Genomic DNA, 56,399 nt, shown 5'->3' with positions numbered 1-56,399 from the left:
TCCGGGTAAAAGGCCGTCTGAAGAGGTGGTGTTTTGGCTGGATACGTTAAAAATCAGCCATATTGCAGACAAACTGCCGGGCCAGATTTCCGGCGGGCAAAAACAGCGTACTGCATTAGCACGGGCTTTAGCCGTCAAACCGCGCTTGCTTTTGTTGGATGAGCCTTTTTCTGCGTTGGATACTGATTTACGAAGGCATACGCGTGAGGAATTGGCTTCGTTGCAAGCACAGACTGGGGTGCCGATGATTTTGATTACTCATGATAAGGCGGATGCCCATGCATTGGCCGAAGAAACTTGGCAGATGGAAAATGGTAGGGTGTATTTAAAATAGGATTAATTTGTCCTTGGTGGTTATATTTTTAATATCTATACGAAATATCAAATATGCCGTCTGAAAACTTTTTCAGACGGCATATTTTATATAAAGGTTATATCACGCTCGCTATACTAAATTTTGATTTCATGATTTTTGCCGTTTACGGTTTCTATAATGGTAAAGGTTTTATTGCAGGTGTTTGCGGTCATTTTCGCACTGGTTTTTTCAGCCGTATTATTCCAGGTAATTTCAATTGTATTTTCATTCAAAGCTTTTACGCTGAATTCTCCATCAAATGCTTTGCTGGTATTACGGAATTTCAGAAGGCCAAATAAACGTTGCACAACCGGACGTTGTACGGCGGCCTCGATTTCCTCTAACGTATAGTAATGGCGGTTGATATTGCGGCCTTCTTTGGTTTTTTCCAATAGCTCGATATCATTTTCACCGGCCAGCAGGCCGACATAATAAATTTGCGGAATACCGGGGGCGAAACACTGTAATACGCGAGCCAGCAGATAGGCTTGGTCGTCATTGCCCAATGCAGAATAATAAGTACAATTGATCTGATAAATATCGAGATTATTGTATTCGGCACTGCTGTATTTTTTCTTCACATTTGCGCCTTGGGCATATAAGGCTTCACGCGCTGCTTCGGTTTCTTCGTCCGTCATTAGATCCTTTACATCCACAACTCCGATGCCGTCGTGCGTATCGAGTGTAGTGAATTGTTTGCGCGGACAAATTTCCATCCAATGTACCAAACGGTCAACCCGGCCGCTAAACAAGGTATGTAATACTAGCATCGGCAGAGCGAAGTCGTATACATAATAATCGTGTTCGGCAATTTTCAGCTGGATAGTGTAGTGTTCGTGAATTTCCGGCAATACGGCTACGTTGTGCGCGTCCAATACATCGGTACATTCCCGCAAAGTTTTCCAAATTTCGGGTTCGATAAAAAAGCAGTTGGTGCCGATTTTTTTATTGGCGTAAGCAAAAGCATCTAAACGGATAATCGAAGCTCCTTGCTTGCTTAGAAATTCCAAATTGTTTTTGATGAATTTTTTGGTGGTGGGTGTGGTGACATCCAAATCCACTTGCTCTTCATCAAAAGTACACCACACTTTTTCTTGGGTGCCGTCGGCAAACTCGGCAATACGATAGGGCGCGCGCGGTTTGCGTTTGTAGATTAGATCTACTTGTTCTTGGGTAGGCTCGCCATTTGGCCAGAAATTTTTGTAACGGATAAATAAATCAGCGTATTCGGATTGGTCTTTTTTAGCTAAAAAGTCTTTAAAATAAGGGGATTGGGCTGAAATATGGTTGACCATAAAGTCGAACATCAAATAATAATTTTCTGCCAAAGCCCGAATATCTTCCCAATCTCCGAACGAAGGATCGACTTTTGTGTAATCCATAGGAGCAAAACCGCGATCACCTGATGAGGGGAAAAACGGAAGAATGTGCACCCCGCCGACCACATCTTTTAAAGGACCTTGTAATACTTTGGCTAAGTCTTTTAAATTATTGCCTAAACTATCGGCATAGGTAATCAGCATGGCTTCGTTTTTTAGCTGCATGGTTTTGTTCCTGTCGGCGGGGTGTAATTAAAAGGTATGGGACACTGCATTATACTGTCTAAAAAGACACCGATGTCATTTATGTGGAATGATATCAAGTCGGGCAATCAAGTCAATTTCTAAAACGTAATAAATCGTTAGCAAAAATGAGAAAGCCTGTAGAAACAAGGCAGGCACTTTTTCATGATCAACCGGTAGTATTTGTTTGATTTCGGCTATTATCGTTTGTAAGGTTTACAGGCCGTTTGAAAAATTTATATACAGGCAATTAAGAAAGCATAATTTTCAGACAGCATTGTAATATTTTTATACTTTTTCTAATGCGTATGAATACTTGTAATCTTACGGTATGCCGCTTGTAAAGGTGTAATTTCGGTTAGACGCGCATGATCGATTGCTTCTGCGATTTTGTGAGGACAATCCTTATGGGTGTTGACAATAGCAGTTGTGTCGATATTGTTAGCAGCATCCAATAGAGCCAGCCAATGATCGCGCTGGGGGTAGGGTGTGTTTTCCCGATGTAGTCTGCCGCGCGTATCGGCAACACACACATTCAAGGCAGCCTGAAAACGTTCCGGGCGGCGGAAGGCATCGGTTTTTTTCAAAGTATTAAGTACGGTTTGCGGTTTGAGTTCGCTAACACTATGAAAAATAATGTGCCAACGGCATACCAGTTCCGCCAGCTCTGCACAATGCTTGGGGACGCGCCAACGGGCATTAACCCTGCGGGCGGGGTCAACGCCGGCGATATCATGCCCGTGATGCTTGGGTAAAATATCGGGCGGAGTTAATGCCTTACCTAAATCATGCAGTAGTGCGGCATAACGCTCAGGCAGGCTCAACTGCATTTCGGCTGCTTGTTGAAGTACCATTAGGGTATGGATACCGGTATCTACTTCAGGATGGTAGTCCGCACGTTGGGGGACGCCGAATAAGGCTTCCACTTCGGGAAGTAATATTTCCAATGCCCCGCATTCATGCAAAATTTCAATCATTTTTGCCGGGTAAGATTCCATTAAACCTTTAGATAATTCCTGCCAAACACGCTCGGCAACCAAAGCATCTACTTCACCCGCCGCAACCATATCTTTCATCAGTTGCATGGTTTCGGAGGCCACCTCAAAATCATAGCGGGCGGCAAAACGGGCAACCCGGAGAATTCTGACCGGATCTTCGGCAAAAGCGGGGGAAACATGGCGTAATACGCGGTTGGCCAAGTCGGCTTGACCGCCGAAGGGGTCGATAATTTCGCCCTCGGACGTTTGCGCCATTGCATTAATAGTTAGATCACGGCGCTCAAGGTCTTGTTCGAGTGTGATATTTTTGTCGGTATGGAACACAAAGCCCCCATAGCCTTTGGCAGTTTTGCGCTCGGTGCGTGCCAAAGCATATTCTTCATGTGTGTTCGGATGCAGAAATACGGGAAAGTCTTTTCCTACCGGAGAAAACCCTTGTGCCAGCATGGTTTGAACATCTGCACCGACAACGACCCAATCTCGGTCTTTAACAGGTAAACCCAATAGAAAATCACGTACAGCACCGCCGACAAGATATATTTGCATGATAAAAATAAATATTTATTGAAATTTTGTGCGGCTATTCTAAATGAAAACAGAGCCGCCTGAATAATTTTTCAGACGGCTCTGCATGATTAAAAAAGTTTATTTACAGCTTACGCCCTGAATTTTGGGTTTGCTTTCACTACCTACTTTAAAAACGCATTTGGTGCTGTTGCTGCCTGATACGGTTAAGTTACCGCCGGCCAAGTTGAGGTTAACCGGTTCTTTAACACCCATGCTTACAGCGGTAGAAGCCAATTTTTGCGCATCATCTTGCGAATAGCCGCTGTTATCGGCTGCAATTTTGATTTCTTTGGCTGCATACGCATTAGCGCCGATAGCCAATACGGCAGCGGCAGCAAACAAGGTGAAGATTTTGGTTTTGTTCATGTATGTGTCCTTTATATCGGTATGCTGCTGCATACCTGTGGACATATCATAAAATTAAAATCTTTCAGGAGCAAGAATTGGTAGGCTTTTTGCATTTATATGCAGAAGGTGCGGCTTTTTTAACACAAAACTGGCCGAAAAGTAATATGAATACTGTTCGGCCAGAGAAATAAAAGCTCGGATTACAATCTAATATTTAGCATTTTGCTTCGGCATTTTTGCGTGCATAGTACCAATAATTTAAAAGCAAACAGATGGTGTAGAAGCAAATAAAGGCAATCAAAGCCGCATTCACACTACCGGTTAATGCGATTGAAGTACCATAGCTTTTGGGAATAAAAAATCCGCCGTATGCAGCAAAAGCTGCGGTAAAGCCGATTACAGCCGCACCTTCCTTTGTTGCATCCAAACGAGCTTGTTCTTCGGTTTTTAAGCCATTTTGTGCAAATTTTTCATGCATATTTAAGAAGATAACGGGAACCTGCATGAAAGTCGAACCATTGCCTAAGCCGGTGAGGGCGAAAAGTGCCATAAAGCAGGCGAAAAATCCCCAAAAACTACCGCCCTGGCCGTTATTAGGTAAGAAAGAGATCACGCCTAATACGGCGATAATCATACCGGCGAATACAATTTGAGTGATTTTGGCACCGCTTTTGATTTTATCGGAAAGCCAACCGCCGATAGGGCGGGCCAAAGCACCGACCAAAGGACCTAAAAAGGCATATTTAACCGAATCGACATCGGGAAATTGTGCCTTAATCAACAGCGGGAAGCCGGCGGCAAAGCCGATAAATGAGCCGAAAGTACCCAAATATAAAATACACATAATCCAATTGTGCTTACGGCTGAAAATAATTGCTTGTTCTTTGAAGCTGGCTTTCGCACTGGCCAAATCATTCATTCCGAACCAAGCGGCCAAAGTCGAAAGAATAATAAAGGGAACCCAAATAAATCCCGCATTTTGCAACCAAACTTGTTTGGTGACATCGCCTTTCACCCATGTTTGCGCATCACCGCCGAACGCGCCGAAAACGCCTGCCGTGATGATTAGCGGTACAACGAATTGCACAACGGATACCCCTAAATTACCCAGACCCGCATTAAGGCCGAGTGCAGTGCCTTTTTCAGCCTTTGGAAAGAAAAAGCTGATATTGGCCATACTGGATGAAAAGTTGCCTCCGCCAAAACCACACAATAATGCCAATACCATCATGGTTAAATAGCTGGTGGAAGGATCTTGCACGGCAAAGCCCAAACCTATTGCGGGTAAAAGCAGGCTGGCAGTAGAAATTGCCGTCCACTTTCTACCTCCGAATACAGGGACCATAAACGAATAAAAAATCCGTAAAGTCGCGCCTGAGAGTGCGGGTAGGGCAGCCAACCAAAAAAGCTGGTTTTCACTGTATTGAAAACCGATATTGGGCAAGTTGACCACCGCTACGCTCCACACTTGCCAAATGGCAAATGCAAGCAAAAGCGCGGGAATGGAAATCCACAAATTACGTTTGGCGGTTTTTCGACCGCTGGTTTCCCAAAACTGTTTGTCTTCAGGACGCCAATCTTGAATCAAATGATTCATTTTTATCTCCGATAAAAATTTCTTTTCAGACGGCCTCGTCTATAGGCAATCAGTAAAGGCCGCCTGAAAACAAATTGAATGGTAAATTTTACTGCCTACAAATAATTAATTATTTTTTCTTTCTGCTTCAATGCGTTTGGCTTTCATGGAAAAGTGCATCCATACCAAAGAAACGCACACTGTTCCGTAAAGCAGCATAAAACTGGTTGAGCGGATACCGGTGATATCTTCAAGCGCACCGAACATAATCGGTAACAGGAACCCCCCCAAACCACCGGCCAAGCCGACAATGCCTGATACCGCCCCGATATTTGTAGGGTAATCATCAGCAACAAATTTGAATACCGAAGCTTTACCCACAGCCATGGCAATACCTACGGCAAACATCAAAATAGTGAAAACAGTTACATTCAGGCCGATATGCATAGCCATCGTGCCGCCATCAGTAGTTTGAATGTGTAATTGGGTTTGTGGATAAGAAAGAAGGAAGAAACATACCCAACATACCCACATAACCGCCCAAGTAACTTTATAAGCACCGAATTTGTCTGAAAGATACCCGCCGAAAGCACGCAATACGCCGCCGGGAAGAGAGAAACAGGCTGCTAAGAATGCCGCAGTTTGCAAAGAGAGACCGTATTCTCCTACATAATATTTAGTCATCCATAGAGCTAAGCCGACATAACCGCCGAACACCACCGAATAAAGCTGGCTATAACGCAATACGCCCGGATCTTTCAGCAAAGCCAACTGCTGCTTGAGAGTAACGGATGAAGATACCTGATGGCTTTTATCGCTATAAGAAGTAAACCAAAACAACACGGCCGTTCCCAACATAATGGCAGCATAAACAGTTGGGACAAAATGCCATGTGCCGTAAGCAATTAATGCCGGTGCGAGAAATTTATTCAAGGCCGATCCGGCATTGCCGGCACCGAAAATCCCCATTGCCAAGCCTTGCTGATTTTTCGGGAACCAGCGTGCTACATAAGGCGTGCCTACCGAAAACGAACCGCCGGCTAATCCCATAATCAGACCAATAAGTAGGAAATGCCAAAACTGATTGGCATACTGCATGACAAAAATTGCAGGCACGCAAGCCAGCATTAATAGGAAAAGCACGATACGGCCACCGAAGCGGTCGGTCCAAATACCCAATGGTACGCGCACTAAAGAGCCTGATAACACGGGTGTTGCCGCTAAAATACCGAATTCTGTTTCACTCAGCCCCAATTCATTTTTAATCGGAATGCCGACAACTGCCAGCATCATCCAAACCATGAAACAGACGGTAAACGCCCATGTGCTGGAAAACAGCACGGAATATTGTTTATATTGTTGAGAAGCCATTGCATTGATCCTTACAATTTGCCGCAATACATTTCTTTACAAAAGACTGCGACTTTTAGTAAATAAATTTTTACAATGCAACCTTACGCCGCTTGCCGGCATTTTTATATCGGCTGGAAGCAGCGGCTTTTTTGGATATCGGTATAACTAGTGTTAAGCCGAAAGCTTAGAGGGATACGTCTTTGGAAGTAGAACGTGCAGCTTTTTATCCTTGGAAATTCGGATACAAGAAGAAATATATAAATAATTCGCATAATTTATATTATGTAAATCTCAAAAGAATCAAGAATATAGGCCAAATGCTTTTCCCACGTAGCATGTTAGCAATTACTGTTTTTTAGGTATCATATGATAGTAAGCATTTTATGTAATTAAAGTCAACCATAGGTATTTTTAAGATTTTGTTGTAATTTTTTAATTTTTAAGAAGACTTTATCTTATGGTAATTTCATAATTCATAAATATTTTTTGAGGTATTTTGCTTGAAAAAATCCAGCGATGCTTAATAAAACGACAGGCAGTAACAGAATAATTGGATCAATAGAAAAGGGCATACTTAAGTAAATAAATACGGTTGTCCAAATAATACCGGACCGCCAAAACTTGGCCCGGTGGTAAATAGCAGCAGATTCCCTTGCCGCATTTTGTTGCCGGACTTTTCTCTTCATAAACCCATCAAAAACCGCACTACATACCATAATAATCAATAATGGAATAAAAGCCATGATATTCCCTATTCGAATGGCGATGATTTTAAGCGTATCGTTTAGGATGGACAGTTCTGTTGCAAAATTTTCCAACATACCTGCGAAACTTGAACTTAGAGCATCATTCTGCTGGCCGTTAAGCAACGGTTCGATTCCGCTGAGTTTGAAGATAACCAAATATAATCCGTCGTAAATCCAGCGGATAACGGCAATATGGAACGGTAGATCGGTCATACTGCTTTGAGCAAAAATTTCTTGGGTTCGAATCAGTTCTGATTTCAATAAATCACCCTGTCCGAAGTAGGTCTGAATAGCTACTGACGAAAAAAATAGGATTGCAGTAACCAACAAAATGATGAAAGCCCATTTGAACGGTTTGGTCAAAAAGCCAATGCTGGTTGACTTGGCCAGAAATTCGGGAGGTTGGTTAGCCATAATATTGTCCTTCTATAAAAGCATTGTTTTCTGAGTCATCGGTGCGGTTCAAGCGGACAATTTCACGCATTTTTTCAGCAACGGCAGTCAAATCGGATGGAACATCAATGTCCGGGTCGGGCAAGGGGAGTGGGAGTCGGATTTTATAGAGCTGCCCGCCCTCTAGTAGCGCAAAAGCTTGTCCTTTGGGTAGGTTGATCAAGTCTGATGTTTGCAGCATCGGGACGGTTTCTGTTGCTAACCGGTCTTCGTTCGAACTGGTAAAATCCTCCATGTCTTTCGGAAGGGCGACATCTCCGACGGAAGATACTTGAGTGCCTGAAACGACTTTGACATCCGGTAGCTGGCTGGTCAGCAATTCGGCGGTTGATTCGTGCTTGACACGGAGCATAATCATATTGTTCAAGTTACCGGCAATTTGACCTGCTTTGGCGGCTGAACCGATTTTGGCTTCGACATCAGACCATGTTTGCGTGTAAACGGTTACTTGATAACCGGCACCTCCAGCTTTATTCAGCAGCGGAATGAACTCATCCCCAATTAATTCGTTAAATTCGTCTGCATGAATAGCCACTTTCCGTTTTTTAGTTGCTCCTGACTGGCCAAAACCATGACCGTGCTTGTAGATATGACCGGAAAGTGAAGTCAGGTCTGCAAACATTGCATTACCGACTGCTGCGGCTACTTCAGCATCGGTCAGTGCATCCAATCCCACATATACCACCGCTTCGGAGGCCATGACTTTACGCCAGTCCATAACTGGCCGCTCATCCGTTAAATCATTGAAATCCGGACTGATTAATTCGGCTACTTTGCCGCTGGTCAGTTTTTCAAGCAATGGGTACAGTGATGAAACCAGTTTATCGAAATAGGTGCGTTCATTACCTAAAATGCCGATGACGGCATCCGTCAATGGATTGTTCGATCCTTTTGATTTCAGGAAATACGCGGTTTTAACCGTTTCCATATCCCGACCGGTTTTGCCGGCCGTTTTCTTTTGTTCCGATTCCAAATCGTAAGATTCATATTCTTTTTCCCATCCCGGATATTCCAAGTTGAGTGTTTTTTCAAAATAGGCTTTGGCCAAATCATCCATATTCACGGCGCATTGATAAATGCTCAGATAGGTCGGTTTGATGGAAATGGCTTCCATAATTTTGGCCAGCACATTTACAAAACGCCATACGAATGCTTTAAATGCTGCCGAATTGCCTTCTCCGGGCAAACCGTTTGACATACGGGTGGCCACTTCGGTAATCCGAGAGAAATCTCCAACCGGATTGTAACGGCAGGATACTTCGGGAAAACCTAAATGAAAAAGGTAAAACGGCCGTTTCATCTTTTTTGCACGGGCATACATCATCAACATCACATCGGCATCACCCTTGGGATCGAACATGATGGTTACGTCGCCACGGCAGATGTCTTGGTTGATCATTACTTCTGCAAGGCGGGTTTTACCGACACGGGTGGTTCCCCAAACCCCGGTATGGCCGACGCGCTCGCCCAACGACATGAAGATTTCTTCTTCCTCCAGTTCCACACCGTGAATTTCAGGAGAACCGCCGACAGGAGGTAAGGGGGCAACCGGATTCCACCAGGCATTTGATGAAGTCAGCTTGGTCAGCCATGTTTCTCTCGGTGTTTTGATTTCATGCAGGCGTGCTGCTTTATATAACTTCCCCGGGAGGCGCAGGTGGTCGTTTTCAGGCTGGCGAATCATCATCAAGCGCTGAGTATGCTTCTGCGTCCATCTAAATCCTTTTCCCAAAAACAATGCTTTGTCGGATACCGGAATTTGGTCGGGAGTGGCCGCATAATAGGGGAGGTTTTTCACGTTCTTCCGATACCGACGGATGCGGTTGCCTTCAAAATAACGTTTGACTGCCAGACCGCCAAAAACCGGAATAACCGCATAGCGGCTGATTCCGGGTAATGGCATGAGTGTGGCTGCCAGCATCGCGGCAGAATAGGATGCGGCGCTATAAAATTCATAGGGGTAGCGGTATACGTTTTCAGGAATACGAATGGTCAGGCTCATGAATCTTCTCCGGTCGGTTTGGGTTGGAGTAGGTTTTGGCTGTCAGCCAGTGCAATATCAATGTTGTTCGGTGGTCTGCTGTCGGCTTTTACAATCAGGTGTAGCTTGTCTTCTGGTATCAGATAGCAGTGAAACAGTAATTTCTGCTGTGCTTTAACGGCCAAGGCAGTATAGATGGCAGAACGTTTGGTGCGGCCATGAAGACCCAGTGCGGTAAATCCCTTTTGTGCCAAGAGGCCGGGGCAGCTCGGGTTGTTTTTGTCAAAGACACCGCCGGCATATTCTCTGAAAATAGCCGGAGTAACCAGTAACATCCCTTGTTCGACAAAATGGACGGGGGAGCCGCTTTGGTTAACGGTAATACTGCCCTCAGTCAGTCCGTTGGCTAACCAATTCCAAAAGCGCTTGCCCTCATCTTTTAGCGCCTGCTTTTGTCCGTCCAGTAAATCAGTAGCTTTTTTGTGGATGGCAGGTTGCTGTTCCAGTATATTGCTCTGTTTGTGAACCGTGACCGGTCGCGGAGAGCGGGTCGGCAGAGACTGCCGTTCGTCTTGGATTTCATTCAATGCAGCAGCGGCAGTATCTTCCGAAGAAAGATACTGCGGTACATTTTGTTGCGGAAAAACAGGTTTATCTTGAATATCAGGTTTGATATCGTTTGCGGATGACGAGTCGATTTTTTCGGTGCTTTGTCCATTAAAGTCGGAAAATAGGGAGTCCAGAACAGACATTGCTTTTTTCTTAGACTGTTTGCCCTGCTGTTTAGCAGGGGGCAGACCGCTAGTAGTCTGTGCTTCAGACGGCGTAGTAGCCTGTTCAGTCAGATTCAGTTGTTTCTGCTGTTCTGCAGGACTCGGTGATTCTTGTTCATTGGGAGGAGTATCACTTGAAGTATCGGTATCGTCCTCATCTAGTAGGTTGTGTAGGCTCAAAAGTGCATCAATACCTGATTTTGCTTTCGGCTTGGTTTGAGGTGACGGCGGAATTTGTACTTCCCGCTCAGGAGGGGAGACTGGGGCAGGGTTAATCTCTTTTTCCTGTTTGGGAATATCTTCCTGTACTGCCATAAAATCCATTTTGCGAGCAGGCGGAGGCGGGATGTTGTCGATTTCTTCACCTTTTTCTATTGATGTGAAAGCAGTTTCGTTCATACTGCCTGGTTCGTTTTTCAGACTTACGGCATCTTCTGGAGCAGGTTCGTGCATCTGTAATACCGCATCAGGGCATACTTCCAGCATTCCCTGAAATTCATGAGGGTATTGGCCGTCAGGGTACAGTGTATCCAGCTTGAAACACAGCATGGTAAACAAATGTGATTTAACCGCACCGTCCATACGCTCAAAACTGACGGCAACCGGTGTAACAGCTTTATGGTTGTCTTTCGGATTGGGCAGAACAGCACCGTATTCCAGCAAAGTATCGAAAATACGCTGGTTATCCGATGGGAATGAAGCTGCAGCAGGGTGTTTATTTTTGCCAAGATAAGTGCGGATATAATCGGGAACATTCTTAGCCATCATAAAGACCAAATCATCTTTTCTGAAAATATCGCCGCCGGCGGTAGAGGCAATGCTGAAATGAGCGCCGCGTTCAGCCAGCATGGTACGCAGAGTATCCATCACGGTTTCGATGAGCGGCGGACGTTTTGCGGAGGCAAACCGTTGTCTCGAGCCGTGACGTAGGTCACGGGCCGTGGATGTCATGTCAGCTTGTTTGATAATATCCGTCAGCGGACTGTCCTGATGCTGGCCGGAAAGATAGCTGCGCAATGCTTTAATCAGATTCGGATCAGCCTCATTCATCCATTTGCGTGCATTGGACGGTACGATGCTTTGGAAAAACGTCCAACCCAGCGCAGCATGGGCTTCGTAAGCGGCTTTATGATCCGGAAAGGTTACTCGGTACAGTTTTTTACCGCTTTCGTCCATGTTGCCGGTATCGGGCATCCACAAAGAAAATTTTCTGCTATCGGCTTTGTCGTATAACTCAATGTCGAAAGAAGTCAGCGTTTTACCAATGTCATGCAGTAAAGCGGCCGTTAGAATGCCGTAGCGCCACACGGCAGTCAGACGGGCAATGTCTTCGGTTTTGGCGTTCGGTGGCCAACTGCGCGAAGAAGAAGCGAGGAGGGCGAGGGCGGCAACATCGAGCGTATGCTTGACCAAGCCGCCGTCACCTGCATGGTGGTGGGATTCTGAGGCAGGCAGACGCTGTACGAAAACAATGAAATTGCGCAATAAGGGCAGGCCGTCCCTGTTCCAGTTTTCATTTGAGAGGGCGAGATTTGCTTTGATGTTGGCAATAGATGGCTGCAAATCTAATTCGGCAATCAACTCATCAGCCGACAGAATCAGAAACTTATCGCCATAAATTTTTTGAACGGCAGCAGAAACCGGAACAGGCGTATGCTGCGGTTTTGACGGTTTATGGTTAAGATAGAAATAGGCAGCTCCGGCGCCACCTATCAGTGCGAAGCCTATATAGGACAGCCAGTCCATTATGCGTACTCCACATAGTCAGGATGGATCATCCGCATCATTTTGAGTTTGAATTGTAGTGCCGGTGCATGAGGCTGGTCGCCGATATACATGTCGGCATCGGGGCAATAGCGGTAAAATTCGCAGAACGGTTCAGTCAGACTGTTCCAGTTGCCGTTCGGTGTTTGTGCGATGAAGTAGCAGCCCTCGAACTCCCGACTTAATAGATCGGCGATGTGTTCGTCAGTCGAAGTTACAGGAAGTTGTTCCAGCAGGCTGGTGGTTTTTTCAACTAAAAACGCCTCTGTGGATGTTTCATTCAGTGTATATTGCTCGATAAACCCCTTACACTGGTGCAGCATCGACAACAAAATACCTGACCACCGTGGGCTGGCTTTGTCAAAACGTTCCAAGCTGAGGCAGAGTTGGTTGAATTGATAATTGTCCATGGTGAGTTTCCGAATTTGGTTTGAGTAACGCAAATGTTATCCTATGTAGAACGGCAGGCAAGCGATAATCCGAATCAGGGCTTTTTTGGATTGTTTATTGACAAAAGCCAGAAACCGTGAACTCTTTGCGGTCTTTTCTCTTTTTGGCAGCCATGGGTTGCCATGGCTGCCATTACCTTTATATGGCTGTTCCTTTTTCCTTTAAGCCTTTTTAACCCTTACATTTAAGGCGTTTCCATTAACCATTAAGCCTTTTAAAAAGGGAATATGCGGTTTTGAGCATATTCCCTTTTTGGCTTTTCCGATAAGTCCCTTACCATTTTTTTTGTTTCATGCTTTTTTGCTTTTGTCAAGAAACAATACAATAAAAATCAAATTCATATTATTTCTGTCAAATTTTTTGACAAAGTTTCACAATCAATCCTGTCGCTTACACGACAACTTTCAATTTACAACCGACCTGTGGTTTGAAGATAGAGGTGGGGGCACCTTAACTTTAACCAGCTTCATATTCTTAAAGAGGGGCGTTGGCTATCCTGTTCCATGCAGGCGTCACCGTATAGCGTCTGTTCCAGCGTCCTTCTTTAAGAATATGGGCATGTACAAGGGTCGCATCATGCAGACAAACAACCCAACTGCCATTCCCGCCGAATTCGGAATGCTGCTGCAAGAATCAGGCATAAAATACGACATCGGCGACTCCGGCAGGTTTCTCAAGCAGAACGAAGGCGATGAAAAAGTCGTCGGCTTTCTGAATTGGGTGTTTCCTTATGCCAAATCCATCAAAGCGTCCGATGTGCATTTTTCCAGTCGCGAAAACGGCTGCCAAATCCGTATCCGTCATGAAAACATGCAGATAGCCAACGAATGGCTGTTTACCCGCCAGGCCGCACTCATCATCAATAACCAAATCCGTGCCAAATGCCGCCTGCCGATACACGACATCGACTCCTGCCTGGACTCGTCGTTTTGGATGCTGGATAGCGACGGCGAAGCCATGATTGACATCCGGGTCAGTATTGCCCCGACAACCTTTGGTCAAAACATCGTTTGCCGTCTGGGTAATCAGGCTGCCGATTTGCCGTTATCCAAAATCGACATGCCGGAAGATGTACGCTCTGCCTATTTACAGGTATTGGACAGCAAGCAGGGAATGATCATTGTCAGCGGACCTACTGGCTCCGGTAAAAGCGCGACCCTTGCAGCCAGCATCAGCCATCTGAATAAAGAAGCCATCAACATCATGACGGTAGAAGACCCCGTTGAAAACCGTATTCCCGGTGCCAATCAGGTCAGCATTAGTCCGCACCGTACTTTTGCCAAGGTTTTGCGCTCTTTCTTGCGGCAGGATCCTGACATCATTATGGTAGGCGAAATCCGTGACACGGAAACCGCTGCGATTGCTACGACTGCGGCCAATACCGGCCACTTGCTGCTCTCCAGCGTCCATGCCAATAACGCACCGGCAACATTATTACGTTTGATGGATTTGAATGCCGAGCCGTACGCGTTGGCTGAGGCTCTACTGTGTTTCTTTTCCCAGCGCTTGGTCAGAAAACTGTGCAGCAACTGCGCTAAAACGGTCAATTTGAGTGAGGAGCAACAGGAGCAATTACCAACCCGTTTTCCGACCCGAACCTATTACGCCATTAGCGAACAGGGTTGCGAACTGTGTGGACATCAGGGCTATAAAGGGAGGATTCCCGTATTTGAAATGGCATTTAATACCAGGGAAGTCCGGCAGGCCATTCTTTCACAGAACTTAGACGGTTTACATGCCGCATTATTCAAGCAGCCTGTGTATCGGACACTGACTGAAGCAGCACTAGAACTGTCAGCGGTAGCAAAAGTCGATTTTTACGATGCGTTATCCATAACCCAAGAAACTTTTTTATCGGATGTAGGGGCAAGTCATGAAACTATATAAAACCGCATTAGGTATCGCTTTGGCGTGTTTGCTGTTTCCGAGTATGGCGGCGGCGGCACCTGAGTTGAAAACAGCTGCTGATTTGAGCAGCATCATCAAACCGTACCAAACCGTCGGCAATTTTAAAGATGAGGCGACGCGGATTTATATGTTTGTATCGTTTGATTGTCCGTATTGTGCCAGTTCGTGGGCAGGTTTTGCCCAATGGGGCCGAACCCTGCCCGAGCCATACCAACTGGTTTTTGTGCCACTGTTCGGCACGAAAACACAAAACGCGGCTGCTACGGCTTTCTACATCGTCAGAGATATTGCTCCTAACCGCATTAACGAATACATGCGGCTGGCTTATGGTGAAACGACCAACCGCAGAGTAACACCGGATACCTATGTAGGCATCTTGCGCAGCATGGGTTTCAGTCAGGAGCAAATCAATGCATCACTAAACAGTAAAAATACCCAAAACCGCATTGCCCGTGCCATAGACTTATCACGCCGCTATCGGGTTTCGGTTACGCCTTCTTTCGGCGTTGTCGGCAAGTACACGACCCACGCCGGCTTTACCAACGGCGATTACAGTCTGCTGACCCAGTTATTGAACGGATTGGTATCGGATGCAATGGAAAAGATTTAAACCTTACCGCCGCTTGGCTTTTTGGACGACAGCCGTACTGTATGGTCTCTGCATGATTAATGTTCCTCCCGCTCAAACATGTCAGCTACCTGACGAAAGGAATGATACAGGTCGGTTTGTTGCGCAACATTTGGACAAGACTGCGCTGATGGCAAGCAAAACAGTATTCAGCCTGTCTCTCTATCCGAAATGCTTTGCTCCGGTATCGGTGTCAAACGGGACAGACGGTTGGGCCGCCGAGGCATTGAGGCCATTACAGCAGCATGCTTATCGCAGTTATAAGAATTGGATGTCCGTTATAGCTTGGGCGGTATGGATTAACGCAGTTTGGTTTTGGTTGTTTGCAGCGGCAGCTGCTTGGAAAGGCATAAAAAAATGGGAATCAGCAAAAGTAAGTCGGCAGCAGTCGTGATGACGGTATGGCTGTTGGGGGCTTGTGCATATCCTACTCAGCCGAGTGAGGCACAAGCAGAGACGGCCATAATGCCGGTGAGCGAACGTACGGAATTGGTGGTACTGCGCCAACCTGCCGGATATTCGGATGTGGCTTTGATAGGGATAGAGGAAGGTACCTATATCTGGAAACCGCAGGAAATCAGTCCGTTCGGAATCCAGCTTTCTTTCGGTGACGGTGATGGCAGTTCGAAACACCTGCATACGGTGTATTTCGCTACGGATTCCGCCGCCATCAGTCAAAAAGAGAAGCAGCGTTTACAAGCAATTGTCGAATCACTGCCTGAAAGCGGGGCGATATTGTCTGGATATGCAGACCCGAGGGCCTCCGGTCCTTATAACTTGGAATTGTCGCGCAGACGTACCGATGCAGTAGCCTCCTACCTCCGTTATCACGGCATCAGCGTGGACAAAGAATGCGCTTACGGCAAATACCGCCTACCGGATGCCGATTTGTGCCAGTAAGGAGAACAGAAAATGACCAATGAAGAAGTTTATTACCCCGAATGTATTGACACCATGCAGCAGGTTCTGATTTTTGAAGCCGACGATCTGATGCCTATCTTTTTGGGGCTGGCGGCAGCGGCCATTATCAATATGCAGGTCCGTTCCCCCATGCTGTACATATTCGGGCTGCTTGGCGGCATCCTGATGAGTGTCCTGTATATCAGATTGAAACGGAATGCCTTGCCCGGCGCGTTTATCCACCTGATTTACTTATGCGGCCTACCACTGAACAAAGTCTTTAACAACGGCCTGTTGCGCCGTGTGGAGGATTGATATGCAACTGAATACAGCCCGTAAGAAGATGGCGGATTTATTGGGCGAAAACCGGACTTTGAAAATCGTCTGCCTGTGCTTGGGAATTGTCAGTGTGGGTCTGACCTACAAAGTTGCTACTATGCACGAGCGTATTGTCATTCAACCGCCGAACCTGACTAAAAGTGCCGTTGCTGCATTTGACCATGCTTCCGTTGAGTATTTCGAACCGATGGCGATTTATATCGTTTCGACCATTTCTTCAGTTGTGCCGGAATCCGTGGACTTCATTTCAGACAGTATGGAACAGTTTTTTGATCCGGAGGTTTGGGTTTCGTTAAGACCGCAGCTGTTGGCGGTCAAAAGCAATCCGAAATACAACGGCATCAATGCCATGAGCTATTTCCAACCGACCAACGGCGTGATTTACGAACCTTCCACTAAAAAATTCTACGTGAGCGGCAAACTGACTTCGTCAGCGTACAGTAAAGGTGCGGTACAGAGCATTGGTTCGGTACAGGCTACTTACGAATTGAAAATGTATATGAAAAATGGTTTGCCGCGAGTCAGCTACTTCAAAGCCTATGTCGGCGAACCGATGACCGAAGAATGGGTGCGCTCCCATAAGGATCTGGCGGAAAAACGTCAGGAACGGATGAAACAGGTTGTTCCCGATGCCCGTGAAAGTGAAATCCAACGGGATCCGACAGTACAGGCTACTGAACCGGAGCAAGCAGTACAGAGTACCCCGGCCACGCAACCGGTATCGGATGTTCCAACAGAAACAGCCAATCCAGTCGGATTGCAGCCTACCGCTCCCGGTATTGACGGTGTAGAGCCGCCAGCCAGCAAAGAGGACATTTGACCGTGAGGAAGACCATGAAAAATTACCGTTTGTTGAGTTTGGCCGTCTTAACGGCATTGGCAGGCTGTGCCTCAGCACCACAACCACAGCCCGAACCCAAAGAGGAGGTTTACCGTCCAGTAGAGGAAGTTTGGCCGGATGTGGTGGCTCAACCTGCTAAGAAAACCACAGCTAAAAGAAGCAAGACCACAACTGTTAAAAATGCCAGTCTGCCCAATAAAAGCAGCTATGCGCAGCGCCGTGTTGTTCAGATTAAAACACCTGTCAGCGGAGGTTATCAGGACAATATTCAAGAAGGCATGGTGCGCGGGGTACACAATATTACTTCGCTCTACGGCGAAAACCATACCGTGCCGATTGCCTTGAATTATCCGTCCATTATTCTGACACCGTTTGCCAATCCCAAAATGGTGGGTAACAAAAAACTGTATGACGCAGAAATTCATGGTCCGAATTTCATTCTCAAACCGAATACGGCACAGAAATTCATGGTCATGGTGTATGACGAGGGCAATCCGACGCTGCCGGTGTCTCTGACTTTATCGCCGCAGGCCAAATTAAACTCACAGACCATCAGTCTGGCTACGGGCGGGCTTTCTCCGCTCGAAAAAAGCGGTACTCGTCTCGGTAAGCAGGGAGAATTTACCCAAATGCTGTCAGCCGTATTACAGGATATTGTCAAAGGTATCGTTCCGACTGGTTATACCGTCCGTCCGCTGCGTGAAAAAATGCGCATGGCCAACGGTATGGCTTCGGTACCGGTCGAACGGTACAGTGGCAGCCAGTTTGACGTATACCGCTACCGTCTGACCAATACGACCAATACGCCGCAAGTGCTGGCCGAAGAAATGTTTGGTGCCAATAAACATGTGATGGCTGTAGCTTTCTACCCCAAAGTCAGCGTCTATCCAGGCGAAACTACAGACGTTCTGATCATGGTATCGAAACAGGGAGCGAAATAATGAGCCTCAAAAGTAAATGGTCGAGCATGACCGGTAAACAGAAACAGATTGCCGTACTCGGCAGTGTCGGCGGTCTCGGCCTGTTGATTCTGATTACCGCCGCCATGCGTGATTACAACAACGGTGTGCTGCGCAAACCGGAAAAGAACACAGAAACCCAAGTTTTAACTCCTGCGACACGGAATATGAACGAAGAGCGGATGGCGGCAGAAATTCAGGCACTGCGACAGCAGATGGAAGCTGACCGGCGCGAGCGTGTGACGCAGCAGCCGGGACAAGGAGTGCAGGAAAAGGGTTTGAGTGAAGACGAGGTAAACCGCAAGATTGCCGACGCATTGCAGGCTGCCGAAGAAGCAAGAGCCGCTAAAACTACTTCCGAACGTGAAACGGTCAATCTCGGCGCTCCGCTTGCTGATGGCAATAGAGGTGACGGTAAAGTAACTTTACCGTCTGAAACTGTACCGACGGAAGAGGAGCAGGATGATGAACCAAAATCTGCCTTCCAAAGTACCAGCGCTGTTAAAAAAGCTGCCACAGGGACATCCAAAAAAAATTCTGATGCAGATGATGAAAGTAAAACTTACCTACCTCCGGGTTCTACCTTATCGGTAGCACTCCTGTCGGGTGTCAATGCCCCGACCAATACTAACAACGATAGCAAGGATCCGTTGCCGGTATTGATGCAGGTTAGGGGAACGGCCATTCTGCCTAACGGCTACCGTTCCGATTTATCCAACTGCTTCGTATTGGCCTCAACTTTTGGGCAATACATGGATGCCCGAGCTATGATGCGCACCAAAACTATTTCCTGTATCCGCAATGACGGGAAAGCGGTCGAAGCGAACATTCAAGGGACGGTGTTCGGTGAAGACGGTAAGCCGGGCTTCCAAGGCCGTTTGGTTTCCAAAACCGGCAAAGTGATTTCACAACTGCTTAAAGTCGGTGCGATGGAAACCATGGCCAATATCGCCACTGGTGTCGCCAACGGTATCAACATCAATACCGGCAGTTCGAGCAGTACCTCCACCAGTACGCAAATCAACCTGGGCGGAGTCAGTGGACAGGCAGCCAGTAAAGCGGCCAGCAAAACTTTCGACCGTATTGCCGATATTTACAGCAGCTATGGCACGCAGGCCATTCCGGTGGTTGAGGTCGAGCCGTTGCGCACAGGGGAAATCATTCTGACCCAAGGGGTATTTTTACACATCGTTCATGACACCAAGAAAGGCCGCAAATGAAATCCTTAATTTGGGGAGTGGCAGTATTGCCGGTGATGCTGCTTTCAGCTTGCTCCTCCACATTCAACGTCGGCGACAGCAGCAAACTTTCCTGTCCGCAATCGGTAAAAGGCATGCCGTGCGTTACCGTTCGAGCCGCCTACTATGCGGCGCAAGAATACGATCCTGACGAAGTCATCCAAATCGGCTCGGCAGATGAAAAAGGCGGTAAAACCAAGAGAACATCAGGAGGTGTAGCTCCCTTTTTACCGGAGAGCGTATCTAACGTAGCAGCTATCGGCGAACCCAAACCGTTGTTGGAGCCTGCCAAAGTCATGCGCGTATGGGTCAATGCCTACGAGGACGAAAGCGGTAATCTGGTTTATCCGAGCCGCGTATTCTCTGAAGTGACCCCGAGGAAGTGGGATGTCGGTTATTCGGCCTTACAGGGTTTGCAAAGTTCGCGGCGGATTACACCGCTGGTCGTAGCCCAGCAAGATGAAGCGGAAACTGAAAGTGATACAGACACCGCTCAAGAGGCAGCCGATGAAACCGCGAAAGCAGCACCTGTAGCACGTCAAAATAACCGCCAGCAGGACAATCAAGCAATTCCCGATTCTTTACCGGCCGGTGTGATTCCGCCGTTACAGTAAGTTTTTTTAACCCGTGTTTTTTACAAAAAGGAAATGAAAATGGCTCAGACAAATATCGCTAAAAAATTGCAACAAAAGTATTCCAATACACGTCAGGCAGCGTTAACGGCTTTACTGTTTGCTGTGGTGTCTACACCGGCGCATGCCAGTGGTGACCAAACCTTCCAGGATGGTATCGATTGGCTGCTCAATCTGATGCAGGGTAGTATGGGTGGCTTCATCGTCTTAATCGCCATTGTAGTTGCCGGTATCGGTATGATGTTCGGCGGTTGGAAAGGTTTGTTGGCCGTGGTTGGTATCATTGCCTGCTTCATTGTGATTCCGGCAGGTGTACTGGCCTTATTTTCAGCTGGTATTCCCTCGTAACGGCAAGAAGACGGACAGGAGGGTATAATGAAACTTTTTCTCTGTGAAAAACCTTCCCAGGCAAACGACATCGGTAAGGTATTGGGTGTGACCGGCGGCCGTTTTGACGGTTATTTCCAAAAAGGCGATACCGCAGTTACTTGGGCGTTCGGTCACATTTTGAGCCAAGCCATGCCTGCCGCTTACGGGGAGGAGTTCGCCGATTTCAGTAACATCTCCGCCCTGCCTGTCCTGCCCAACAACTGGAAAATGGAAGTCCAGCCCAAAGCGGCCAAGCAGTTCAGAGTCATTAAGGGGCTGTTGGCCAAAGCCGACGAGGTCGTCATCGCCACCGATGCCGACCGCGAAGGTGAAGTGATTGCGCGGGAAATTTTGGATCTGTGCGGCTACAGCAAAAAAGTCTCCCGTTTCTGGACCAGCGGTTTGGATACTGCCTCAGTCAAAAAAGCCTTGGCTTCCATTATGCCCGGCAAACAGAAAGAAACCCTGTATCAGGCAGGTTTGGCGCGTTCCCGCGCCGACTGGCTGGTCGGGATGAATTTGAGCCGCGCCTACACCGTGGCGTATTCCGAAGGTTTCGGCAAAGAACATACTTTGTCTGTCGGCCGTATTCAGACCCCGACCCTGAACTTGGTGGTGCGCCGCGACCACATTATCGAAAATTTCCAACCCTATCCGTATTACGTTTTGAGTGCTGTTTTTCAGACGGTCTCAAAAGAACAGTTTGCAGCACAATGGCAAATTCCTGATGTGCTGAAAAATTCAGACGGCCTGTGTACAGACAAAGCATTTGTCACAAACTTGGCCAAACAGTTGGCCAACGCGACAGGTACTGTCGTTTCCGCCAAGACCGAACGCAAAAAAACACCGGCTCCGTTGCCATACAGCCTTTCAGCCTTACAGAAAGAAGCCGGGAAAAAGCTGGGTATTTCAGCCTCAAAGGTGCTGAAAATCGCCCAAGAGCTATACGAAAAGCACAAAATTACCTCTTACCCGCGTACACCGTGCCGTTACCTGCCCCAGTCGCAACAAAGCGAAGTGGCCGAGGTATTTGCTGCCATGGCTGCCATCGACGGCAGCCTTACACCGGTGTTAGCCAAAGCCGATCCGAACCGCCAGTCGCGGGTATGGAACGACGGTCAGGTCAACAAACATTCTCACCACGCGATTATTCCGACTAAAACTGCAAATTTCAGTCTGTCACAGCTGGATAAAAACGAGCGTGAAATCTACCTGATGATACGCAACCAATACATCGCTCAGTTTTATCCCGACTATGAATACGACGCGACAGTAATCTTGGTGGAAAGTTGCGGCCAGCAATTCAAAGCCACCGGACAGACCCCGAAAGTCCAAGGCTGGAAAACATGGTTGGGCAAAACCGATGAGGACAGCGGCGATGATAATGACAGCACCGTATTGCCGGCTGTTTCAGATGGTCAACAACTAACCGTAACCGGCGGCAATCCCGAAACGAAGAAAACCGCACCACCACCGCGTTTTACCGAAGCTACGTTGCTGGACGAAATGCAAACCCTGTCCGACTTCCTCAAAACCGTGGAAGACGAACAGATTAAAAAAATCCTCCGCAGCACCGAAGGATTGGGAACTGAAGCCACCCGTGCCAATATCATCGACCGGCTGTTTGAGATGAGCTACATCGAGAAGCAGAAAGGCAAAATCGTTTCCACCGAAAAAGGGCGCAAACTGATTGCCCAAATACCGGCAATGGTCGCCGATCCCGTTACTACTGCCAAATGGGAGCTGGCTTTGGCCAGTATTGAGTCGGGTAAATTGACGATGGCGGACTTTATGGCCTATCAGGAAGACCTGATCCGGCAGCTGGTCGATCAGGCCAAAGCCGATGCCGCCAAACGACCGAGAACGGCAAAACCGACGGCTTCCAGCAAACCGAAGAACGTAGCCAAACACAAAGCCGGCGATGTCTGCCCTGATTGCGGTGGCGTGTTGCAGGAAAAAGTGTTGAAGAATACGCCTGAGAAAAAGTATTTAGGGTGCTCTAAGTACCCCGAATGCAGGCATTTTGAGTGGTTGCAGTGAGACGTGCGAGTTGAACAACCTTGCCTTTAAATTGTTATACAGCAGTCTGCTTTTTTAACTGATGCAGCATACCCATTTCAATATTCAAACAAGAAGGAGTTTCAGATGAAAAAGATGTTAATCCCCACTTTGTCCGTTTGCTTGTTGGCCGCATGTTCCACTAATTCTGACGGCAGCATCAACTGGGCCGATAACCCGATTGAGCGAGCAGCTCAGAAAATCAATGCCGGTATTTCTGGTACCAACGCTGCGCTGGATTCTGTTGCAAATGCGGGTTCCAAGACATCGAAAAAGAAATCCAACGACCCTTTGGATGAGACCGTTTACTCCGACAGCAGATTAACTTACCGTGCTTTATTGGATTTGGGTTATATCCGTAAGAATCCGGATTATCCTAAACATGCTTCCGAGCCTTATGTATTTACTTCGCTTAATTGCAGCAGAGGAGGTAGCCAAAACAGAATGTGTTTGCGCAATACACGTATGATTGCCCCTCGTCCTTGATTTTTTGATTTTGGAGCAGCCGTATGAACAGAAGGGACTTTTTGACTAAAGCCCTCCAGTCGGCCACGGCAGTTTATGCAGTCGGAGCTGCCGGGCTTCTTTTTCCTGATGAAGCATTTGCTTTGTCGGATGATAACGGATTTTGGCAGCGTGACCGTCTGATTCACTTCAGACGTGCCGACACAGGTGAAAAGGGCGTTATCCAACATTATTCCAGGCAGTATGGTTATCTGAAAGAGGGGTACCGTAAAGCCTGCTGGCATCTGCGGGACGCCAAAGACAATAATTCCGTTGCACAAATGGACGTACAGCTTCTGAATCTTCTATATGCGATACAGGAGTGGGCGCGTATGGCCGGCAAGTCCGACCCGCTGATTACTATCAATAGCGCCTACCGTACCCGGCGTAGAAATGCACGAATTGAAGGGGCGGCACTAAACTCTCTTCATGTTCAGGGGAAAGCTGTCGATATTACCGTGCGCGGGATTGAGAACTGGCAGGTTGCTGAAATGGCCAAACATTTTAATGGTGGCGGAGTAGGGCATTACAATACCTTTACCCACCTTGATACAGGCCATCTGCGTGAATGGAGAGGGTAATTTGATATGGAATCCGTAACCGATTTGACACAGCAGGAATATATCCCTGCCAATATGGTTTCAGCCGTCGAGTGGATAAGTAGCCTGAAAGCTGATTTAGACCGATATTGCCGTTATGATTTGGGAGATGATTTTGTTGGTGATGTTGTACATGCTAATTTGACCTGTTCAATGGATCCATACAAATTTTTATCCCGAATTATTCCGTTTCTTTGGCTTGCGCCTAAAGAAAGGGTGACATATCCGGCTTATGTCTCTCCTTTTCGGGTTATCGGTGCTAGCATTCACGGCTATCCGGAGGATATTCATGAGAATGAGGTCAACGAACGGATCCGTAAGTATTCGGAATGCTTCAGTAGCGACAATTTAAGTTGCTATATATATTTCAAACCACTGGGATTTATTGTCGCTCATGAAGGAAAAAACAGGGTGGCGTTTATGCGCAAGCACCAGCAACCCAAGCTGGCGGTCAATATTAGCGAATACGACTATCCCGATCCGGAACGGATTCAACTGGTTTTAGGGGAAACCGCTCATGAAACATGGGCTGTATTGGATGGCAAGATCGTACAAAAGGTAATGCTTCCTCGCTTAACAACCCGTATTATGAGGGATTACGGTGTCAGAACGGTTGAATGGCGTGATATTTTTCAGGCATACGGTTATGGTTTAATCGGCAATGAGACCGGGGAAGTATATGAAATGCCCTGGCCACTCGGTGTAGGTGGTTTTTATGAATCTGCAAAATCCCTTTGGACAGGATTATCGAGTGAGAAATTATTTTTTCTGCTGCTGGAACAGTCATTTGAGGAAAAAGACAACTCAGGCAATCCTAAAAGTATTGTTGAGTTGGAAAGGGTATTTGAAAGAGCTAAAAAAATTTCCGCATACCATGAAAAACAGTTGAAAAAGTCCCGCTGGGAGGCTCTGAAAGAGGTATTTTTAGGAAGTTACCCAAAATGGTAAAAAATTTCAGCTGATTGTCTTGACAACGGATTTCAAATCATCCAATATAAAATCGCTTTATGTGTTTTGTGCTTTCACTAAAAAAGTACGGTATGTTGCCATTCACGCATACACCCGTTTATTCGGGCATGGCTTTTTATCTAACCCTCTTGGGGATACACATCCCCAAAGGGCATGGTGTATCCCCTTAATTTATTTATGGAGATACATCATGCAAACCAGCAAAACCGAAAAAACTTTCTTCAACCTGACCTGCGAAGGTGTCGGCTATATGAACCGCCCTCGCTGGGTTGAAAGTAAGAAGAGTAAGTATATTGCCTGTACCATTCAGGCTCTTCGCGGCGACGAAGAAGACAAAACCCGCTTTGACGTTCGCGTCGTTGGCGGACAAGCACAGAAGGTTTTCGAAGATTTATTGGAAGCCTATCCTGATTTGCTGTCCGACGACTACAAAAAACGTCCAACCGTTACCATCGGTTTCCGCGTCGGCGACATTTACGCAAAAACCTATGAAGCCAACGACCGGAAGACAGGAGAAAAAATCCTGACTCCGACCATTGACGGCCGTCTGATCAGAATCAAATATCTGAAAGTACGGGGCGAAGTGTTCTATCATGATGAGCTTAATGTCAATCAAGCGGCAAACACCGCCGCTTCTGATGATACTGTTCCCGAACAGTTTTATCAGGAAAATTATGGCTCGCACCGCGAATAACCGGCAGTAATTACTGTCTTTGAAGCGAAAGTCTTAGGACTTTCGCTTTACTATTTTCCCGCCGGGATAAACACTATCCCGTTGGGAATCGTGTTTATCCCGGCTTTTTTAATTCATTTTACGGAGGATAAACATGAGTTTTCCAGAGAGGTTTTATTAGAGATTTCTCCGGAAAACCTACCGTTTCTTGGTAAAATCTGATTTTATCGGTTAAAATACAAGATAAGCGGTAAATCTGTGCGGATGCCCTAATCCGTACCGCCTTCATCGGCGAGGGCTGTGTAATACTTAATAAAATTTTGTTTTATATCTTTCTGACAGTTGTCCAAATGCAACTTTTCAAGCCAAGTTATATTTGGACAACTGTCATCTGAATCATCTATAATTTCTGCCTCCAATGTCAAAAAAGGTACGTCCGGCCTTTATCGGACGAGCTTTCCAACGATTGTTTTTTTGTCGATGCCGGTCTTTGGGGCGGTATCCGCAAGCAAATAATTGGCTTTCATTTTGTTCCTTAACAATTTGGACTTGATTTTATATGCGCAGCCGGTATTTTCCGGCTGCATGACCTTGTTTTAGGTCTTTTTTAGGTAAGCCTGCATCAGCAGGCTTATCCGAATGTATTACTCCGTATTTTCGGATAAGCATGTTGAAATTCTCCCGAAGTAGGGGGCAAAGTTCCCACAGCCTGACTAGCTATATCAGTCTCGATGTCGCCGATAAACAGCATCAGCCATATTCGTATGGACGCGGCTTTTTTCTATCTCTCCCCCGTGGAACTGTCAATCTTACGGGGGCAATTCGGTATTCCTCCCCACGGGGTTTACCGGTTGTTTTGTGTAAAACGGAACACTTTGACAAACCTTGCTCTACGGCGACACTGGATGTTGACCGTATCAATATCCCTTGCCCCTGTTGTCAAAGGGCAGAGTGGTGTTTTCGTCACTCGCCGTATATCCAAGATGCGGCCATTGCCCGCTGCGAGCGGGTTTACCAAAGGCCAGAGTTTTTGGTAAACCTGTTTCACAGCTGACAGACTGCCTTCTGTCTCTGCATCGCCGTTAAACAGTGCAAACCTCTTCAGGCACGGCTTTTTCTTTAAACCCATCGGGGATACACCAATCCCCAATGGGCTTGGTGTATCCCCGCTTTTTCGGAGCTTCACCATGTTCAATCTGTTCAAGTATTTCCGGCATAATGATGCCGGCTCTAGTTCCCAACTCAATATTGCGGATATAAGCGAAGGTATGGTTTTGACCCACCTCCCTACAGGATGCAGATGGATCGTTGTCCATACCCTGTTCGGACTACTCTTGATTGACGAAGAAGGTCGTCTGGCTTCTCCTTCCGCCAAAGAGCTGCAAGACTATTGCAATCGCGGCCACCGGCTGCGCACAGACTTTGAAATCGAATGTCTGTGGCAGAAAGCGGTTGAAGCATACCGTTGCGACAAACGCCTGCTGACCCGTTTGGGTTTACGCAGCAGCCCTGAGGCCATCCGCCAATTCTTATCCGCCTGATTCAGGCATTTCTTCTACCCTTTGGGGATATGTTTATCCTCAACAGGATAGGTATATCCCTGTTTTCTTTTGGAGATGTACCATGTCACTTTCTATTCCCGCAACCCTCAATATCATACAACGTACTGGCCGAAACGGTGTTTTTACCGTCGCTGAACTTATTGCCGACATCGGCACGTTTGATGTCAGACACCGTATCTTGGAGCAATTCGATGAAGGCAGCTACCAAGGTGTATTCACGATTACCCGCATTTATACACTTCCCGTAAACTGGAAAAACGGAACATGGACGAAACTCTGTGCCGATTTGGATTGGGAAGAATTACGCATTATGGCGCAATCCGAGCAAACCATTCCGAGTACCGGTTTGGCCGTAGCCGAAATGGTGGAGGAAGAAACGGCTTCTGTTGATGTCGAAACTCCCGCACCTACTTCCCAAGCATCAGCATCCGTTCAGACGGCCTCTGCCGCTGTCGGCGATGATGACCTGATTTCGGATATGGATACGCTGCAACTGCGCATCTCGTTGTCCGATCCGGTCAAGTTGGATGCGACCATGGAAGACCGTACGCTGTTCCGCCAACTGCGCGACGAACTCAAGACGAGTGGCTACCGTTTCAATGCGGTTGACCAGTCTTGGATTTTGGCCGAGTAAGGAGGTGTGAAATGCGTATGAAACTATCCAAAGCGCGTTTCGGCGGTATTACTGAGGAGGCCGACAATAAAATCAGAATTTCAGACGGCAGTTTTTTTATGCCGGTACACCTGAAAGCAGGCCGACACACTAAGTCAGACTTTGTTGTGTTAAACGCTTCGACTGCCGATGTGGAGCATGTGGTCATGCGTTTCGGCGAATCGGGCGTACTGATTGCAGGCCGCGACAACCGCTTTCGTCGTTTCGACGATCCGTATTGGAGGGAATGAGATGTACCGTACCTCCTCACACGATCTGTTTGCCGATGCTTTTTTCATCCTCAACGAGCGACTGATGTTTGCTTCGCTCTACGGACGCGATGCCCATATGCTGTCCATGCTGGCTTTGATGAACAATAACGGTGGTGTCGATTTGGGTCCGTTGGGTTTCCGTGATGCGGATGACCAACGCTACCATCCCCCGCGCACCACAGCCCGTTATTTTTTCGACCTGTATAAACACATGACCAAGATACCGACTCGTAACTACGGTGTGTTGACCCATGCATTTGTCTATTCGTCGGAAATCGTCAAATACGACCTCGACAGCAAAACCGCTTGGCTGGTTTCAGCCGATACTGAAGCCGATCTGACCAATCAGGTTTGGCGCGTTATCAACGGTCTGACCGATGTTCCGCTGCTCGACAGTTGGGCTGGTGCCGTGCTGCCGCATCTGCAACAGCAGGAGTGCGTCAGGATGTATCCACCGGGTATCAGCGAAGAAGCCTCCCTTGTCGGCGTACAGGCTTGCCGTATCCGTATTCCCGATAACTTCGACCTTCAGGTCAGTCATTGGCTTAAGAGCGGGGTGCTTCACGTATCCTGAGTCAAACAAGGAAACTAATATGTCTAGAATTGCAACTCTTTCTGAAAAAAATCAAAAAATCGTGTACAGCGATTAATCCGATCAGGACAGTTGGATTGATGATTTCCAACCTGCTTTCAAGCAGGTTTTTTAGCTACGCCGAAGCCGTCTGAAAACGGGTTAAAAACCGCTGTGTGGGTTTCGGCGTAGCCAAAAAACCTGTTTCATACGCTGACAGTCGTTTACTGTCTCGATGCTGCCGTTAACCATCGAACGGTTGTCGTTCCGTACTTCAGCATGGACTTCAGCACGCTATCATCCGCAACCGGCGGCTGCATAGGAGGATTGATTATGTTACTCAAATTCAACCTGCTTTCGAGCAGGTTTTTAGAGTCAAAATGAAGGAGTCAGTATTATGGACAATCAACAAAATGAAGGAGTCAGTATTATGGACAATCAAGATGAAGCAATCAGCCTGTGGGTAGGCATGAATTATGTTCTCGTTTATTGGCGGGGAGACAATATGTACACTTCGGCATTTACCAAATTAGAATTTGCCGAGCAAGAAATCGAAAAACTCCGGGAGAATCCGGAATTTTCAGCTTATGAATTGTACGAAGCAAAATTAATCAGGCAAGAGGACTTGCACGAGGGTAATCAGCGTAAAACAGCTGCATCACAATAGCACCAAACGCCGACAGTCGTTTTACTGTCTGGTATTGCCGTTAAACATTACCAGCGTTTATTCGTGAGCGTACGGCTTTTTTCCATTCTTTTTCTTGTTTTTAACTACCCCGTGGGGACATGCTCCCTATAGGGCTGTATGTCCCTTTTTTTGTTTGTATTTTTAGGAGACATACCATGTACTACAACACTTTATGTTTTTTGCTGTTTGCCCGTGTTAAACTTGAGGCATCGCTATAAAACTGTTATTGGATCAGGAAATGAAACAGGCCGAACTCAGAAAAGTGGATGCTGGGATTGCCAAGCTGCTTGCAGAATCAGCCAAACTCAATGCTGAAACCCGCTGGTATCCGATTTTAATCGTTACCGGTATGTTTGCCGCCATCGGCGCGGTTTGGGTGGCCATCGTCAAATTCCTGTAAATCCGGTGCTTTTGCACCTTTATTTGGAGAGTATTTGCATGGATAAAACCTTGATTGTATTCGACATGGATACACACTGTTTGGAAGCGCATTACCACAATCAGAGTTGGCGTAATACGTATGCGGATGTTAACCGGATCCTCAAGAAACACGGATTTCACAACATTCAAGGCACGGTTTACCTAAGTGAACAGGGTATCAAACAGGCTCACGGTACGCTGGCTTTACAAGAGGTCGCCATCCGGTACGAGTGGTTTCATACCTGTGCTTCCAATATTCAGTTCTACGAACTGAAAGATGATTTCAATGCCCAATTCATCGTTGACGGTGTGCAGGCTGCACGTCTCGCATTCAACCGTAATTTGCAAGAATTACGGCATGAATTGTGTGAAGCAGGAGTGCCTGAAGACAAAATCGAAGAAATCGTCGGTAAACGCCAATTTACCCTGCAATTTGTGCAAGACGGCAAATTATTGGGTAACTGATTTTTGTAACTTTTCATCCGTTTCTTTTTTACTTCCCACCCTGACGGGGCAACTCCCCGTCTGCGGGGTTTTGCCCTATTTTTATTTTAGGAGAACATCATGCAAAACCCCATATCTTCAACCATGCTGCAAATCTTTGACAAACTTGATGTGATGGATGCGATGCTGGCCGACAGTAAGCTGCCCCAGCATATCGAAGCCGTCAACCAGTTCAATCTTTTGCTGTCCCAGCTTAAAAGCAGCGATCTTTCCCTGTCCCAGTTTTTAGCCGATTTCGGTGACAGCCTGTTTCAGGCAGTTACCGTACAAAACCAGCCGCTGTATCAGGGTCAGACTTATCCGGCGCACGAAGCGGCGCTGGACGGTTTGACGCGCAAGCTGTTTCCGGCACAGCACGAAGTCGTACGTGCGGTCAACCAATTGCTGCTGGAGGAAGACCAACCGGCGGCGGTCATCAATGCGGAAATGGGTACCGGCAAGACCATGATGGCCATTGCCTGTGCCGCTGCCGCCCATGCAGCAGGATTCCACCGTACTTTGGTACTGAGTCCGCCGCATTTGGTGTACAAATGGCGACGTGAAATTCTCAATACCGTGCCTAATGCAAGGGTATGGATTCTGAATGGCACTGATACCTTAGCGAAACTTCTAAAAATCCGACAAATGCGCAAAGCACCGACCGTTCCAGAATTTTTTGTAATGGGGCGGGTTAGGATGCGAATGGGCTACCACTGGCGGCCGGCGTATTCGGTACGTAAGCGCTACGACACCCATGTGGATGCCGAGGGCAACAGCTACCGCGTTGCCGCCAAATCCTTCTGCTGCCCGAAATGCAGCCGGGAAATCACGGATGAGGACGGTAAGCCGTTTGATTGGGAAGAGCAGATTGCCGCCGCACTAGGCAAATCCCGCCGCTTCTGTACCGCTACTTCCGGCAAAGGCGAGAACCGAAAGGTTTGCGGCGAGCCGTTGTGGACATTGTGCCGTAAAGACAGCAATGCCCCGCAACAGAGCGTGTATGAACGCGTTATCGGCGCGGTTGCCGCCTTGCCGGGTCTCGGCCCGAAAACAGCGGAACGTCTGGTTGCTCAGTTTGGCGCAGAAATGTTGGCCGGTATTTTGGAAAACAACATCCAGGCGTTTTCCAATCTGATGGACGAACACGGTGAGTTTGTGTTCAATGACCATCAGGCTGCCCGTCTCGACCGTGCTTTGAGTAAAACTGAGTTCTCGCTGGGTTTGGGCGGCTATCAGCCGACCGAGTTTATCAAACGCTATCTGCCTAAAGGTTTTTTCGGGCTGATGGTGGTGGATGAAGGTCACGAGTACAAGAACTACGGCACGGCACAAGGTCAGGCGATGGGCGTATTGGCACGCTGTGTCAAAAAGACCATTTGTCTGACCGGTACGCTGATGGGCGGTTACGCCGACGACTTGTTCTATCTGTTATGGCGTTTGCACCCGCAGGCGATGATTGAAGACGGTTTCGGCTACAACAAGTCCAATACGCTCGGTACGGCGGCCATGGCCTTTATGCGCCAGCACGGTGTTTTGAAGGACATCATACGCAGCAACGGCAGCGAGTTTGACGGCGGATCGTTTACCAGTTCCAAGGCCCAACGCAGCTCCGTTCGTACCGCCAAAGCACCGGGGTTCAGTCCGCTGGGTATCATGCGCTACATCCTACCGATGACGGTATTCTTGAAGCTAAAAGATTTGGGCGAAGGGGTACTGCCGCCATACGAGGAAATCTTCCGGCCGGTGGCGATGACCCAAAAGCAGGAAGACGTGTACAAGCAGATGAGCGCATCTTTGCAGCAGGTACTGAAACAGGCTTTGGGCAAAGGCGACAATACCCTGACCGGCGTTGTCACCAATACGCTGTTGGCTTGGCCCGATTGCGGTCACAGTCCCGAGAATGTGGTATGGAAAAGCAAGAAACAGGTGTTGTTCTCCGCGCCGGCGGTGTTTGACGAGCATGAGTTGTCGCCCAAAGAGGCCGATATGCTCGAAGTCGTCCAAACCGAACTGGCGGCCGGCCGCAAATGCCTAGTCTATTCCATTTACACAGATACCCGGGATACCACCACACGCTTGCAGGAAATTCTGAAAGCCAACGGTATCAAAGCGGCGGTAATGCGTGCTTCCGTAAAAGCGGATGCGCGGGAAGACTGGGTAGCCGAAAAGCTGGATGACGGTTATCAGGTCATCATCTGCAATCCCGAACTGGTCAAAACAGGTCTTGATTTATTGGCCTTTCCAACCATCTACTTCATGCAGACCGGCTACAACGTCTATACGCTGATGCAGGCGGCTAGACGGTCATGGCGGATTGGTCAGAAAGAACCGATTAAAGTGTATTTTGCAGGCTATATAGACACCGCACAGCAAATCTGTCTCGAACTGATGGGACAGAAAATTGCTGTTGCTCAATCCACATCCGGCGAAATGCCCGATACCGGTTTGGATATATTGAACCAAGCCGAGGATTCGGTTGAGGTGCAGTTGGCCAAACGCCTGCTGGACAAGCAGCAAACCGCAGTTTCCTGAACTGCTTTGCCCACGTCAGTGGGCTTTTTCAGACGACTTTAGTTTTAGGCCGTCTGAAAAAGCACATTGTTTTACAACGCCGACAGTCGTTTACTGTCTTTGGTACTGCCGTTAAACATTACCAACGCCAATCTGTAGGTGTACGGCTATTTTTCAAATCAATTTATCAACCCTGTGGGGATATACCATCCCCATAAGGGTATTGGTATGTCTCCACTTTTTATGGAGACGCCAATGTGAAATTTTTCAAATACTTGAAATTCAGTTTTCCGTTACATAAGGAAACTCTTGAATCGTGGATTAAATTGCTGGATGATGTGGCCAAAGCTGCAATGATTGCGGTTTTGCCACTACTCTGGCTCAATTCGCATTCATTGACCGAACGCGCTATCGGCGTAGTGGTATTGGTCGTTATTGGGTATTTTGCCCAAGTTTTTGCCGATTTACTGCGTAAAAAGCGTGATTCATTAACTCGAAAGGACTAGCCATGTTGATCGGCGGACTTTTATTCCTCCTCTTCCTTTTGTTGGCCTGGTACTTCTCTGTTTTGAAGTATTTGGATAATAAAGGCGTATTAGAGGAAAAAGAGAACCACTAGGTTCGATTCAATCCAACTCGGCTCGACAGAGCCGATTCTCCCACCGCTTTGCACTCAGTGTGCGACGGTGGGATTTTACTTAACCCTGTGGGGACACCGTTCCCCTCGGGGCATGGCGTTTCCCTGTTTCTTTGGAGAATGTCATGACTACCAACCATCTGATGCACCCGCGCACCGCGCACAACCATGCCGACAACGGCTACTTCCCGACTGACGATGCCACACTTGCCGGCATTACGGCACGGCTGGATATCGCCGCCAGCGATATCCGTATTTTCGATCCCTGCTGTGGCACCGGCGCGGCTTTGGCCGTTATCGGCGAACACCTCGCCGAGTGCGGAGCCTCCTGCCACAGCTTCGGTGTCGAACTGGATAAAGACCGCGCCCAAACCGCAAGAAACATGCTCGATACCGTCATCCATGGCGATATCGAAAGCTGCATTTTGCAACCGCGCACCGTTGGATTGCTGTTTTTGAATCCGCCTTACGGCTTTACCGCCGCCGACAATTTGAGCAACAGCCGAACCAAACGGCTGGAAGAAATCTTTTTCGACCTGACCGTTCCGGCGTTGCAGGATAACGGCGTGATGGTGCTGGTTATTCCGGTGGCCGCGCTGACTGAGAAGTTGACCTTTGAAATCGCTTCACGCTTTACTGGTCTGCGGATGTATAAAGCCGCCGTCGATACCTACCGTCAGGTCGTCATATTTGGTATCAAACCCAAAAACCGCAACAGCATCGGCAAAACCCTGATCAAACAGCAACAGCAGATGTTGTTGCAGCCGGAGACAGCCGTCCCCGTCGATCAGGCAGAAACCGATTCTTGGTATGAAATACCCGAATCGGCCGTCAAACCATTCCGGCCGCTGAATTATTCAGTAGAAGCGGAAGGATTGGCCGAAGAGCTGGAAACGCTGATGCCGCAAACCCTGTGGCCGCACTTCAGTTCGTTTTTCGGCGAAGGTCTGTTGCAGGAAAAACGCCGGCCATTATGCGCGCTGGGCAAATGGCATGCTGCTTTGGCATTGGCCGCCGGACAGGTTAACGGAATCGTCACTTCGCCCGACGGCCGCCGACTGCTGATTAAAGGTAGTACGCACAAAACCAAGGTAACGACCACGGAAGAGCAGGTAAAAGACGACGGCAGCGTGCAGTACGTCACCACTAACCTCGACCGTTTCGTTCCCAGCATCCGCGCCATCGACCTCACGGCCGGCAGTGCGAATTTCGGCGATGTATTGACCATCAAGTAAACATATTTTCTTTTTTTCAAACCCTACGGGTATGCCACCCGTAACGGGGTGGCATACCCGTTTTCCATCAGGAGAACCCTATGCAACCCCAAGCCTCTCTACCCACCCCGTCAACCGCACTTCCCGCTTTGTTGTCCGAATACCTCGCTCACAGCAAACCCGAGCTGTTCGAACTCGGCCAAACCGTCTGTACCCGCAACGTCGTATCGTGGGCGGCAGACAATCTGCCCGAAGTGCTGCTGGAAGGCAATCTGTGGGCGTGTATTTTGGTTCGTGCCCACAGCACCGGCTGCTGGGACGAATTGGATAAAAGCGACCAACGGCTGAACTATGCCTCGCTCGAACCCGGTAACGAAGGACGAATTCTTTCAGCCTATACTTTGCTGGGTGAAAAAATATACGTTATTACCGAAGCGGATCGCAGTGTGACCACAGTTTTGCTAGCGGATGACTATTAACCCGCAGAAGTTTTCAGATGGCCGAGGCCGTCTGAAAACCCTACACCATTGATTAAAAATTAAGCACGTCAGCAAAGCAGCATGATGCCGTATTCCGACGTGTCTGCCACACCGTTTATCCACATATTTGGGGGATAAACGGCTTTAACCCATAGGGGAAACTTCCCCTGACGGGTTGTTTCCCCGTTTTTAAGGAGCAACCCATGCAACAACCTACCCAAACCTATATCGTCTGGTTCAACGACAGCTTTGAGGAAGCTGAAGAAGTTGCTGCCGCATTAAACGGCCAAACTGTCTTGGAACCTGAAACACCCGATGAAACGCCGGAGCAAACCATCGGCCGCTTTATGGAAATGCGCTTAGGCTATCCGAAAAACCTGATTGCCATGGTGGATACGGTAGTCGAGTACCTGGAACGTGAAAAACTCTATGAAAACACCCCCAGCCGAAGCAGCAACTGCTATACGGCGGCGGTGTTTGTTCCGACCGTTCCGGCGGAACAGGATGAAGCGTTGCAGGACATCGCCTATCTGCTGAAAAAGTGGTTTTCGGAGCTGAACCTGTCCAACTATGAAGAGTATTTGGACGGCGAATTGAGCGAAGAAGATACCGCTTGGCTGTACCACCGCCATCAGGAAGCCATCAGCCAATGGATGTGCGAACACATGACCGATCTGTATGCGTTCCATTGTGATGTATTGTGGCCACTGGATAATCCGGATTCGGCCAAATGGGAAGTCGTATACAAATGGGCGGGTTCCGTGCTGCAACAGCATTTGGAAACCGAACAACCCGGCTAGTCTTTCCCCTTATGCACCTGCCGTCTGAAATGTGCAGCCGGAATCCTCCGGCGGCGGCTTTTTTTACCAACCCTACGGGTTATCACACCCGCAAGGGCATGATAACCCGCCTTTTATTTGGAGTTTTATCATGCCTAATTGGTGTTCAAACCACATGACCGTCTCCGGCGATGCCGCACGAGTGGCAGAGCTAGCCGAGAAAATTGTCCGCCCCCATCCGGACAAGCCGGCTGAGATGACTTTCGATTTCAACGGCATCTGCCCGATGCCCGAAGATTTGCTGAATGTCAGTTCGATTTGTTCCCAAGATGAAATCTGCTGGGGCGGTCTCAACGAAAGTCGGACCATGCCGCAAATCGCCGGTGCAATCAGCGACGGGTTTTATCAAAAACTCAAAGCTGAATTGGAAAAGACTTTCGATTGGCAGAAACTGACCGTCGGCCACGTCAACCGCTGGTTGAATGATGTCTGTCCCGACCTTCAATGCAGCCTCGGCTTAAACCCCGAAGCTGCCCGAAAGACGGCCTACAACATCAAACACCACGGCGCACCCGGCTGGTACGATTGGCGGATTCGTCACTGGGGAACCAAGTGGAATGCCGATTGTTGTTACATCAGCCGTTCAGATGGACTGCTGGAAATATCCTTCGAAACCGCCTGGTCTCCGCCGGATGGCGTGTACAGAGCGATCTGTGCTGCCTATCCTGACTTGGAGCTGGTCGGCAAATACATCGAAGACGGCATGTGTTTTGCCGGTTACTACGACAACATCGGTCCAGATTTGTACGACAACCCTTGTGCAGACGAAGATTACCGAAAATTCGGCATCGAACACTTCGGCTACGAGTACGAAGACGAAAATGATGAAGACGAGTAATCCCGCCCGATAAACAACCGCAACCCTATGGAGGCAATACCCAAGGGGTTGCCTCCGTTTTTTTAAAGAAATGGAGTTTATGATGAAACAAGAAAACCCTGATGTTGCTATGCAAAAGTTCGAATGCATTGGACACAACGGCCAAGCCGCCTTGCAGCTGATTTTACCGCCGGAATGCGATGACTTGAATGAGGTTTCGTGCAGAGACGAATATGATTTGGCTGTCCCGGATTTACGGATCATCCTCTATCTGCCGTCGCTGATTACTGCCCTGAAAGTCCTGCACCAACACCCTGATGCCCTGCATCACGCTGGTGCGAAGTGCTGGGTGGATTCAGACGGCTACGAAGGCAAAATCAGCTTGGAATTTGTCAAAGTGTACGCCCATGCTTTTTCAGGAAACTGGAACCATTCGTTTTTTTTGAATTTCAGTAATGACTGGACAGGTTCGGTGTATTTCCTTGATCTGAGCGTATATCTGCATAAACTTTTAGGCGGGTACGACGATATTGTGGCCAAGCTGGAGAAGCTGGCTGCAAACGTGTAATCCGCACAAACCAACGGCCACTGATGTGGCCGTTTTTTATTGTACGATTTGAGTACAAAACAACAGTTGTTGCAGTCGGTACACTATTGGGGGTCGTTTGCGGGAGAGGGCGAAATCCTACGCTAAGGCTTTGGCCAACGATATTCTCCGGTAAGATTGATGTGTTCCCAGGGGATAGGAGAAGTCGCTTGATATCTAGTATGACGTCTGTCGCACCTGCTTGATCGCGGCCGCGATAGCTAGATCGCGTTGCTCCTCTTCTCCATCCGCGTTCCAAGCTGCGGAAAGGCACCCATAAGCGTACGCCTGGTCGAGCAGGCGACGCGGATCGACGTCCAGCGCACGAGAGAATGCGTCCGCCATCTGTGCAATGCGTCTAGGATCGAGACAAAGGTCGTCTCTGTCAGCCGGATCGTAGAACATATTGGCGGCGCCAAAGCCCACTTCACCGACCAGACCGACGGGATCTATCACCAGCCAGCCGCGACTGGAGAACATGATGTTTTCATGATGCAGATCGCCATGTAGCCCACGCAGTTCCGAGGCATTGCTCATCATTTGATCGGCTATAATCGCCGCGTGGACGTAGTCAGTTTGACAACCTGCGTTTTGATCATCGCGCGCCCGCTGAAACAAAGCTGCAAAGCGATCCCGGATCGGGAGAAGGGCAGAAGGCAGGGGTTCCTCAGATGCGGCATACAGCTTCGCCATCAGTTCCGCTGCAATTTCGGTCGCCTGGTAGTCGCCGTGCTCGGCAACGATGTGAGAGAGCATTCGCTCCCCGGCATATTCGAGCAACATCAGATTGTTCTCACGACCGAGCAACCGGACTGCTCCCCTCCCATTGCGCCATACCAGATAGTCGGCCCCGCGCAGTTCATCAGCAATGTCTTCTATAGGTTTCAATCCCTTGACGATTGCAGGAGTCCCGTCTGGCAATGAAACTTTCCAAACGAGGCTGGAAAAGGTGTCCGCAATGAGAACAGGTTGCGAAACGTGCCAATGAGCAGGAAAAACAGGCGGCATGAACATCAACCCCAAGTCAGAGGGTCCAATCGCAGATAGAAGGCAAGGCGTTCGCGGTCGGGGGCTTCGATCCCCAATACATTGAATAGGACAGCGAAGGCGCGCTCTGCTTCATCTGGCGCTGCCCAGTTCTCTTCGGCGTTAGCAATCATGAGTGCCAAATCGGCATAGCGATCTGCTGTTCCGAGCCGCCCAAGGTCGATCAGACCCGTGCATTGAAGAGTTTTAGGGTCCACCATGAAGTTCGGCATGCAGGGATCACCATGGCAAACAACCATATCGGTGCGCTCTTGGTCGAGCCGCACCGGTAGCTCTCGTTCGACACGAGCCAAAAGATCGAGCTGCGGCGTACTCTTGTCCTCGTCCGGTAAGAAGTCGGGATTGACGGCATTGCGGGACACCACATCAACGGCGCGTCCGAACATTCGCGACAGCCTGCGCTCAAACGGACATTGATCAACCGATAGGCTGTGAACAGCGCCAAGTTGCTGCCCCATTGACGGCCACGCTTTGAGCAAATCCGCTCCAGACAGATCAGCCGCCGGTACTCCCGGAATTGCCGTTATCACCAAGCATGCACCCTCCTGTTCCTCCTGCCAGTTGATCACCTCGGGGCAAGCCACACCTCGACCTTTGAGCCAAATGAGGCGGTCACGCTCTCCAGCGAGCTCACCGCGGCGGGAAGCAGGTGCGATTTTCGCGAAGGCATGCCCGTCACCACGTCGAAAAACAAAATCACCGGATTCTCCGCCTCTGACAGGCAACCAGTCAGAATGCGATTCACCAAAAAAAATATTAGTTTGATTCAATGGAGGTTCCTTCAGTTTTCTGATGAAGCGCGGAGGTGGCTTTGCCACGAATACCATCTGTGCCGAAATATTTGCGCACCATAAGGTCGATTATCCTGTCGTCGGGTCGCCCTCAAAGGGGACATGCCTGCTGAACCGCGAATATAGAGAAATATCCCGAATGTGCAGTTAACGAATTCTTGCGGTTTCTTTCAGCGCCGCCAATACCGCCAGCCCGTCGCGCAAGGGGCGCGGCTCGTGTGTGCGGATGAAGTCAGCTCCACCTGCGGCGGCGGCAAGCTCTGCAGCGAGTGTCGCGGCCCCGACATCCCCCGGACCACGGCCTGTGAGCGCGCGCAGAAAGGATTTGCGCGAAACAGACAGAAGCACCGGCAAATCGAAGCGCAGCCGCAATTCATCGAACCGCGCCAGCACCGAGAGCGAGGTTTCGGGAGCAGCCCCCAGAAAAAACCCCATGCCGGGATCAAGGACAAGGCGGTTGCGTTTGATACCGGCACCCGTCAGCGCCGCGATGCGCGCGTCAAAGAACGCCGCAATGTGATCCATGATGTCGCCAGCGGGTGCCTCGCGCCGATCTGCCTGCCCGTCTTGCACCGAATGCATAACGACGAGTTTGGCAGATGATTTCGCCAATTGCGGATAGAACGCAGCGTCTGGAAAACCGCGAATATCATTGAGATAGGCCACACCACGCGACAAGGCATAGGCTTGCGTCGCGGGTTGATAACTGTCGAGCGAGACGGGAATGCCATCTGCCTTGAGCGCGTCCAGCACCGGCGCGATACGCGCGATTTCTGTGTCGGACGAAACAGGCGCGGCGTCGGGATTGCTGGATGCCGGACCGAGGTCGATCACATCTGCCCCCTCGGCCATCAGCTTACGCGCCTGCGCAATGGCTGCGTCTGGCGCCAGATACCGGCCTCCATCGGAGAAACTGTCCGAGGTTATGTTGACGATGCCGAAAATGATGAGCGATTTATTCATGGGGGCTTCTATAATAATAATAATCGAGCATGAGTCTCATACGGATGCTCGGGTCGAAAGGGAATCCCCAGGCGAGTAACCTGTTTGCGGTGATCCATTAGCTGCAGGAGCAGAATAGCATACATCTGGAAGCAAAGCCAGGAAAGCGGCCTAAACAATTTAACAGAGCCATCTTGGAATCTGGTGTCTCTGCGCCTATAATTCTGGAACAGCTACTTTCCGAACGACTCCTGCGTTGATCGGAAATCCAGAAGCCCGAGAGGTTGCCGCCTTTCGGGCTTTTTCTTTTTCAAAAAAAAAATTTATAAAACGATCTGTTGCGGCCGCCGGGTTGTGGGCAAAGGCGCTCGACGGTGGGCAACCGCTTGCGGTTGTCCACGGGCGGAGCCGGTGCGCGTAGCGCATTGTCCACAAGCCAAGGGCGACCAATAATTGATATATATATTCATAATTGAAAAGCTAATTGAACATACTACTTGCTGTAACTACTTGCCGGAGCGAGGGGTGTTTGCAAGCTGTTGATCTGAAAGGGCTATTAGCGTTCTCACGTGCCTTTTTGATTAGCGATTTCACGTGACCTTATTAGCGATTTCACGTACTCCGATTAGCGATTTCACGTACCCTGATTAGCGATTTCACGTGGATAGTTTTTGGAGCGGGCCGGAAAGCCCCGTGAATCAAGGCTTTGCGGGGCATTAGCGGTTTCACGTGGATAACTACCCTCTATCCACAGGCTTCCGGGGATAAAAAAGCCCGCTCGACGGCGGGCTGTTGGATGGGAAGGCTTGACCAAGCCAAGCGTAGCGTTGGCCTGGTCAAGTCGGAGGGGGGCCGATGCGAGCGCCCTTGCCGGGTGCGCGGGTGACATGCAGGTGTGTGGATTTGATGCGCAGGCATTCGCCGTCATCTTCGATGCAGTCGCTTGCCTCGGGATAGACAATCAACACTTCGCGTAGGCGCTTTTTGAAGTTGTATTTGAAGCTGGCGAGTGCTGCCCGCTCTGCCCGCTCTCGGGCCTTATCGTCCAGTTCGGGCGAGTTGCGTGCGCGGCTGCCATAGGATGAGCCGAATTGCGCTTGCAGGGCGACCCAAGGGATTTGCACGAAGGGGCGGCCCTTGGCCCGCAACAGGAACACGCGATAGGTCAGCCACGTGTAAATGTCCATCGCAAGCGGAGACTGCCGCAAGGCATGCAGGTAGTCGATTCGGATAGGAACCGGTGAGCGGGTGACTTCCTCGAAGAAATCGCCTGTGAGGGTGCTATCCCATAGCGCCCGATCTTCTGGCCGCTTGGGATTCCAGAATAGAAAAGCGCGCTTGGCAATGACGACGTTCTCAATGCCGAAGTCATTGCCTTGCTCGCCGGCAAGCGAAATCATGGATGAAAACAGGCGTTGCGCCTGATTGCGAAGGGTGGCCGTGTAACGGCCATCGGTGTGCATTCCGAGCCTTTGTAGAAATTCCGATTGCGACCGGCCAAGGTTCAACACGGGGTCTTTCGTTCGCACGGCCTCGGTGCATATCCAAGCAAGCAAGGTGCGCGGCATAGAACCGTAGGGCAGGCCGATGCTCGGCTTGCCCATGATCGACAAGGTGACGATGCCATTGGTGCGCTCAAAGTAGCTGGTCTTGGGGTCGGTGTGGGGCATGGTCGCTTGCACAAGGCAACGGGCCATGTAGCCGACTAAGCCAGCTTCGCGGGCATCCTCCATTTCGAGCGCGAGGCTCGTCTTGATGATCTCGTTGATACGATGGCCGGGGGCTTTGTTGTTCTTAGGCATGTTGTTCCCTCCCCGGCATGGTGATGGTTGGTCTAGTGTTTGTGGGTTTGATGTTCCGGCGTTTGATGAACAGGCGCAAGGTGTGAGGGCTGACGCCTAACAACTCGGCTGCGCGACTTTGCGGCAAGCCAAGGTTCACGTATGCCTGTACTTCATCAATACGGCTGTCCAGCTTCAAGGCGCTCGATTTGCTGCCCTTGGGTCGCCCGAGCGTCTTGCCGCGCTCTCTGGCGACTTGTAGCGCCTCGGTGGTACGTGCCTGAATGAAATGCCGCTCGATCTGTGCAGCCAAGCCAAGCACGGTTGCCATGATGTCGCTTTGTAGGCTGCCGTCCATGATGATCTTCTGTTTGGTCACATGGACGATTAGGCCGCGCTCGCTCGCCGCTTTGAGAATTTCCAAGGCGGCGAGGGCGGAACCGGCAATGCGCGTAATCTCCGGCGTCAGTAGCACGTCGCCACGCTCGGCCTTTTCGATGATTGCTCCGAGCTTGCGCTTGCGCCAGTCCTTTGCTCTGCTGGCAATTTCTTCCTCGATCTGTAGCGGCGCGAAGCCTTTGGCGTTCGCGTATTCGAGCAAACCGTATTTTTGGTTTTCCGGGTCTTGGCCGTCACGCGAAACCCGGAGATAGGCATAGTATTTTGGCATTTGCAGGGAAAACGTCAGATTCGGTTAAACATGCCTCATTCTAGCGCAGATTAAATAGGAATTAAATACCCTGTTGCGGTATAGATAAAACGTTGGTTTGTTCTGCCCTATGAGCGTACAAAAAAGGCCGGGTGAGTGGCCCGGCCTTCGTTTAGGTGCTGAATAGGATTGGTTCTGGTGCCAGCCTCATGAGAAGCGCGTCATAAAACCACATGAGGGCCGACGCACCAAGGCCGACGCCTGCGACCGATAGCATGATGTGGGTCTTATTGGCCGAGTCCAGCCCAAGCCACATGATCGGTAGGGTGATGAGACTGGCGAACGAAGCCAAGCCGAGAAGAAAGCGCACCGGGCCGCGCAGCCACCAGAGAATGAGGAACACCAGATGTCGTTTTCAGAAGACGGCTGCACTGAACGTCAGAAGCCGACTGCACTATAGCAGCGGAGGGGTTGGATCCATCAGGCAACGACGGGCTGCTGCCGGCCATCAGCGGACGCAGGGAGGACTTTCCGCAACCGGCCGTTCGATGCGGCACCGATGGCCTTCGCGCAGGGGTAGTGAATCCGCCAGGATTGACTTGCGCTGCCCTACCTCTCACTAGTGAGGGGCGGCAGCGCATCAAGCGGTGAGCGCACTCCGGCACCGCCAACTTTCAGCACATGCGTGTAAATCATCGTCGTAGAGACGTCGGAATGGCCGAGCAGATCCTGCACGGTTCGAATGTCGTAACCGCTGCGGAGCAAGGCCGTCGCGAACGAGTGGCGGAGGGTGTGCGGTGTGGCGGGCTTCGTGATGCCTGCTTGTTCTACGGCACGTTTGAAGGCGCGCTGAAAGGTCTGGTCATACATGTGATGGCGACGCACGACACCGCTCCGTGGATCGGTCGAATGCGTGTGCTGCGCAAAAACCCAGAACCACGGCCAGGAATGCCCGGCGCGCGGATACTTCCGCTCAAGGGCGTCGGGAAGCGCAACGCCGCTGCGGCCCTCGGCCTGGTCCTTCAGCCACCATGCCCGTGCACGCGACAGCTGCTCGCGCAGGCTGGGTGCCAAGCTCTCGGGTAACATCAAGGCCCGATCCTTGGAGCCCTTGCCCTCCCGCACGATGATCGTGCCGTGATCGAAATCCAGATCCTTGACCCGCAGTTGCAAACCCTCACTGATCCGCATGCCCGTTCCATACAGAAGCTGGGCGAACAAACGATGCTCGCCTTCCAGAAAACCGAGGATGCGAACCACTTCATCCGGGGTCAGCACCACCGGCAAGCGCCGCGACGGCCGAGGTCTTCCGATCTCCTGAAGCCAGGGCAGATCCGTGCACAGCACCTTGCCGTAGAAGAACAGCAAGGCCGCCAATGCCTGACGATGCGTGGAGACCGAAACCTTGCGCTCGTTCGCCAGCCAGGACAGAAATGCCTCGACTTCGCTGCTGCCCAAGGTTGCCGGGTGACGCACACCGTGGAAACGGATGAAGGCACGAACCCAGTTGACATAAGCCTGTTCGGTTCGTAAACTGTAATGCAAGTAGCGTATGCGCTCACGCAACTGGTCCAGAACCTTGACCGAACGCAGCGGTGGTAACGGCGCAGTGGCGGTTTTCATGGCTTGTTATGACTGTTTTTTTGTACAGTCTATGCCTCGGGCATCCAAGCAGCAAGCGCGTTACGCCGTGGGTCGATGTTTGATGTTATGGAGCAGCAACGATGTTACGCAGCAGGGCAGTCGCCCTAAAACAAAGTTAGGACGCATGGACACAACGCAGGTCACATTGATACACAAAATTCTAGCTGCGGCAGATGAGCGAAATCTGCCGCTCTGGATCGGTGGGGGCTGGGCGATCGATGCACGGCTAGGGCGTGTAACACGCAAGCACGATGATATTGATCTGACGTTTCCCGGCGAGAGGCGCGGCGAGCTCGAGGCAATAGTTGAAATGCTCGGCGGGCGCGTCATGGAGGAGTTGGACTATGGATTCTTAGCGGAGATCGGGGATGAGTTACTTGACTGCGAACCTGCTTGGTGGGCAGACGAAGCGTATGAAATCGCGGAGGCTCCGCAGGGCTCGTGCCCAGAGGCGGCTGAGGGCGTCATCGCCGGGCGGCCAGTCTGTTGTAACAGCTGGGAGGCGATCATCTGGGATTACTTTTACTATGCCGATGAAGTACCACCAGTGGACTGGCCTACAAAGCACATAGAGTCCTACAGGCTCGCATGCACCTCACTCGGGGCGGAAAAGGTTGAGGTCTTGCGTGCCGCTTTCAGGTCGCGATATGCGGCCTAACAATTCGTCCAAGCCGACGCCGCTTCGCGGCGCGGCTTAACTCAGGTGTTAAACATCATGAGGGAAGCGGTGATCGCCGAAGTATCGACTCAACTATCAGAGGTAGTTGGCGTCATCGAGCGCCATCTCGAACCGACGTTGCTGGCCGTACATTTGTACGGCTCCGCAGTGGATGGCGGCCTGAAGCCACACAGTGATATTGATTTGCTGGTTACGGTGACCGTAAGGCTTGATGAAACAACGCGGCGAGCTTTGATCAACGACCTTTTGGAAACTTCGGCTTCCCCTGGAGAGAGCGAGATTCTCCGCGCTGTAGAAGTCACCATTGTTGTGCACGACGACATCATTCCGTGGCGTTATCCAGCTAAGCGCGAACTGCAATTTGGAGAATGGCAGCGCAATGACATTCTTGCAGGTATCTTCGAGCCAGCCACGATCGACATTGATCTGGCTATCTTGCTGACAAAAGCAAGAGAACATAGCGTTGCCTTGGTAGGTCCAGCGGCGGAGGAACTCTTTGATCCGGTTCCTGAACAGGATCTATTTGAGGCGCTAAATGAAACCTTAACGCTATGGAACTCGCCGCCCGACTGGGCTGGCGATGAGCGAAATGTAGTGCTTACGTTGTCCCGCATTTGGTACAGCGCAGTAACCGGCAAAATCGCGCCGAAGGATGTCGCTGCCGACTGGGCAATGGAGCGCCTGCCGGCCCAGTATCAGCCCGTCATACTTGAAGCTAGACAGGCTTATCTTGGACAAGAAGAAGATCGCTTGGCCTCCCGCGCAGATCAGTTGGAAGAATTTGTTCACTACGTGAAAGGCGAGATCACCAAGGTAGTCGGCAAATAATGTCTAACAATTCGTTCAAGCCGACGCCGCTTCGCGGCGCGGCTTAACTCAAGCGTTAGCCATATTATGGAGCCTCATGCTTTTATATAAAATGTGTGACAATCAAAATTATGGGGTTACTTACATGAAGTTTTTATTGGTATTTTCGCTTTTAATACCATCCGTGGTTTTTGCAAGTAGTTCAAAGTTTCAGCAAGTTGAACAAGACGTTAAGGCAATTGAAGTTTCTCTTTCTGCTCGTATAGGTGTTTCCGTTCTTGATACTCAAAATGGAGAATATTGGGATTACAATGGCAATCAGCGCTTCCCGTTAACAAGTACTTTTAAAACAATAGCTTGCGCTAAATTACTATATGATGCTGAGCAAGGAAAAGTTAATCCCAATAGTACAGTCGAGATTAAGAAAGCAGATCTTGTGACCTATTCCCCTGTAATAGAAAAGCAAGTAGGGCAGGCAATCACACTCGATGATGCGTGCTTCGCAACTATGACTACAAGTGATAATACTGCGGCAAATATCATCCTAAGTGCTGTAGGTGGCCCCAAAGGCGTTACTGATTTTTTAAGACAAATTGGGGACAAAGAGACTCGTCTAGACCGTATTGAGCCTGATTTAAATGAAGGTAAGCTCGGTGATTTGAGGGATACGACAACTCCTAAGGCAATAGCCAGTACTTTGAATAAATTTTTATTTGGTTCCGCGCTATCTGAAATGAACCAGAAAAAATTAGAGTCTTGGATGGTGAACAATCAAGTCACTGGTAATTTACTACGTTCAGTATTGCCGGCGGGATGGAACATTGCGGATCGCTCAGGTGCTGGCGGATTTGGTGCTCGGAGTATTACAGCAGTTGTGTGGAGTGAGCATCAAGCCCCAATTATTGTGAGCATCTATCTAGCTCAAACACAGGCTTCAATGGCAGAGCGAAATGATGCGATTGTTAAAATTGGTCGTTCAATTTTTGACGTTTATACATCACAGTCGCGCTGATAAGGCTAACAAGGCCATCAAGTTGACGGCTTTTCCGTCGCTTGTTTTGTGGCTTAACGCTACGCTACCACAAAACAATCAACTCCAAAGCCGCAACTTATGGCGGCGTGAAAGTGCATCTAGAATACTTAAAAAGTATGTGGATGATTTACCAGTTTATTAAGTAAAAAAGCTACACCGCCCACTAACACACGCCAAAAATTGCCTTCGTTGCCCCAGCAACTGGCTACACCACCTCCGCCGGCACAGAACTAAAAGCCAGCGACATCGATCTCTGCGTACGCGCACTGTCTATGGGCAAACTCCACCACGCCATGATGGGAACCGCCTCCGTGGCCATCGCCACCGCTGCCGCCATCCCCGGCACCCTGGTCAACCTCGCCGCAGGCGGCGGCGAACGCAGCAGCGTAACCTTTGGTCACGCTTCAGGCACATTAAAAGTAGGCGCAGAAGCCAAGCTAGTTGATGGCCAATGGCAAGCCACCAAAGCCGTAATGAGCCGCAGCGCAAGAAGAATAATGCAAGGCGAAGTGCTAGTGCCGCAGGAGCAGATTGTTTAAAGTCTATCAAGCGGGCTAGAAGTGCCCGCAAACTGTTGCCCAAGCACATGTGTATAAATCTGCGTTGTGGCCACATCGCTGTGGCCAAGTAGTTCCTGCACAGTACGAATATCACGCCCAGCTTGTAATAAATGTGTGGCAAAGGAATGCCTAAAGGTGTGGCACGACACTCTTTTATTTAAAACGCCAGCTTTTTCAACCGCTTGTTTTAACGCCTTGCGCGGGACAGAGTCATGCAGATGATGTCAGTTTGGACGGCAATAAAGTCGTTCTTTGTTTATTACCCTTTCCATCCTGCACCTGAATACAGCCTAAGTTAAAATCAATATCCTTAACCCGTAGCCGTAAACATTCGGTGATACGCAAGCCTGCACCATAGAGCAAAGAAAAAATCACTTTATTTCGCGGTAATTCCGTATTATTAAAAATAGCCTGTACTTCGGCAGTCGATAAAACTGTCGGCAAATGCCTTGGCTTGGATGCTGGCACAAAATCAAGCTCACCCAATGGCTTATTTAAAAATTGGTTATATAAAAAAGCGAGCGCATTAAGAGCAGTTTTTTGAGTGTTTATAGAGACGTTTTCCGCATTCGCTAAATGTGAAAGAAAAAGCCTAACTTCTTCACCAGCCATCTCTAGAGGATGACGCTTACCATGAAACAAAATAAACCGCTTAATCCAGTGAATGTAAGTTTTCTCGGTACGCAACGAATAGCCTTTTTGCCGCATATCTTGGCTGATGCTAAGTAAGAAAGGACTTTTTGCCATAGCTCCACCATTAACTGTAACTTTATACAGTATAATTTAGACTATTCTTACGATAATGCACGTTTTTACTTTAAACCATGCTCGAATTGTTTTTATAGGAAATAAAAAATCCATATAAAACAATTGGTTGGGGATGTTTGAGCGCAATTAACAGGCAGCCAAAACTGGCAAAATGAGCATGCTCGTTTTGCCAGATTTGAATTGATTGCGGCAATGGAAAAAGTAAGGTAGAATGAGGCACTTAAATAATAAATAGAGTCAAGTCAGCAGACAAGTAAGCCGCAACATCAGAATTGTTGTTGCGGCGCTCTGTAAGACCAATCCCATCTGATTGCTGACGAGCAGACGCTGCCCGGTATCCTTAATCGAGAGGTTGATTCGTCATGACCACCACACGCCCCGCGTGGGCCTATACCCTGCCGGCAGCCTTGCTGCTTATGGCTCCCTTCGACATCCTCGCCTCGCTGGCGATGGATATTTATCTTCCAGTCGTTCCGGCGATGCCGGGCGTCCTGAACACGACTCCATCCATAATCCAACTCACGTTGAGCCTCTACATGGTGATGCTCGGTGTGGGCCAAGTGATCTTTGGGCCACTCTCCGATCGCGTCGGGCGACGGCCGATCCTGCTTGTAGGCGCAACGGCTTTCGTTGCTGCGTCTCTGGGAGCGGCTTGTTCTTCAACTGCATTAGCCTTTGTTGCGTTTCGTCTGGTTCAGGCTGTTGGAGCATCGGCCATGCTGGTGGCCACCTTCGCGACCGTGCGCGACGTATATGCCAATCGTCCCGAAGGTGCCGTCATCTACGGCCTTTTCAGTTCGATACTGGCGTTCGTGCCTGCGCTCGGCCCTATAGCCGGTGCGCTGATCGGCGAGTTTTGGGGATGGCAGGCGATCTTCATCACACTGGCTGCACTGGCTTCGCTCGCACTCTTAAACGCCAGTTTCAGGTGGCATGAAACCCGACCGTTGGATCAGGCCAGAACGCAACGATCTGTTTTGCCGATCTTCGCGAGTCCGGCCTTTTGGGTTTACACGGTCGGATTTAGTGCCGGCATAGGCACATTCTTCGTTTTCTTCTCGACAGCCCCCCGTGTTCTCATAGGCCAAGCCGGCTATTCCGAGATCGGATTTAGCTTGGCCTTCGCGACTGTCGCGCTGGTCATGGTCACGACAACCCGCTTCGCAAAGTCCTTCGTTACCAAATGGGGTATCGCGGGATGCGTAGCGCGCGGGATGGCGTTGCTCGTTTCCGGCGCGATCCTGTTGGGGATCGGCCAACTTTTCGGATCGCCGTCATTTTTCAGCTTCATCCTGCCGATGTGGGTTGTCGCGGTCGGCATTGTCTTCACGGTGTCCGTTACCGCCAACGGCGCACTTGCGCAGTTCGACGACATCGCTGGATCAGCGGTTGCGTTCTACTTCTGCATCCAAAGCCTGATAGTCAGTATCGTCGGGACATTGGCGGTGACGCTGTTAAACGGCGATACAGCGTGGCCCGTGATTTGTTACGCCACGGCAATGGCAGTGCTGGTGTCGTTGGGGCTGGCGCTCCTTCGATCCCGTGATGCTGCCACCGAGAAGTCGCCAGTCGTCTAGCCGACGACTGGAAGCAAGCCCGCTCCGATGCGGCGCAATAATCTTCGAAACCTCGTGAATGGCGGTATCCTGTCTGGCAAGATACCGCTCATTTCCCTTGTCCCGTGGCGGCCGGTCATCGACCGCCAGCTCGGCCGTGAGGTCATGGGCATCGTGCAAAGCGGATCGGTGTCGTGGCAGTTGGGGCGGCAAAGGGGCATAAGCCTCTAATCTGTTGTAGATGAACGCAGCCGCTCGAAACCAGCGATGAGGCTGTCGAGTCCGAAGTTGAACGCAGCATCCATGCCGTCTGTTTCCAACTCGTGAAACAGATCGTGCAGGAAGGACGACGGTGCTTGCTCGGACACATCTGGCCTGTCCGGAACTCTCTCATCGGCATCAGATGCCTGCTGCTCGAGAACGGAACCGACCACATAGTGACTGACCGCCCGGAGCGCCCAAACGGCGCGCTTCGGACAAAAGCCCTCCGCGCAGAGAAAGCGTATTTGCGTCTCGGCGGTGCCAAAATTCGGTTCTGTCGGTCGAGTGCCGGCATGGATACGCGCGCCGTCCCGATAAGAGAGCAACGCCGTTCTGAAGCTCAGGGCATTCTCTTTCAGGAACACCCGCCAGTCCTCATTCTCTTCGGGTAGCGAGCGGGTATGGCGTTCCGCCAGCATCGCCTCGGCGAGCGCATCAAGCAGCGCTCGCTTGTTCTGGAAATGCCAGTAAAGCGCAGGCTGCTGAACCTTGAGGCGTTCAGCGAGCTTCCGCGTCGTCAGGCTGTCCATGCCAACCTCGTTCAACAGCTCTAGCGCCGCCGCGATCACGGTGCCCTTGTCCAGTTTGGTCATTCACGTTCCTTCGCCAGTGCTTGACAATTTATCACCGATAAGTTATATTTCCATCTCCTTATCGTTGATAAAGTCGCTCCATTGAGCGGCGCTGGAGTTTCAGGTGCGCAGCTCTGCCATCATTGCCCTGCTGATCGTGGGTCTTGACGCCATGGGTCTCGGCCTCATCATGCCCGTCCTTCCGACGCTTCTGCGTGAGCTTGTGCCAGCAGAGCAGGTCGCTGGACACTATGGTGCCTTGCTGTCGCTCTATGCATTGATGCAGGTCGTCTTCGCGCCCATGCTTGGACAGCTTTCGGATTCTTACGGTCGGCGTCCGGTACTTCTGGCTTCTCTTGCAGGAGCCGCAGTCGATTACACGATTATGGCATCAGCGCCGGTCTTATGGGTGCTCTATATCGGCCGACTCGTGTCCGGCGTCACGGGCGCAACCGGAGCTGTAGCAGCCTCAACCATTGCCGATTCGACGGGGGAAGGTTCTCGCGCACGCTGGTTCGGCTACATGGGGGCCTGTTATGGGGCGGGCATGATTGCCGGGCCAGCACTTGGTGGCATGCTCGGTGGTATCTCTGCTCATGCCCCGTTTATCGCCGCCGCCCTTCTCAACGGGTTCGCGTTCCTGCTTGCCTGCATTTTCCTCAAGGAGACTCATCACAGCCATGGCGGGACCGGAAAGCCGGTTCGCATCAAACCATTCGTTCTGTTACGGCTGGATGATGCATTGCGCGGGCTAGGTGCGCTTTTCGCAGTTTTCTTCATTATTCAACTGATCGGCCAAGTGCCTGCAGCCCTATGGGTCATATATGGGGAGGACCGTTTTCAGTGGAACACCGCGACCGTTGGTTTGTCGCTCGCGGCGTTTGGGGCAACACATGCGATCTTCCAAGCGTTTGTTACCGGCCCGCTTTCAAGCCGGCTTGGAGAGCGGCGCACGCTGCTGTTTGGCATGGCTGCGGATGCGACTGGCTTCGTTCTTCTGGCTTTTGCCACGCAGGGATGGATGGTGTTCCCGATTCTGTTGCTGCTTGCCGCCGGGGGTGTTGGCATGCCGGCCTTGCAGGCAATGCTCTCAAACAATGTCAGCAGTAACAAGCAAGGGGCTTTGCAAGGAACGCTAACGAGCCTCACCAATCTAAGCTCTATCGCAGGACCGCTTGGCTTCACAGCACTCTATTCTGCCACCGCCGGGGCATGGAACGGTTGGGTTTGGATTGTCGGCGCGATCCTCTATTTAATATGTCTGCCAATACTACGCAGACCATTCGCAACTTCATTGTGATTTAGTCATGGCGATTTGGCATGCGTAGACTTAGGAGAAATGACGGATTAAATCTGTTGAGCAATCATCTCCTTTCGGGGCGAGTGCCAATGATGACCTTAGTTCACACTCTCGCTGTCGCCGAATATCTCAACTTCCGTCACGCCGCCAACGCGCTCGGCGTTGCACAGTCCAGCGTCAGCGCCCGCGTGAAGGCACTGGAAGAAGACCTCGGCATCCTCTTGTTCGAGCGTCATGCGCGCGGCGTTCGGCTGACCGAGGCCGGACGCCATTTCGTCGAGCGGATAGCCGTAGGTATTGACCAACTCGACCATGCGGTGAAAACCGCCGGCATGGCGGCAGCCGGAGAAAGCGGCCGGCTTCGTATCGGTATCCATGCCCTGATTCCGCATAGCTTCCTCGCAAAGCTGATCGGCCAATACCGCAAGGATTACCCCGATGTTGAAGTCGAGATCGCCGAAGGCCCGGCCCGTGAAGCGGTGGTGCAGCTTCGCGCCGGCAGGTTGGACGTGGCGTTCGTCGCGGGCACGCCCCAACCACCCGACTGCCATTCCCGTCGCACATGGATCGAACCGCTCTTGGCGGTGCTACCGGAACGGCATCTCGATTGAAAACGGCGTTCTGCATATCGAGAAACTCGAAGCCGCCGCGCCGACAGGCGCCGAAGATCTGGTGCTCGATCTCTACAAGCAGATCCCGCCCACGCGCATCACCGATCTCCTGCTGGAGGTGGATGCGGCGACCGGCTTCACCGAAGCGTTCACCCATCTGCGCACAGGAGCACCCTGCGCTGACCGGATCGGGCTAATGAACGTTATCTTGGCGGAAGGGATCAACCTCGGCTTGCGCAAAATGGCGGATGCGACAAACACCCACACCTTCTGGGAATTGATCCGCATTGGACGGTGGCATGTCGAGGGCGAAGCCTATGACCGGGCGCTGGCCATGGTGGTCGAGGCACAGGCAGCGTTACCCATGGCCCGGTTCTGGGGCATGGGCACGTCGGCTTCGAGCGACGGACAGTTCTTCGTCGCTACAGAGCAAGGTGAGGCCATGAACCTGGTCAACGCGAAATATGGCAATACCCCGGGCCTGAAAGCCTATAGCCACGTCTCCGACCAATATGCGCCGTTCGCAACCCAGGTGATTCCTGCAACGGCAAGCGAAGCGCCTTACATCCTCGATGGCCTGCTGATGAACGATGCTGGACGCCATATCCGCGAGCAGTTCACCGACACGGGCGGCTTCACCGATCACGTCTTTGCCGCATGTGCCATTCTCGGCTACCGGTTCGCTCCGCGCATCCGCGACCTGCCATCCAAACGGCTCTACGCGTTCAATCCGTCGGCCGCCCCGGCGCACCTGCGAGCGTTGATCGGCGGAAAGGTCAACCAAGCCATGATCGAGCGCAATTGGCCCGACATCCTGCGCATCGCCGCCACCATTGCTGCCGGGACCGTCGCGCCAAGCCAGATTCTGCGGAAACTCGCCTCCTATCCGCGGCAGAACGAGCTCGCGACAGCCCTGCGGGAAGTCGGTCGCGTCGAGCGCACCCTGTTCATGATCGACTGGATTCTGGATGCCGAACTCCAACGGCGTGCCCAGATCGGGCTCAACAAAGGCGAAGCTCATCATGCGCTGAAGCGGGCAATCAGCTTCCACCGCCGCGGTGAAATCCGCGACCGTTCCGCCGAAGGCCAGCATTACCGCATCGCCGGCATGAATCTGCTCGCCGCCATCATCATCTTCTGGAACACCATGAAGCTCGGCGAGGTCGTTGCAAACCAGAAACGCGATGGAAAGCTGCTATCGCCCGATCTCTTGGCCCATGTTTCGCCGCTCGGATGGGAACACATCAATCTCACCGGAGAATATCGCTGGCCAAAGCCTTAGCGTAGGATTCCGCCCCCTCCCGCAAACGACCCCTATTGCTGCCTCTCTCCGGTTGGCGGATAAAATTTCCCCAAAGCTACTTGGAGTAACTTCAGGGAAATTTCATCTGGTATTTGGGTTTCCGATACCCGAACTATTATTTAAGCGAATATTTCATTTTTAATTCCCATACTGCTTTAAATTTATATCGTACGATATAAATTAAATTTCAAAATATAATCGAAGTGTTTTTTTAATTAATTAATTAAATTTATGGTAACTTTAAGTAGGTTAGTTTTTGATAGACACTTTAAATTAGACATTAATTAAAATTCCTACTAAAATTGCTAGGTCAGTTAGGCTATACTCAAAATTACCACTCAATTTAGTAAAACTGGATATAGTAAATGTCTAAACCACCATTTTCTCTGACCAATGCAATGCTGAACGATATGATTGAAATTTCCGGGTTGCTGGGGCAACTGCAATTTCAGCATGAACGCAACCTTGCCTTGAGAAGGGAAAACCGGATTAAGTCAATCCAGTCATCATTGGCTATCGAAAACAACTCTCTGACTATTGAGCAGGTAACAGCTATCCTTAACGGCCAAAGGGTGTTTGGGCCGCCGGGAGATATTCAGGAAGTTAAGAATGCATATGACGCTTATGAGCAGATTCTGACTTATGATGCTTTCAGCGTCAGAGATTTTCTTAAGGCCCATATGCTGTTGACGCAAGGGCTGGTAAAACAGTCAGGCAGTTTCCGCAGTGGAGATGTCGGTATTTTTGACGCGCAGGGGAATGTTATCCATTTGGGTGCGAGACCCCAGTTTGTTCCTGCCTTGGTTGAAGGCTTGTTCCAATGGGCGAAAACTGATCAAACACCCTTAATTATTAAGAGTGCCGTTGTTCACTATGAAATTGAAATGATTCATCCGTTTGAAGACGGCAACGGCAGAATGGGGCGGTTATGGCAAAGTGTATTGTTGAGCAAATGGAACCCTCTGTTTGCATGGCTGCCTGTGGAAACTATGGTGCATGAGCACCAACAGGATTATTACAATAGCCTGAGAGCGGCAGATGCAGCCAATGATTCAACCGTATTTATCGAATTTATGTTGGGTATGATTCTGCAGACCTTAAAAAGTTATCCTGTTGCGGTTATCGACCAAACAGGCGATAAAATGGGCGATAAAATGGGCGATAAATTAAGCATCTTCCGTGCCATAGTTGAAGACCTGTTGTCAAAACAGGAAACGGTGACCGCCGCAGAGCTGCAAGAAGCGAGCGGAAAATCCGCATCAACCGTCAAACGTTATTTGACCATGATGGTGGGTGAGGGATATTTGCTCGCCGAAGGGGGGAATAAATCCCGGCGTTACCGTAAAGCTGCCTAACGGTCTATCAGATTGAATTTCTTATTGGAAATAAGGGAGATTACAAATAAAAAAACTGGTTCTGACTGCTACATTGCTGGCTTTGGCTGAAATCTCTTTAGCTACATCCCAAGGAGTTTATACCTCCGGCGAAGGCAGCCGAAAAATAGTTTTCTGGCATTATCCGAAGGATGGCACGGTTGTTTATAATTTCAATATTTCAGACCATACAGGGAATCCTTTGACCAAAAACGGAATCCTCTACCAATCGTCCAACACGAAAAAACCTGTTACAGGAAATGCTTATACCTTCGCACAAACCAGTCCATACTACGAAGACGAAGATAAAAGCCGTTGTCTTATCTCAGCTACTTGGAACAAAAACGGCGGATTAAATCTTACTGCCGGAAACAGTTGCAGCAAAAATGAAAAAACCGTTTACAACGGCCACTATAAACATACTCCGAATATTGCGTTTCCTGAAAAATACCGTGGTGCATGGTCTGGTAATTGTAAAAACGATTCTGCGGAATGGCTGCGTATCGGCAAAACGGCATTTACCCACGTGACGGATTTTCCTTCAGCAACCGTTATCAGCACGAATCAGGTTGACGGTATGTTTGTTGCCGCTGCGGTTGAAATCGGAGAAGGGGCGGGTAGCCGTTCTTTTCTGATGCTTAAGCCGGAAGGCCGCAAATTGAAGGTTACGGGTGAACATCATGGAGATAAAATCAATATGATTGTACAAAAATGTTCTGCTAAAGCGGGGATTTAATGAAAACAGCCCGTATTTACGGCCGTGTCAGCACGGAGGATCAGGATTTTAAACGGCAATACCGTTTGGAAGAAGAGGCTAGGGCACAGGGTTATTATGTTGCCAAAACCTATATGGAAAAAGCTTCAGGAACGACAGCAGACCGTCCGAAGCTGAACGAGCTGATTGATGACTTGCAGCCCGGCGATGTAGTGATTGCAGAAAATATCGATCGTATCAGCCGGCTTCCTCTGCAGGATGCAGAACGACTGGTAAAGAGAATTAAAGATAAAGGAGCTGTGCTTTCCATACCGGGCTTACTGGATTTGTCACAGCTCGATATGGAAGGTCAGCCCGAGATTGCCAAGATTTATCTGAATGGCCTGTCAGATATGCTGCTGAAAGTAGCCCTGCTGATTGCCCGGCAGGATTACGAAACCCGAAAGGAACGGCAGAGACAGGGAATAGGGCAGGCGCGGCAGCAAGGCAAATATCGTGGCCGCAGACCTGATGTCAATTTACACCGTAATGTATTTCGCCTGAGAAATGCAGGGGTCAGCATCAACGAAACGGCAAAATTGGCGGAATGCAGCCCAACCACGGTGAAAAAGATTATGAAAATGTATGGCAGTATTGAGGAAATTCCTATTTAACTGCCCGTAGATTGAAAATAGCTGCCTGAGCCAGGCGCATGGGACACCGCTCTGCCTGTTGACTGAAAGTTACCACTACC

General features: G+C 49.8%; 57 protein-coding genes and 4 pseudogenes (2 of these 61 cut by a window edge). 42 read left to right on the top strand and 19 right to left on the bottom strand.

Annotation, left to right across the window (positions count from 1 at the left end; all coding sequences use genetic code 11):
• On the top strand, positions 1–334 hold the 3' portion of the coding sequence (locus ACEPPX_RS00595) for a sulfate/molybdate ABC transporter ATP-binding protein (protein WP_416622692.1). 320 nt of this gene lie to the left of the window's left edge; 334 of the gene's 654 nt are visible here — the last part of the coding sequence; the start codon falls outside the window, past its left edge; its stop codon occupies positions 332–334.
• 116 nt (positions 335–450) lie between these two features.
• Here ACEPPX_RS00595 and gtfA read toward each other — a convergent pair whose 3' ends face one another.
• The 9 genes from gtfA to ACEPPX_RS00550 all read right to left on the bottom strand — a co-directional run bounded on the left by gtfA (position 451) and on the right by ACEPPX_RS00550 (position 12,886).
• Positions 451–1,899 (bottom strand): sucrose phosphorylase, encoded by a 1,449-nt coding sequence (gene gtfA, locus ACEPPX_RS00590; RefSeq protein WP_416622517.1) that lies wholly within the window; start codon positions 1,897–1,899, stop codon positions 451–453.
• 317 nt (positions 1,900–2,216) lie between these two features.
• The gene (locus ACEPPX_RS00585; protein ID WP_416622516.1) at positions 2,217–3,461 is read right to left on the bottom strand and encodes a multifunctional CCA addition/repair protein; all 1,245 of its coding nucleotides are present in this window, start codon (positions 3,459–3,461) and stop codon (positions 2,217–2,219) included.
• Positions 3,462–3,560: 99 nt separating this feature from the next.
• Positions 3,561–3,848, bottom strand: a complete 288-nt coding sequence (locus tag ACEPPX_RS00580) for a hypothetical protein (RefSeq protein WP_047760099.1) — start codon at positions 3,846–3,848, stop codon at positions 3,561–3,563.
• A 196-nt stretch (positions 3,849–4,044) separates the two neighbouring features.
• A complete protein-coding gene (locus ACEPPX_RS00575; protein WP_416622515.1) occupies positions 4,045–5,427 on the bottom strand; it encodes a NarK family nitrate/nitrite MFS transporter in 1,383 nt (460 codons plus the stop codon).
• A 105-nt stretch (positions 5,428–5,532) separates the two neighbouring features.
• On the bottom strand, positions 5,533–6,777 hold the full coding sequence (locus ACEPPX_RS00570; RefSeq protein ID WP_416622514.1) for an MFS transporter: 1,245 nt from the start codon (positions 6,775–6,777) through the stop codon (positions 5,533–5,535).
• Between the two features lie 455 nt (positions 6,778–7,232).
• On the bottom strand, positions 7,233–7,919 hold the full coding sequence (locus ACEPPX_RS00565) for a DUF4400 domain-containing protein (RefSeq protein WP_416622513.1): 687 nt from the start codon (positions 7,917–7,919) through the stop codon (positions 7,233–7,235).
• Positions 7,912–9,960 (bottom strand): type IV conjugative transfer system coupling protein TraD, encoded by a 2,049-nt coding sequence (gene traD / locus ACEPPX_RS00560; protein ID WP_416622512.1) that lies wholly within the window; start codon positions 9,958–9,960, stop codon positions 7,912–7,914. Before traD ends, ACEPPX_RS00565 begins: the two co-directional genes overlap by 8 nt.
• The gene (gene mobH / locus ACEPPX_RS00555; protein WP_416622511.1) at positions 9,957–12,458 is read right to left on the bottom strand and encodes a MobH family relaxase; all 2,502 of its coding nucleotides are present in this window, start codon (positions 12,456–12,458) and stop codon (positions 9,957–9,959) included. The genes traD and mobH overlap by 4 nt, the downstream gene beginning before the upstream one ends.
• Positions 12,458–12,886, bottom strand: a complete 429-nt coding sequence (locus ACEPPX_RS00550) for a hypothetical protein (protein ID WP_416622510.1) — start codon at positions 12,884–12,886, stop codon at positions 12,458–12,460. Before ACEPPX_RS00550 ends, mobH begins: the two co-directional genes overlap by 1 nt.
• A gap of 616 nt (positions 12,887–13,502) precedes the next feature.
• Between ACEPPX_RS00550 and ACEPPX_RS00545 the strand changes: the two genes are divergently transcribed.
• The 29 genes from ACEPPX_RS00545 (at position 13,503) to ACEPPX_RS00405 (ending at position 37,256) form a co-directional block, all read left to right on the top strand.
• Positions 13,503–14,813 carry a GspE/PulE family protein gene (locus ACEPPX_RS00545; RefSeq protein WP_416622509.1) on the top strand — a complete coding sequence of 437 codons (1,311 nt, stop codon included), beginning with the start codon at positions 13,503–13,505 and terminating at the stop codon, positions 14,811–14,813.
• Positions 14,800–15,444, top strand: a complete 645-nt coding sequence (locus tag ACEPPX_RS00540) for a hypothetical protein (protein ID WP_416622508.1) — start codon at positions 14,800–14,802, stop codon at positions 15,442–15,444. Before ACEPPX_RS00545 ends, ACEPPX_RS00540 begins: the two co-directional genes overlap by 14 nt.
• On the top strand, positions 15,425–15,856 hold the full coding sequence (locus ACEPPX_RS00535; RefSeq protein WP_416622507.1) for a hypothetical protein: 432 nt from the start codon (positions 15,425–15,427) through the stop codon (positions 15,854–15,856). Before ACEPPX_RS00540 ends, ACEPPX_RS00535 begins: the two co-directional genes overlap by 20 nt.
• Positions 15,820–16,362 (top strand): OmpA family protein, encoded by a 543-nt coding sequence (locus tag ACEPPX_RS00530; protein ID WP_416622506.1) that lies wholly within the window; start codon positions 15,820–15,822, stop codon positions 16,360–16,362. Before ACEPPX_RS00535 ends, ACEPPX_RS00530 begins: the two co-directional genes overlap by 37 nt.
• A 12-nt stretch (positions 16,363–16,374) precedes the next feature.
• Entirely contained in the window at positions 16,375–16,677 is a 303-nt protein-coding gene (locus ACEPPX_RS00525; protein ID WP_416622505.1) for a type IV conjugative transfer system protein TraL, read from the top strand.
• A gap of 1 nt (position 16,678) precedes the next feature.
• Positions 16,679–17,521 (top strand): TraE/TraK family type IV conjugative transfer system protein, encoded by an 843-nt coding sequence (locus tag ACEPPX_RS00520; protein WP_416622504.1) that lies wholly within the window; start codon positions 16,679–16,681, stop codon positions 17,519–17,521.
• 14 nt (positions 17,522–17,535) lie between these two features.
• Positions 17,536–18,483 (top strand): TraK domain-containing protein, encoded by a 948-nt coding sequence (locus tag ACEPPX_RS00515; protein ID WP_416622503.1) that lies wholly within the window; start codon positions 17,536–17,538, stop codon positions 18,481–18,483.
• Positions 18,483–19,721, top strand: a complete 1,239-nt coding sequence (locus ACEPPX_RS00510) for a TraB/VirB10 family protein (protein ID WP_416622502.1) — start codon at positions 18,483–18,485, stop codon at positions 19,719–19,721. Before ACEPPX_RS00515 ends, ACEPPX_RS00510 begins: the two co-directional genes overlap by 1 nt.
• On the top strand, positions 19,718–20,353 hold the full coding sequence (locus tag ACEPPX_RS00505; RefSeq protein WP_416622501.1) for a TraV family lipoprotein: 636 nt from the start codon (positions 19,718–19,720) through the stop codon (positions 20,351–20,353). Before ACEPPX_RS00510 ends, ACEPPX_RS00505 begins: the two co-directional genes overlap by 4 nt.
• Positions 20,354–20,392: 39 nt before the next feature.
• Entirely contained in the window at positions 20,393–20,719 is a 327-nt protein-coding gene (locus tag ACEPPX_RS00500) for a TrbC/VirB2 family protein (RefSeq protein ID WP_416622500.1), read from the top strand.
• Between the two features lie 27 nt (positions 20,720–20,746).
• Positions 20,747–22,780, top strand: coding sequence for a DNA topoisomerase 3 (locus tag ACEPPX_RS00495; protein ID WP_416622499.1), 2,034 nt, complete (start codon positions 20,747–20,749; stop codon positions 22,778–22,780).
• A 105-nt stretch (positions 22,781–22,885) separates the two neighbouring features.
• Positions 22,886–23,284, top strand: coding sequence for a hypothetical protein (locus ACEPPX_RS00490; RefSeq protein WP_416622498.1), 399 nt, complete (start codon positions 22,886–22,888; stop codon positions 23,282–23,284).
• Between the two features lie 41 nt (positions 23,285–23,325).
• Positions 23,326–23,883 carry a YcbK family protein gene (locus ACEPPX_RS00485; RefSeq protein WP_416622497.1) on the top strand — a complete coding sequence of 186 codons (558 nt, stop codon included), beginning with the start codon at positions 23,326–23,328 and terminating at the stop codon, positions 23,881–23,883.
• A 6-nt stretch (positions 23,884–23,889) separates the two neighbouring features.
• Positions 23,890–24,849 (top strand): hypothetical protein, encoded by a 960-nt coding sequence (locus tag ACEPPX_RS00480; RefSeq protein ID WP_416622496.1) that lies wholly within the window; start codon positions 23,890–23,892, stop codon positions 24,847–24,849.
• A gap of 211 nt (positions 24,850–25,060) precedes the next feature.
• Positions 25,061–25,564 (top strand): DUF3577 domain-containing protein, encoded by a 504-nt coding sequence (locus ACEPPX_RS00475; protein ID WP_416622495.1) that lies wholly within the window; start codon positions 25,061–25,063, stop codon positions 25,562–25,564.
• A 1,166-nt stretch (positions 25,565–26,730) separates the two neighbouring features.
• Complete coding sequence (locus ACEPPX_RS00470) at positions 26,731–27,084, top strand: hypothetical protein (protein ID WP_416622494.1); 354 nt, start codon at positions 26,731–26,733, stop codon at positions 27,082–27,084.
• 82 nt (positions 27,085–27,166) lie between these two features.
• Positions 27,167–27,739: a DUF3275 family protein gene (locus ACEPPX_RS00465; protein ID WP_416622493.1), complete on the top strand. Its 573-nt coding sequence runs from the start codon at positions 27,167–27,169 to the stop codon at positions 27,737–27,739.
• Between the two features lie 11 nt (positions 27,740–27,750).
• On the top strand, positions 27,751–28,008 hold the full coding sequence (locus ACEPPX_RS00460; RefSeq protein ID WP_416622492.1) for a hypothetical protein: 258 nt from the start codon (positions 27,751–27,753) through the stop codon (positions 28,006–28,008).
• 1 nt (position 28,009) lies between these two features.
• Positions 28,010–28,603 carry a hypothetical protein gene (locus ACEPPX_RS00455; RefSeq protein WP_416622491.1) on the top strand — a complete coding sequence of 198 codons (594 nt, stop codon included), beginning with the start codon at positions 28,010–28,012 and terminating at the stop codon, positions 28,601–28,603.
• 394 nt (positions 28,604–28,997) lie between these two features.
• Positions 28,998–29,267 (top strand): hypothetical protein, encoded by a 270-nt coding sequence (locus ACEPPX_RS00450; protein WP_416622490.1) that lies wholly within the window; start codon positions 28,998–29,000, stop codon positions 29,265–29,267.
• A gap of 259 nt (positions 29,268–29,526) precedes the next feature.
• Positions 29,527–29,688: a hypothetical protein gene (locus tag ACEPPX_RS00445; protein ID WP_416622489.1), complete on the top strand. Its 162-nt coding sequence runs from the start codon at positions 29,527–29,529 to the stop codon at positions 29,686–29,688.
• Positions 29,689–29,726: 38 nt separating this feature from the next.
• A complete protein-coding gene (locus ACEPPX_RS00440; protein WP_416622488.1) occupies positions 29,727–30,173 on the top strand; it encodes a VapD in 447 nt (148 codons plus the stop codon).
• Between the two features lie 162 nt (positions 30,174–30,335).
• Positions 30,336–32,723: a DEAD/DEAH box helicase family protein gene (locus tag ACEPPX_RS00435; protein WP_416622691.1), complete on the top strand. Its 2,388-nt coding sequence runs from the start codon at positions 30,336–30,338 to the stop codon at positions 32,721–32,723.
• 236 nt (positions 32,724–32,959) lie between these two features.
• A complete protein-coding gene (locus ACEPPX_RS00430) occupies positions 32,960–33,208 on the top strand; it encodes a hypothetical protein (protein ID WP_416622487.1) in 249 nt (82 codons plus the stop codon).
• Positions 33,209–33,464: 256 nt separating this feature from the next.
• The gene (locus ACEPPX_RS00425) at positions 33,465–34,574 is read left to right on the top strand and encodes a DUF6094 domain-containing protein (protein WP_416622486.1); all 1,110 of its coding nucleotides are present in this window, start codon (positions 33,465–33,467) and stop codon (positions 34,572–34,574) included.
• An 80-nt stretch (positions 34,575–34,654) separates the two neighbouring features.
• Entirely contained in the window at positions 34,655–35,032 is a 378-nt protein-coding gene (locus ACEPPX_RS00420) for a hypothetical protein (RefSeq protein ID WP_416622485.1), read from the top strand.
• Positions 35,033–35,235: 203 nt separating this feature from the next.
• Complete coding sequence (locus tag ACEPPX_RS00415) at positions 35,236–35,832, top strand: hypothetical protein (protein ID WP_416622484.1); 597 nt, start codon at positions 35,236–35,238, stop codon at positions 35,830–35,832.
• A 130-nt stretch (positions 35,833–35,962) separates the two neighbouring features.
• The gene (locus ACEPPX_RS00410) at positions 35,963–36,709 is read left to right on the top strand and encodes a hypothetical protein (protein WP_416622483.1); all 747 of its coding nucleotides are present in this window, start codon (positions 35,963–35,965) and stop codon (positions 36,707–36,709) included.
• Between the two features lie 79 nt (positions 36,710–36,788).
• Complete coding sequence (locus tag ACEPPX_RS00405) at positions 36,789–37,256, top strand: hypothetical protein (RefSeq protein ID WP_416622482.1); 468 nt, start codon at positions 36,789–36,791, stop codon at positions 37,254–37,256.
• A gap of 195 nt (positions 37,257–37,451) precedes the next feature.
• On the opposite strand, the gene ACEPPX_RS00400 is transcribed toward ACEPPX_RS00405, so the two are convergent.
• The 6 genes from ACEPPX_RS00400 to intI1 form a co-directional block, all read right to left on the bottom strand.
• Positions 37,452–38,288 carry an aminoglycoside O-phosphotransferase APH(6)-Id gene (locus ACEPPX_RS00400; RefSeq protein ID WP_000480968.1) on the bottom strand — a complete coding sequence of 279 codons (837 nt, stop codon included), beginning with the start codon at positions 38,286–38,288 and terminating at the stop codon, positions 37,452–37,454.
• Positions 38,288–39,091 (bottom strand): aminoglycoside O-phosphotransferase APH(3'')-Ib, encoded by an 804-nt coding sequence (gene aph(3'')-Ib / locus ACEPPX_RS00395; protein ID WP_416622481.1) that lies wholly within the window; start codon positions 39,089–39,091, stop codon positions 38,288–38,290. Before aph(3'')-Ib ends, ACEPPX_RS00400 begins: the two co-directional genes overlap by 1 nt.
• Before the next feature lie 168 nt (positions 39,092–39,259).
• On the bottom strand, positions 39,260–40,075 hold the full coding sequence (sul2, locus tag ACEPPX_RS00390; protein ID WP_001043260.1) for a sulfonamide-resistant dihydropteroate synthase Sul2: 816 nt from the start codon (positions 40,073–40,075) through the stop codon (positions 39,260–39,262).
• Between the two features lie 815 nt (positions 40,076–40,890).
• Entirely contained in the window at positions 40,891–41,856 is a 966-nt protein-coding gene (locus tag ACEPPX_RS00385; protein ID WP_416622480.1) for a replication protein RepA, read from the bottom strand.
• Positions 41,849–42,505, bottom strand: coding sequence for a recombinase family protein (locus ACEPPX_RS00380; RefSeq protein WP_012196454.1), 657 nt, complete (start codon positions 42,503–42,505; stop codon positions 41,849–41,851). The genes ACEPPX_RS00385 and ACEPPX_RS00380 overlap by 8 nt, the downstream gene beginning before the upstream one ends.
• Before the next feature lie 588 nt (positions 42,506–43,093).
• A complete protein-coding gene (intI1, locus tag ACEPPX_RS00375) occupies positions 43,094–44,107 on the bottom strand; it encodes a class 1 integron integrase IntI1 (RefSeq protein ID WP_000845054.1) in 1,014 nt (337 codons plus the stop codon).
• Between the two features lie 145 nt (positions 44,108–44,252).
• Here intI1 and aadB point away from each other — a divergent pair, with 145 nt between their 5' ends.
• From aadB to ACEPPX_RS00355, 4 genes and pseudogenes are all read left to right on the top strand, one after another.
• Positions 44,253–44,786, top strand: coding sequence for an aminoglycoside nucleotidyltransferase ANT(2'')-Ia (gene aadB, locus ACEPPX_RS00370; RefSeq protein ID WP_416622479.1), 534 nt, complete (start codon positions 44,253–44,255; stop codon positions 44,784–44,786).
• 57 nt (positions 44,787–44,843) lie between these two features.
• Positions 44,844–45,682, top strand: a pseudogene (gene aadA1, locus ACEPPX_RS00365) (ANT(3'')-Ia family aminoglycoside nucleotidyltransferase AadA1).
• Between the two features lie 77 nt (positions 45,683–45,759).
• Complete coding sequence (blaPSE, locus tag ACEPPX_RS00360) at positions 45,760–46,626, top strand: PSE family carbenicillin-hydrolyzing class A beta-lactamase (RefSeq protein WP_011113050.1); 867 nt, start codon at positions 45,760–45,762, stop codon at positions 46,624–46,626.
• Positions 46,627–46,814: 188 nt separating this feature from the next.
• Positions 46,815–47,186, top strand: a pseudogene (locus ACEPPX_RS00355) (PrpF domain-containing protein); the annotation flags it as partial.
• On the opposite strand, the gene ACEPPX_RS00350 reads toward ACEPPX_RS00355, so the two are convergent.
• Both ACEPPX_RS00350 and ACEPPX_RS00345 read right to left on the bottom strand, forming a co-directional pair.
• On the bottom strand, positions 47,183–47,425 hold the full coding sequence (locus tag ACEPPX_RS00350) for a tyrosine-type recombinase/integrase (protein ID WP_082412258.1): 243 nt from the start codon (positions 47,423–47,425) through the stop codon (positions 47,183–47,185). The pseudogene ACEPPX_RS00355 and the gene ACEPPX_RS00350 sit on opposite strands and share 4 nt — an antisense overlap.
• Positions 47,418–47,954 carry a phage integrase N-terminal SAM-like domain-containing protein gene (locus ACEPPX_RS00345; RefSeq protein ID WP_082412257.1) on the bottom strand — a complete coding sequence of 179 codons (537 nt, stop codon included), beginning with the start codon at positions 47,952–47,954 and terminating at the stop codon, positions 47,418–47,420. Before ACEPPX_RS00345 ends, ACEPPX_RS00350 begins: the two co-directional genes overlap by 8 nt.
• A gap of 383 nt (positions 47,955–48,337) precedes the next feature.
• On the opposite strand from ACEPPX_RS00345, the gene floR reads away from it, so the two are divergent.
• Entirely contained in the window at positions 48,338–49,552 is a 1,215-nt protein-coding gene (floR, locus tag ACEPPX_RS00340; RefSeq protein WP_416622478.1) for a chloramphenicol/florfenicol efflux MFS transporter FloR, read from the top strand.
• A 93-nt stretch (positions 49,553–49,645) separates the two neighbouring features.
• Positions 49,646–49,762, top strand: a pseudogene (locus ACEPPX_RS00335) (DUF3363 domain-containing protein); the annotation flags it as partial.
• Here ACEPPX_RS00335 and tetR(G) read toward each other — a convergent pair.
• Positions 49,759–50,385, bottom strand: coding sequence for a tetracycline resistance transcriptional repressor TetR(G) (gene tetR(G), locus ACEPPX_RS00330; RefSeq protein WP_000163574.1), 627 nt, complete (start codon positions 50,383–50,385; stop codon positions 49,759–49,761). The pseudogene ACEPPX_RS00335 and the gene tetR(G) sit on opposite strands and share 4 nt — an antisense overlap.
• A 103-nt stretch (positions 50,386–50,488) precedes the next feature.
• Between tetR(G) and tet(G) the strand changes: the two genes are divergently transcribed.
• The 6 genes and pseudogenes from tet(G) (at position 50,489) to ACEPPX_RS00300 (ending at position 56,319) form a co-directional block, all read left to right on the top strand.
• Positions 50,489–51,664 (top strand): tetracycline efflux MFS transporter Tet(G), encoded by a 1,176-nt coding sequence (gene tet(G), locus ACEPPX_RS00325; RefSeq protein ID WP_001257840.1) that lies wholly within the window; start codon positions 50,489–50,491, stop codon positions 51,662–51,664.
• 20 nt (positions 51,665–51,684) lie between these two features.
• Positions 51,685–52,275 (top strand): LysR family transcriptional regulator, encoded by a 591-nt coding sequence (locus ACEPPX_RS00320; RefSeq protein WP_416622477.1) that lies wholly within the window; start codon positions 51,685–51,687, stop codon positions 52,273–52,275.
• A pseudogene (locus tag ACEPPX_RS00315) lies at positions 52,262–53,557 on the top strand (Tn3 family transposase); the annotation flags it as partial. The gene ACEPPX_RS00320 and the pseudogene ACEPPX_RS00315, both read left to right, overlap by 14 nt.
• A gap of 386 nt (positions 53,558–53,943) precedes the next feature.
• Positions 53,944–54,933, top strand: coding sequence for a Fic family protein (locus tag ACEPPX_RS00310; RefSeq protein WP_416622476.1), 990 nt, complete (start codon positions 53,944–53,946; stop codon positions 54,931–54,933).
• A gap of 220 nt (positions 54,934–55,153) precedes the next feature.
• A complete protein-coding gene (locus ACEPPX_RS00305) occupies positions 55,154–55,687 on the top strand; it encodes a hypothetical protein (RefSeq protein ID WP_416622475.1) in 534 nt (177 codons plus the stop codon).
• Positions 55,687–56,319, top strand: coding sequence for a recombinase family protein (locus tag ACEPPX_RS00300; RefSeq protein ID WP_416622474.1), 633 nt, complete (start codon positions 55,687–55,689; stop codon positions 56,317–56,319). Before ACEPPX_RS00305 ends, ACEPPX_RS00300 begins: the two co-directional genes overlap by 1 nt.
• Here ACEPPX_RS00300 and ACEPPX_RS00295 read toward each other — a convergent pair.
• Positions 56,316–56,399 carry the 3' end of a lytic transglycosylase domain-containing protein gene (locus tag ACEPPX_RS00295; RefSeq protein ID WP_416622473.1) on the bottom strand. It continues 744 nt past the right edge of the window, so only the last 84 of its 828 coding nucleotides appear in the window; its start codon lies beyond the right edge, outside the window — the gene reads right to left on this strand; its stop codon occupies positions 56,316–56,318. The two genes, ACEPPX_RS00300 and ACEPPX_RS00295, sit on opposite strands and share 4 nt — an antisense overlap.

It is taken from the genome of Neisseria sp. S1 (assembly GCF_048060015.1).
Classification (GTDB): Bacteria; Pseudomonadota; Gammaproteobacteria; order Burkholderiales; family Neisseriaceae; genus Neisseria; species Neisseria arctica.
This window is presented reverse-complemented; position numbering and strand designations above follow the sequence as displayed.

What these genes read in the sequence shown, in the direction of transcription:
- gtfA (WP_416622517.1), bottom strand. Translation starts at nt 1,899, where the DNA reads ATGCAGCTAAAAAACGAAGCCATGCTGATTACCTATGCCGATAGTTTA.
- ACEPPX_RS00585 (WP_416622516.1), bottom strand. Translation starts at nt 3,461, where the DNA reads ATGCAAATATATCTTGTCGGCGGTGCTGTACGTGATTTTCTATTGGGT.
- ACEPPX_RS00580 (WP_047760099.1), bottom strand. Translation starts at nt 3,848, where the DNA reads ATGAACAAAACCAAAATCTTCACCTTGTTTGCTGCCGCTGCCGTATTG.
- ACEPPX_RS00575 (WP_416622515.1), bottom strand. Translation starts at nt 5,427, where the DNA reads ATGAATCATTTGATTCAAGATTGGCGTCCTGAAGACAAACAGTTTTGG.
- ACEPPX_RS00570 (WP_416622514.1), bottom strand. Translation starts at nt 6,777, where the DNA reads ATGGCTTCTCAACAATATAAACAATATTCCGTGCTGTTTTCCAGCACA.
- ACEPPX_RS00565 (WP_416622513.1), bottom strand. Translation starts at nt 7,919, where the DNA reads ATGGCTAACCAACCTCCCGAATTTCTGGCCAAGTCAACCAGCATTGGC.
- traD (WP_416622512.1), bottom strand. Translation starts at nt 9,960, where the DNA reads ATGAGCCTGACCATTCGTATTCCTGAAAACGTATACCGCTACCCCTAT.
- mobH (WP_416622511.1), bottom strand. Translation starts at nt 12,458, where the DNA reads ATGGACTGGCTGTCCTATATAGGCTTCGCACTGATAGGTGGCGCCGGA.
- ACEPPX_RS00550 (WP_416622510.1), bottom strand. Translation starts at nt 12,886, where the DNA reads ATGGACAATTATCAATTCAACCAACTCTGCCTCAGCTTGGAACGTTTT.
- ACEPPX_RS00545 (WP_416622509.1), top strand. Translation starts at nt 13,503, where the DNA reads ATGCAGACAAACAACCCAACTGCCATTCCCGCCGAATTCGGAATGCTG.
- ACEPPX_RS00540 (WP_416622508.1), top strand. Translation starts at nt 14,800, where the DNA reads ATGAAACTATATAAAACCGCATTAGGTATCGCTTTGGCGTGTTTGCTG.
- ACEPPX_RS00535 (WP_416622507.1), top strand. Translation starts at nt 15,425, where the DNA reads ATGCAATGGAAAAGATTTAAACCTTACCGCCGCTTGGCTTTTTGGACG.
- ACEPPX_RS00530 (WP_416622506.1), top strand. Translation starts at nt 15,820, where the DNA reads ATGGGAATCAGCAAAAGTAAGTCGGCAGCAGTCGTGATGACGGTATGG.
- ACEPPX_RS00525 (WP_416622505.1), top strand. Translation starts at nt 16,375, where the DNA reads ATGACCAATGAAGAAGTTTATTACCCCGAATGTATTGACACCATGCAG.
- ACEPPX_RS00520 (WP_416622504.1), top strand. Translation starts at nt 16,679, where the DNA reads ATGCAACTGAATACAGCCCGTAAGAAGATGGCGGATTTATTGGGCGAA.
- ACEPPX_RS00515 (WP_416622503.1), top strand. Translation starts at nt 17,536, where the DNA reads ATGAAAAATTACCGTTTGTTGAGTTTGGCCGTCTTAACGGCATTGGCA.
- ACEPPX_RS00510 (WP_416622502.1), top strand. Translation starts at nt 18,483, where the DNA reads ATGAGCCTCAAAAGTAAATGGTCGAGCATGACCGGTAAACAGAAACAG.
- ACEPPX_RS00505 (WP_416622501.1), top strand. Translation starts at nt 19,718, where the DNA reads ATGAAATCCTTAATTTGGGGAGTGGCAGTATTGCCGGTGATGCTGCTT.
- ACEPPX_RS00500 (WP_416622500.1), top strand. Translation starts at nt 20,393, where the DNA reads ATGGCTCAGACAAATATCGCTAAAAAATTGCAACAAAAGTATTCCAAT.
- ACEPPX_RS00495 (WP_416622499.1), top strand. Translation starts at nt 20,747, where the DNA reads ATGAAACTTTTTCTCTGTGAAAAACCTTCCCAGGCAAACGACATCGGT.
- ACEPPX_RS00490 (WP_416622498.1), top strand. Translation starts at nt 22,886, where the DNA reads ATGAAAAAGATGTTAATCCCCACTTTGTCCGTTTGCTTGTTGGCCGCA.
- ACEPPX_RS00480 (WP_416622496.1), top strand. Translation starts at nt 23,890, where the DNA reads ATGGAATCCGTAACCGATTTGACACAGCAGGAATATATCCCTGCCAAT.
- ACEPPX_RS00475 (WP_416622495.1), top strand. Translation starts at nt 25,061, where the DNA reads ATGCAAACCAGCAAAACCGAAAAAACTTTCTTCAACCTGACCTGCGAA.
- ACEPPX_RS00470 (WP_416622494.1), top strand. Translation starts at nt 26,731, where the DNA reads ATGTTCAATCTGTTCAAGTATTTCCGGCATAATGATGCCGGCTCTAGT.
- ACEPPX_RS00465 (WP_416622493.1), top strand. Translation starts at nt 27,167, where the DNA reads ATGTCACTTTCTATTCCCGCAACCCTCAATATCATACAACGTACTGGC.
- ACEPPX_RS00460 (WP_416622492.1), top strand. Translation starts at nt 27,751, where the DNA reads ATGCGTATGAAACTATCCAAAGCGCGTTTCGGCGGTATTACTGAGGAG.
- ACEPPX_RS00455 (WP_416622491.1), top strand. Translation starts at nt 28,010, where the DNA reads ATGTACCGTACCTCCTCACACGATCTGTTTGCCGATGCTTTTTTCATC.
- ACEPPX_RS00450 (WP_416622490.1), top strand. Translation starts at nt 28,998, where the DNA reads ATGGACAATCAACAAAATGAAGGAGTCAGTATTATGGACAATCAAGAT.
- ACEPPX_RS00445 (WP_416622489.1), top strand. Translation starts at nt 29,527, where the DNA reads ATGAAACAGGCCGAACTCAGAAAAGTGGATGCTGGGATTGCCAAGCTG.
- ACEPPX_RS00440 (WP_416622488.1), top strand. Translation starts at nt 29,727, where the DNA reads ATGGATAAAACCTTGATTGTATTCGACATGGATACACACTGTTTGGAA.
- ACEPPX_RS00435 (WP_416622691.1), top strand. Translation starts at nt 30,336, where the DNA reads ATGCTGGCCGACAGTAAGCTGCCCCAGCATATCGAAGCCGTCAACCAG.
- ACEPPX_RS00425 (WP_416622486.1), top strand. Translation starts at nt 33,465, where the DNA reads ATGACTACCAACCATCTGATGCACCCGCGCACCGCGCACAACCATGCC.
- ACEPPX_RS00420 (WP_416622485.1), top strand. Translation starts at nt 34,655, where the DNA reads ATGCAACCCCAAGCCTCTCTACCCACCCCGTCAACCGCACTTCCCGCT.
- ACEPPX_RS00415 (WP_416622484.1), top strand. Translation starts at nt 35,236, where the DNA reads ATGCAACAACCTACCCAAACCTATATCGTCTGGTTCAACGACAGCTTT.
- ACEPPX_RS00410 (WP_416622483.1), top strand. Translation starts at nt 35,963, where the DNA reads ATGCCTAATTGGTGTTCAAACCACATGACCGTCTCCGGCGATGCCGCA.
- ACEPPX_RS00405 (WP_416622482.1), top strand. Translation starts at nt 36,789, where the DNA reads ATGATGAAACAAGAAAACCCTGATGTTGCTATGCAAAAGTTCGAATGC.
- ACEPPX_RS00400 (WP_000480968.1), bottom strand. Translation starts at nt 38,288, where the DNA reads ATGTTCATGCCGCCTGTTTTTCCTGCTCATTGGCACGTTTCGCAACCT.
- sul2 (WP_001043260.1), bottom strand. Translation starts at nt 40,075, where the DNA reads ATGAATAAATCGCTCATCATTTTCGGCATCGTCAACATAACCTCGGAC.
- ACEPPX_RS00385 (WP_416622480.1), bottom strand. Translation starts at nt 41,856, where the DNA reads ATGCCTAAGAACAACAAAGCCCCCGGCCATCGTATCAACGAGATCATC.
- ACEPPX_RS00380 (WP_012196454.1), bottom strand. Translation starts at nt 42,505, where the DNA reads ATGCCAAAATACTATGCCTATCTCCGGGTTTCGCGTGACGGCCAAGAC.
- intI1 (WP_000845054.1), bottom strand. Translation starts at nt 44,107, where the DNA reads ATGAAAACCGCCACTGCGCCGTTACCACCGCTGCGTTCGGTCAAGGTT.
- aadB (WP_416622479.1), top strand. Translation starts at nt 44,253, where the DNA reads ATGGACACAACGCAGGTCACATTGATACACAAAATTCTAGCTGCGGCA.
- blaPSE (WP_011113050.1), top strand. Translation starts at nt 45,760, where the DNA reads ATGAAGTTTTTATTGGTATTTTCGCTTTTAATACCATCCGTGGTTTTT.
- ACEPPX_RS00345 (WP_082412257.1), bottom strand. Translation starts at nt 47,954, where the DNA reads ATGGCAAAAAGTCCTTTCTTACTTAGCATCAGCCAAGATATGCGGCAA.
- floR (WP_416622478.1), top strand. Translation starts at nt 48,338, where the DNA reads ATGACCACCACACGCCCCGCGTGGGCCTATACCCTGCCGGCAGCCTTG.
- ACEPPX_RS00320 (WP_416622477.1), top strand. Translation starts at nt 51,685, where the DNA reads ATGCGTAGACTTAGGAGAAATGACGGATTAAATCTGTTGAGCAATCAT.
- ACEPPX_RS00310 (WP_416622476.1), top strand. Translation starts at nt 53,944, where the DNA reads ATGTCTAAACCACCATTTTCTCTGACCAATGCAATGCTGAACGATATG.
- ACEPPX_RS00300 (WP_416622474.1), top strand. Translation starts at nt 55,687, where the DNA reads ATGAAAACAGCCCGTATTTACGGCCGTGTCAGCACGGAGGATCAGGAT.